The following is a 50480-nucleotide window of genomic DNA, read 5'->3' as shown; positions in this document are numbered from 1 at the left end:
CGCACGGAGAGCACATTAAGTGCTCTCCGGCTCGTGCGGAACTCGCGATCGACTTCGCATGCCGCCGGGCAGCCGGGGCCGACACGGGGCTCCAAGCTTGTCAAAAAAGCGGTCGGCGCGCAGATGCGCCGACCGCCGATATATGGGGTCTGATATTTTCTACCAGCTAGGGCCTCTTACTCGTCTAGGAGATCTTCTGGCATGTCGTTGCCGTCGCCTAGATCGACAGGGGTTTCTTCGGGGGCAGAGCCGTCTTCTGTGTCTTCGCCTTCGGGCTTCTCCTTGACGGCCGTCATGCGGGCGACGGCGCATACGCGGTCGTTGTCGTCGACGGTCATCATCTTGACGCCCTGGGTAGCGCGGCCAGTCTGGCTAATCTCATCGGTCTTGACGCGAATGACCGTCGCGCCCTCCGTCACGATGAACAACTCGTGCTGCGGGCCCACCGTCTTCATGGCCGCGAGGTTGCCCTTACGCTCGGTCATTTGGATGGTGTAGACGCCCTGGCCGCCGCGATTCTGCTCCGGGTAGTCCGCGACCGGCGTGCGCTTGCCGTAGCCGCGCTCGGTGATGACGAATAGATCGCCGTTGCCGTTAGTGACTTCCATGCCCAGAACGCTCACGCCGTCCTTCATACCGATACCGCGAACGCCGCTAGTATCGCGGCCGGTGGCGCGCACCTGCTCCTCGGAGAACATGATCGCCTTGCCCGCGGTGGTGGCCAGGATAATCTTGTCGCCCTCGCGCACGCGGCGCACGTTCAGCAGCGCGTCGTCGTCACGCAGGTTGATAGCGATCAGGCCGTCGCGGCGGCTGCGGTCATATGCGCTCATTACGGTCTTCTTGACCATGCCGCTCTTGGTGGCAAACATCAGGTACTCGTCGGCAGGGAACTCGCGGCAGCTGATGACGCTCGCGATCTTCTCGCCCTCCTCGAAGGGCAGCAGGTTGACGATTGCGGTACCGCGCGCCTGGCGCGTACCCACCGGCAGCTCGTGCACCTTCAGGCGATAGACCTTACCCTTGCTCGAGAAGAACAGCACGTACTCGTGCGTGGACGCGATGAACATCTCGTCGATGACGTCGTCCTCTTTGAGGTTGACGCCCGACACGCCCTTGCCGCCGCGCTTCTGGGCGCGGTAGGCGGCCACCGGGATGCGCTTGACATAGCCGGTGTGGGTGATGGTCACGACCATGTCCTCATCGGCAATGAGGTCCTCGACGTCCAGGTCCTTCTCGACATGGCTGATCTCGGTGCGGCGCTTATCGCCGAACTTCTTGGAGATCTCGCGCATCTCTTCCTTAATGACGCCCAGGATCTTCTCCTCGTGCGCCAGCAGGTCCTCGTAGTAGGCGATGGCGCGGCGCAGGCCGTCCAGCTCTTCCTGGATCTTGTCGCGCTCCAGGCCGGTCAGGCGGCGCAGCTTCATCTCGAGGATGGCCGTGGTCTGCTCGGGCGTAAAGCCAAAGCGCTCGATCAGGCGGCTGCTGGCCTCGGAGTCGGTCTGCGAGGAGCGGATGATGCTGATGACCTCGTCGATATGGTCAAGGGCCATCAGGTAGCCCTCAAGGATATGCGCGCGGGCCTGGGCCTTCTTAAGGTCGAAGCGGGTGCGGCGGGTGACGACGTCGACCTGGTGGTCGATGTAGTGCTGCAGCATCTCGCGCAGACTCAGGCATTTGGGAACGCCGTTGACAAGCGCCAGGTTGTTGGCGCCAAAGGTCGTCTGCAGCGAGGTGTACTTGTACAGGTTGTTGAGCACGACCTGCGGGATGACGCCCTTCTTGAGTTCGATGACCAGACGGATACCCTTCTGGTTGGACTCATCGCGCATATCCGAGATGCCCTCGATGCGCTTGTCGTTGACGAGCTGGGCGATCTTCTCCTGCAGGGTGCCCTTGTTGACCATGTAGGGGATCTCGGTAAAGACCAGGCGGCTGCGGCCGGTCTTGGTGGACTCCACGTGAGCCTTGGCGCGCACGGTAATGGAGCCGCGGCCGGTCTCGTAGCTCTGCTTAATGCCGGCGCTGCCCATGATGATGGCGCCGGTGGGGAAGTCCGGACCGGGCATGATCTGCATGAGCTCGTCGACGGTGGCTTCGGGGTTGTCGATCAGGTAGCAGGTGGCCTCGATCGCCTCGGTGAGGTTGTGCGGGGCGATGTTGGTGGCCATGCCGACGGCGATGCCCTGGCTGCCGTTGACCAGCAGGTTGGGGAAGCGCGCAGGCAGCGCCACGGGCTCGGCGAGTGATTCGTCGTAGTTGGGCTGCCAGTCGACGGTATCCTTCTGCAGGTCACGCAGCAGCTCCATGGCGGGCTTTGCCAGGCGGCTCTCGGTGTAACGCATGGCTGCCGCGCCGTCGCCGTCGATGTTGCCGAAGTTGCCGTGACCGTCGATGAGCGGCGTGCGCATGGAGAACCACTGCGCCAGGCGAACCATGGCCTCGTAGACCGCGGAGTCACCGTGCGGGTGGTACTTACCGATAACTTCGCCGACCGTCCAGGCCGACTTCTTGTGTGGGCGGTTGGGGTAGATGCCGCTCTCGTTCATTGCGTACAGGATGCGGCGGTGCACCGGCTTTAAGCCGTCGCGCACGTCCGGCAGGGCGCGGGCCGTAATGACCGACATCGAATACTCGATGAACGACTGCTTCATCTCGCGGCCAAACTCCGAAATCTGGAGCTGGCCGCCGTTGATATCCTCACCGGCCGAGGCACCACGGTCGACTTCGCCAAAGCTCTCCTCGAGCTCGGCGTCGTCTTCTTCCTCATCATCATCGGCATCGGGGTTATAGGCGTCCGGATCGCCGTCCTCGCCCTGCTCAGCACGGGCAAGCAGGCGCCTCAGATCGTCGGGCATGCCGGCGTCGCCGGCCTCGCCCATGCCCTCGTTATTGTTGATATCGTCTGCCACGTTACCTCCTCATGGTTTGCGTGGTCCATTAGTTCCCTGCCACGGAGACGGCTTTTCCAGGTGCCGCAGATTCGCTCGAAAGAGGAGGGAAGCGTACTTGGGTACGCGACCGACGATTGAGGGCGAAGGTGCGGTGGCTGGGAAAGCCGAACAGGTTAGGCGTCTAAGAAGCGCGCATCGTGCGCGTGTTTTTCAATGTACTCGCGGCGATAGCCGACCTCGGAACCCATCAGCTCGCGCACGGCGCGGTCCGCCACCACGGCGTCCTCGATCGACACGCGCTGCAGGATGCGGGTCTTGGGATCCATCGTCGTCGAGGCGAGCTGCTTGGGGTCCATCTCGCCCAGACCCTTGTAGCGCTGGACGGTATAGCCCTTGCGCTTCTTGGTGATCTTGCCATCCTTGGCCTTGCCGTCTTCGTCGTTATCGTCGGGGTTCAGGCCCAGACTCTGGATGGTGTCGCGCAGGATCTCGTCTTCGGGCTGGCGGCCATTGGGATACACGTAGTGGATCTTGTTGCGCACCTTAATGCCAAAGATGGGCGGGCAGGCGACATAGACGTAGCCGGCATCGATCAGCGGACGCATGTACTTGTAGAAGAACGTCAGCAGCAGAATGCGGATGTGCGCACCGTCGACGTCTGCATCGGTCATGATGATGATCTTGTGGTAGCGCGCCTTGGTGATATCGAAGTCGCCGCCGTCGCCGGCACTCGTCGTGACGCCGCAGCCAATCGCGGTAATCAGCGACTGGATGGTGTCACTCGAGAACGCGCGATGGTCACCAACGCGCTCGACGTTCAGAATCTTGCCGCGCAGGGGCAGAATCGCCTGGATGTCTCGGCGACGGCCGTCCTTGGCCGAACCGCCTGCCGAGTCGCCCTCTACGATGAAGAGCTCGGTCAGCTCGGCATCGCGCACCGAGCAGTCAGCGAGCTTACCGGGCAGGGATGCCGTCTCGAGCAGGCTCTTGCGGCGGGTCGCCTCGCGCGCCTTGCGGGCGGCGTTGCGCGCCTTGCAGGCCTGTTGCGCCTTCTTGACGATCTCACGAGCGGGCTTGGGATGCTCCTCGAGGTAATCGGTAAGGCCGTCGGTCACGATCTTGAGCGTGAGCGCGCGCATATAGGAGCTGCCGAGCTTGGCCTTGGTCTGGCCCTCAAACTGCGGATCGGGCAGCTTGACCGAGATAACGGCCGAAAGGCCCTCGCGCACATCGTCGCCGGTCAGGTTGGCGTCTTTTTCCTTGAGCAGGTTCTGCTTGCGCGCGTAATCGTTGATCACACGGGTGAGCGCGGTGCGGAAGCCCTCAAGGTGCATGCCGCCCTCGGGAGTGTAGATGTCGTTGGCAAACGACATGACGTTCTCGCCGTAGCCGCTATTCCACTGCAGGGAAACCTCGACCTCGCCCATCTTGGCCACAGGCGCGTCCGGGTCCGACTTGCCCTCGATGTAGATGGGCTCCTTAAAGGCCTCGGGGACGTCCTTGCCCTCGTTGAGGAACTTGACGAAGTCGATGATGCCACCCTCGTAGCAAAACTCCTCCACGTGGGGAGTCGCCTCGCGCTCGTCGGTCAGCACGATTTTGAGGTTCTTATTGAGGAACGCTGTCTCCTGCAGACGGTTGTGCAGCGTATCGAAATCGTAGATGCAGGTCTCGAAGATCTCGTCGTCGGGCCAGAAGGTGACGGTGGTGCCCGTCGAATCCGAGGTGCCTACGACCTCCATCTTCTTGACGGTCTTGCCGCGCGAGAACTCCATCTCGTAGGTGTTGCCATCGCGACGAACCTGAACGACCACGCGCTTGGACAGTGCGTTGACGACGGAGATGCCCACGCCGTGCAGGCCGCCCGAGACCTTATAGGCCGAGTTATCGAACTTACCGCCGGCGTGCAGGATCGTCATGACGACCTCGAGCGTCGGGATCTTTTTAACAGGGTGCTCGTCGACGGGGATGCCGCGCCCGTCGTCGACGACCGTGATGGAGTTGTCGGCGTGGACCGTCACCTGGATCTCGGTGCAGAAACCGGCCATGGCCTCGTCGACGGAGTTGTCAACGATCTCCCACACCAGGTGATGCAGACCGCTGGCGCTCGTCGAGCCGATATACATGCCCGGGCGCTTACGAACGGCCTCGAGACCTTCGAGAATCTTAATCTCGCCGCCATCGTAATCGTTTTCGTTTGCCACACGTCCTCCTTCAGTCAAGAAAATGTGTACAGCCTTACTAGTTTATCGTAAAAAAATACCCTCGGGAACGAGGGTATTTGGCTCTACAAGGCCGCCAGATGCGATTTAAGGCTCTTTTTTGCTTTGCACGCCCTTGGCCCACTCGGCACTGGCTCTCATGGCGTTCTCGAGGGCCTCGCGCAGTTTTTGGTCTTCGATGGGCGCCACTTGGCGCTCGATCTCGGTACGCTCGGCCTCACTTAGGTCGGCGTGCGGGGCCGGCGATCGCTCGGTCGTCGCCGGGCGCAGGCGCTCCTTGGCGGCGGGCGGCGTGTGACCGGGCGCGGTGGTTTTGAACACCAGGCCGTCCACATGCGCACCGGCGCGCTCCATGCGCGCGCGGATGATCTCGCGCAACAACGTCATTTCCTGCGTCCACGAGGGCGAGTCGAGATACACCAGCAGCTCATTGGACTCGGGCAGGTAGCGCAGTCCCGTCACATGCCGCCCCTCGCGCGTGCCCGAGCACACCGCGTTCCATGCGCGATAGACCGTGCGCGACTCCTCGGCGGCCTCCATCTGCGCACGGCGCTCAGGGGTCGCAGCCGCCAGGATGCGCTGGCGCTCTGCGTTCAAAAACCCGCTGAAGGCGACCGTTTCGCTCTCGCTCTCGTAATTAGCACGTCTCACCCATGCTCACCACCTTGGCTCGATCAAGCAGGTCATCGGTAAAGTACCCCAGGTTGGTCGTAGTTATGACCGTCTGGATATCATCGCCGATCAGCCGCAGGAAAGCGCCACGCCGGTCGCCGTCGAGCTCGCTCATCACGTCGTCCAAAAGCAGCAGCGGGGCGGTGCCCAGGACATCGCGAGCCACGGCCACCTCGGCCACCTTCCAGGACAGTACCAGCGTGCGCTGCTGTCCTTGGCTGGCAAATGAACGGGCGGAGCGACCCGCCACGGTGAACTCGATCTCGTCGCGATGCGGTCCCACCAACGTCACGCCGCGGCGAATTTCCTCGTCGGCATGCTCGTCAAGGGCGGCCAGCATGCGCTCGTACGCCCAACCCTTCAGCTCTTCGCGATCCTCGACCTGGGGCAAATCCCCCAGCGTGGACGCATAGGTCACGTTGGCAGCCTCGCCGGACGCCACTTGCCCGTAGGCAGTGTGCACATGGCCCGCCAGCCGGTCGAGTAGGGCCAACCGGTGCACGAGCAGGGCCGAGCCCGCGCGAGCAATCGAATCGTTCCACGCGCCGAGCATCTCGCGACAGCACCAGGTCTCCTTGAGCAGGGCGTTACGCTGGGTCACGCAGCGCCCATAGGTGCTCGCAAGATCGGCATAACGCGCGCTCAGCTGCATGCCAAAGTCATCGAGGGCGGCGCGGCGCACACTGGCGCCTCGCTTAACCATGTCCAGATGGTCGGGGCAAAACAGCACGCTCGGCAGAATCCCGCGCACACCGGCGGCAGAGCATCTCTTGCCGTTGCGACTAAACGAGCGCTTACCGTCCTCCGCGCTCAATCCCATATCAAGCACGCGGCCGTCGCCCTCGAGCCTCAGCTCGATCTTGCACGGGCCCACGCCGTCATGGACGAGCTCGGCTGCAGTCGGATGCCTAAACGAGGCGCCGCTCGTCAGCAGCTGCAGCGCCTCTATGAGATTGGTCTTTCCCGCCGCGTTGGGTCCCGCAAGTATCGTCACGCCCTCGTCCAGGGCAAGGCGATAGCTATCGAAGCTGCGGTAGTGCGCGACGGAAAGATCGCGGGCGAACATGGTCATGGCGCAGCGCTAGATGCGGACCGGCATGACCAGGTACAGGTAGTTGATCTTGTCGTAGGACTTGAAGATGCCCGCCTGCGAGTAGCTCTTGAGCTCCAGCGTGATCTCCTTCTCCTTGGACAGGGCATTGAGGCAGCCGAAGATGTAGTGGTAGTTGAAGGCGATGGTACCCGACTCGCCCTCAGCCTCGACATCGATCGTCTCCTGCGCAAGGTCCTGGTCATTGGAAATGGAGGACAGGCCCATCTGCCCGTTCTCGGCATCGATCTCGAACTTGACGGCGGGGTTGGCGCTCGCGATAACGGCCACGCGCTTGAGGGCGGCGTTAAAGGCGGCGACATCGATCTTGACGCTCGTCACGCACGAATCGGGGATGAGCTGCTTGTAGTTGGGGTACACGCCCTCGATGCGACGCGACACGTAGGTGGTGTTGCCGGCCTCGAAGACGACCTGGGTGTCGGTAGCCCCGATCATGATGGTCGCCTGGCTGGCCATGATGTTCAGCGCGTCGTTAAAGGCGTCAGCCGGAACGTTGAGCTCAAAGGAGCCCTCGAGGGTCGAGGTCTCGACCTGCGTATCGCACACGGCCAAGCGGAAGGAATCGGTCGCCACCAGGCGTACGGTGTTGTTCTCGACCTTCATGTGCACGCCGCCCAGGATGGGGCGAGCCTTGTCGGTCGAGGTGACGCGCCACACGCGGCCGACCATTTCGGACAAGACATCGGTCGGCAGCTCCACGGCACTCTCGATGGCATAGGCCGGAAACTCGGGGAAGTCATTGGCATCGAGCGTGTTCAGCCTAAAAGAGCTCTTCTCGCAACCAATCAGCACCTGGCGCTCGGACAGCTCAAAGGTGACCGGGGCATCGGGGAGGGTCTTGGTGATATTGGAGAGCATCTTACAGGGGATAACCATCTCGCCCTCTTCTTCGACATGCGCCGCGATGCGATGACGGATCGAGATAGTGTAGTTAGAGGTCTGGAATTCCAAGATGCCGTCTTGGGCCTTAACGAGCACGCCCGACAGGATGGGAAGGGTGGATGCCGAAGCGACACCCTTCATAACGACGCCGATGGCTTGTGTAAGCGAGCTCTGGCTGACGGTGAACTTCATCTTTTAATACCTTTCTATAGATATAAATATCTTAATAATAGTAATAGCACTGACGAAACTGTTGATTACTCCCAAAGACGCAGGTCAGACCAAGAAAGAGAATCGACAGCAACCTGTGTGCAACAGGGGTGGTTTTCCACGTTCAAAACCTGCGCAAAACTTTTCATCACCGCGGGTTGGGTTTTAGACACCTTATGCCCGTGGTTTCGACAAGTTTTCAACAGGTGTCTCTATTTCCCTACGAGCGCAGTGTAATTTTATCGCGCAGCGACTTGAGGTCTTCGGTGACGGTGCGGTCTTCCTGGATCATCTTCTGGACCTTTTTGTAACTCGTGCTGACGGTCGAGTGGTTGCGGTTGCCAAATTCGGCGCCCACCGCCGTGGTCGTCATCTCGCACATCTCGATGGCCAGGTAGATAGCGATATGGCGTGCTTTGGCGATATTGGCGTTGCGACGCGGGCCGATGAGCTCCTCGTGCGTCACGCCGTACTGCTCTTCGATGACGGACTGAACCGTCTGGACGTTGATCTTTTTGGCCGATGTGTCAAAGTACTGGCTGGCGATGGCGTCGATATCGTCAAAGGTGAGCTCCCCGCCCTCGCGCTCGCGGTCGCCCGCCTCGCCGGCGCAGCGCTCGCAAAAGCTCTCGAGTTCGCGGATGTTGGTGCCCGAGACCTCGGCCATATGTTTAAAGTGCTCGTCGGTTAGGTGCCCGCCGTCGCCCCCATAGGCCGCCAGCAGCGAGTCGTCGCCTGCCTCGGGAGCGGCGACGATGGTGTTCTCGTAATAGCGCTGCAAGATCTTGTATTTCATTTCGTAGCTGGGCTCTGCGACCAGGCAGAGCATGCCGGCGTTGAAGCGGCTGGTTAGACGCTCGTCCATGCTCAGGTCCTTGGGGGCGCGGTCTGCCGCGATGACGACCTTCTTGTTGTTGCGGATGAACTCGTCCATGAGCTGGAAAAAGTAGTCCACGCTCGCGCGCTTGCCGATGATGTTTTGGATGTCGTCGATGATGAGCACGTCCACGCCGTGGTACGCCTGCATGATGGGGGCGTTGCTCTTCTTTTGGCGGTCGAACTCGGTCATCAGGTCGTCCAGATATGCCTGGGAGTTGGCATACTTGACCTTGATCTCGGGCGACTTTTCGGCGAGCTCGTTTTTGATGGCAAGCAGCAGGTGCGTCTTGCCCAGGCCCGATTTGCCGTAGATGAACAGTGATGTGCACGTGCCCCGCTCGTCCGCGAGGGCGGCAAACTTGAGTGCCGAGCGATAGGCATGGCTGTTCTCGGGGCCGTAGACAAAGTTCTCAAAGGTAAATTTTGAGTTCGCGGCGAGCGGGGCTCCATCCGTATTCTGTTCGGCCGGCGCGGTCGGTGCTGGCATGGGTGAAGCGGGGGTCGCAGCTTGCGTGGATTTAGTTGGCGCTCCGCCCTTCATCTGGTTCATCATGCGACGAAAATCATCGGCCGAGAGCGTGTTCTTGATTGCAATGCCCGAATCCGCGCCCGTCGTTGCGTCATGAGCGATGGGCATGTGCGTGACGGGTGCGTTCGTTGACGTCGCCGCCGCGGTCGGCAACGGTGCCATGGTTTCACGGGAAACATCGCTGTGCTGGTGCTCGATTGCCGGCACGTCGCCTGCGGAGGCCGGCGCCGCCGGGGAAGCAGCGGGAGCCGTGGCGGATTCCGCTGCGGCGCCTTGCGGTGCCACGATGTCGAGCGCAATCGGTGCAAAGGCGATTTCTTCCAGATAGGCCTCAATGGTCGGCTGATGCTTTTTGAGCTGCGCGATGGCAAAGCGCGAGGGGGCCTCGATCGTGAGCGTATCTTCGGTCAGGCTTATGGCGCGCGATTGCCCCAGCATGCTGATGAGGCGTGCATCTTGGCCGTCGCGCTGGCAAAAGGCGATGGCATCCCCCAGGATGATGCTTGCTTCCTCGTCCACTGTCTCTCCCGTTCTTTAGCTCTGAGCTCGCACGCGAGCGGCGCCGAGTTCGGTCAGATGGTATTTCTGGCCATGCTTGATGACCAAGCCGGCCTGCGCCAAGTCATTGAGCGTGCGTGACCAAGTGGGGGCCGAGTTTCCAAACGCCCTCGCCAGATCGGTAGCACCGCATGCTTGATTTTGCGCCAGATAGCCCAGCGCGGCGTTGCCGCGATCGCTTACGAACACGTCCGGTTGTGGCTGCGCATACTGATTTGCTGCATTAGGATACATCATTTGAGCTGCTGGTTGTTGAGAACTCTGCATCGGCGGCATTTGCTGTTGAAAACTTTGAGGCCACTGTTGGTAAGGCTGCGGAGGCATCTGCTGGGCCCAGGGGTTGTACTGCTGCTGCGGCATCTGCTGGTACGGCTGCTGATATCCCTGCTGGTACTGCTGCGGGAACTGCTGGCCATACCCCAGTGGCGGCATCTGCTGATATGGATATCCCTGTTGGTACGGCTGATAGCCCATTTGCTGGCCACCCGGCGCCCCCGTCGCCTGCTGCATTGCTGCTGTATCCTGATCCGCCAGCGGCATGGCCTGTGGCACGTTTGGCGGCATCGACATCGACGCCGCCTGGGGCTCTTGTGTAGGAAGCATTCCGGGCTGCTGCATCTGTCCCACGCGGGGCTGCATCTGTTGCGTTGCCATGGGCTGCTGCGCAAAAGCTCCCGGCAGGGGATATGTGGGCTGCTCCGTCTCGGGCCGCACGGCAGCACCGCGCCCGCCGGCGCGTTCGATTTCCTGCACGCGTTTAGGGTCCAGGCTTACCGTAACCACGGTGCCGTTGCCCATGTTGTCCTCGATGGACACGGCCCCGCCGGCGTTTTCCAAATACTCCTGCACCATGGGAAACCCTGCTCCGGTTCCACGGATATAGCGCTTCATCTTGCTGTTTGCGCTGGTAACGCCAAAGTCGAAAGCACGCTCCTTGTCGTCGATGCCGGGTCCTTGGTCAGCAAAGCGGATGGTGTCTCCGCCGTCCAGAATCGAGATGATGGGCTCGGCAAAGTGCGCGTGGATAAAGTTTTCGACAATCTCGCGGATGACCATGAGCGAGATATGGCCACCTTGTTCTTTCATGCACTGGTAGACGGTGTTGGTCGTCTCTTCCAAATACGTGCGGACATCTTGCGGATCAATGACGATCACACGCGGTGTCGACAGCATGTCGTCATAGACGGCGATGCGCGCGGCGTACATGGCTTTTGGCGCCTGCGTGGTCGTCTGCTCGCCTTCCTCACGCTCTTCGCGCACGCCGGTGATGTGCTCGTTGTCGGGTGCCGGGTCTCCGGAATCGACCATGGTGTAAAAGTCGTCAGACATGCCGCTCGCAATCTTTCAAAAGGTTTCGAACAAATAGTAGCTCACCGTGCAATGTTTCTCATCTTTCGACAACTTTCCAAAACCTGTTGAAAACTTTGGAAAACGGACGAAAAGTTCTCAACATTGCCAACATGACCTGTTGAAAACTCGATGAAATATCGTGAAAAGTTGCCATGCACCGCTAAATCGAGCTCGGCTTATGGGGGAACCGTGTGAACTGCGCAACCTTTTACCTTTGATTTCTTGACATTTGAACATTGATTTCCCTACAATCTTCAAGCTCACGTGTCTATATCTGCGTCCGCGCCCCCGCGGACACTCGAAATGCAGCAGGAGGAACTTAAGATGAAGCGTACGTATCAGCCTAATAAGCGTAAGCGTGCCAAGACCCATGGCTTCCGTGCCCGTATGGCCACTAAGGGTGGTCGTGCCGTGCTCGCCCGTCGTCGCGCCAAGGGCCGCAAGCGTCTCACTGTCTAGCAGCGATACACACATCTCGCATGAAGACTATTAAGTCTCGGCAAGATTTCGAGCATGTGTTCAGTCAGGGGCGTCGTTTCAATCACCCTCTGATTCGAATGACCATATGTGAATCGGTTGGCGAAGGCGACTCCGGAAGGGTCGCCTTCGTTGGTGCTAAACGGGTCGGTTGTGCTGTCGTGCGCAACCGTTCTAAGCGTGTGATGCGCGAGGCCGCCCGCAGCTGTGGATTTCCCGTTGCGGGTTATGACATCATCTTGTTCGCAACTCCCAAGACGAGGGTTTCCTCGCCGCAGGAGATGGACAATGCATTGCGTTCGCTTATGAAACGCGCCGGCGTTGCCGGGGAGGAGCGATGAGCAATCACGTTTTGCGACGTGTTGCCATCGCTCCTATTCGCATATATCAACAGGTTATTTCGCCCTTATTGCCTGACGCCTGCATTTATTACCCAACGTGCTCGCAATACGCCGTCCAGGCGATTGAGAAGTACGGTGTTTTGAGAGGCTGCTGGCTTGCCGTGAGGCGCATCGCTCGCTGCAATCCCCTGCACGTCGGCGGTTATGACCCTGTGCCCTAGCGGGCACTCGCTATCGGAGGAAAACTTACATGTGGGATTGGATCGTTAACATCCTTTTCGAGCTGCTCAAGCTCATCCAGACCTTTGCGGTCGACTGGGGCCTGTCCATTATCATCCTGGTGGTCATCATCCGTCTGCTGCTGACGCCGCTTATGCTCAAGTCGACTAAGTCGACGGCACGCATGCAGGTGCTGCAGCCCAAGATGCTCGAGATCCAGGAGCGCTATGCCGACGATCCCCAGCGTCAGGCCGAGGAAATGCAGAAGTTCTACAGCGAGAACAAGTTCAACCCGATGGCTGGTTGTCTGCCGCTGTTGATTCAGATGCCTGTCCTGTTCGCCCTATTTACGCTGCTGCGTAACCTGCCGGACTACTTTAACGACGGCACGTTCTCGTTCTTTAATATTCTGCCCGACCTGACCACCACGCCGAGTGCCTCCTTTGCCGATGGCTTTATGGTCGCGCTGCCTGCGCTGGTCTGCCTGATCCTGTTCGCTGTCCTGACCCTGATTCCGCAGCTCTATATGTCGCGCAACCAGACCGGCCAGCAGGCTCAGAGCATGCGTATGATGGCCGTTGTCATGACGGTCATGATGCTTTGGATGGGCTGGAGCCTTCCCGTTGGTGTTCTGCTGTACTACGACGTCTCGTCTGCTTGGCAGGTTATCCAGCAGATTTTTGTGACGCAGAAGGTCATCGACAAGGCGAAGGCCGATGAGGAGGAGCGCCTTAAGAACGCGCCGCTGCAGGTTGAGGTTACTCGTCGCGAGAAGAAGCCGCGCCCGCACAAGAAGAAGTAGTGGGATATCAATCTTATTTAGGTACCTAACTTTTGGAGTACGTTATGTCTGAAGAGATCATCGAGGATATGCTTGAGGAGGTTGCCCCGCAGGTCGCGGGCGATTATCCCGAGATTGCACAGCGCTACAAGGCCGGTGAAGAGCTGACCGACGAGGAGCTCGACACCATTGCCGATGTCGCGATTTCCATCCTGCGTTCCATCCTTTCGCACTTCGATGCCGCCAACTCTCCTATCGATGAGTATGAGGGCGACGAGGGTGAGCTGATTCTGGATGTAACGGCTCCCGACCTTGCTGTTCTCATTGGCCGTCATGGTCGCACCCTTGATGCCCTTCAGGTTATGTTCTCATTGCTGGTGAGCCGCAAGCTCGGCTTTAGGTATCCGGTTGTAGTGGACGTCGAGGGATACAAGAGCCGCCGTCAGGACAAGGTTGCCTCCATGGCTCAGTCTGCTGCCGAGCGTGCCATCCGCACTCATAAGAGTGTTTCGCTTCCGCCCATGAATGCCTACGAGCGCCGACTGGTTCACATTGCACTTCGTGGCAATGACGCCGTCGATACTCATTCTGAGGGTTCTGACCCCGATCGCCATGTGGTGATTGTTGCTCGATAATCTACTCGAGCTTATGCTAAGGGGACGTGGTTTCCACGTCCCCTTTTTTTGTCAAAAGTTCTCGATACACTGATTTTTGTCAGAAAGGAGCTTTCGTTGTTAGTACTTACTGATCAGCAGGCTGACGAGATGCTGAGTCGCCTAACTTCCTATTGCAAAGAGTATTCCTTGAGCGTAACTGATACTGAGCTGAGGAAATGTATTCAACATTTGGATTTGGTTCTGGAAACAAATAAGACAACCAATCTCACCCGTATTCTTAACATAGAAGATGCTGCGGTACTTCATATCCTCGACTCACTTGTTTTGCTCCCCTATATCAATAAGGCTCCTGAGGGAGCTTTGCTCGATATGGGAACAGGTGCGGGCTTCCCTGGTATTCCGTTAACCATAACCATGCATCGTAAAGCTACTTATATTGACTCTGTTGGTAAGAAGGTTGATGCTGTCAATTCTTTTGTTGATGTTCTTGGATTGAAACATGCTCATGCGGTTCATGATCGCCTTGAAGAATATGCTCGAAGCCATAAGAAGCAGTTTTCTGTCGTAACCGCCCGCGCACTTGCCCCTCTACCGATTCTTGTTGAGTATGCTGCTCCGTTCCTCAAAGACGGAGGGCTATTTGTTATCACCAAGGGTCATCCTTCGGATGAGGAGCTTGCTTCCGGCATGTCAGCAGCTAAGATTTGCGGCTTCACTTTGCTTCTGAATGACGCAATCGATTTGCCTGAGGGCTTGGGCCACAGGGAGTTCATTGTTCTTAAAAAGAGTCATCCGGCATCCGTTTCATTGCCTCGTGCAAATGGCATGGCAAGGAAGAATCCGCTTGCCTAGATGTTTCACGTGAAACATAATGGATACTAACAACTTGCAGTGTTTCACGTGAAACATGGCGGTTGATATCGAATCGGAATGTTTCACGTGAAACATCCTCCGTTTGACAGCTTTAATACACACCAGGAGGGACCGTGGGATTTCGCGACGTTAAGCGTTCTAAGAGCGCAAAAGACACGCGTATCATTGCAATCATCAATCAAAAAGGCGGCGTCGGTAAGTCAACGACGGCTGTGAACCTTGCAGCAGCACTGGGTGAGCAGGGTCGTAAGACACTGATTGTCGATTTTGATCCGCAGGGAAACAGCACCAGTGGATTTGGAATTGAAAAAGAAGACCTTGATCGCTGCATCTATGATGCATTGTTGAATGATGTGCCGGCAGAATCGCTTGTTCTTGATACAAATTGCAAAAAGGTATTCGTAATTCCAGCTACGATTCAGCTTGCAGGTGCCGAAATTGAGCTCGTAAGCGCAATTGCTCGTGAAACCCGCCTCAAAGATTTGCTTGAGCCGATTCAGGACGAGTTCGATTTTATTTTCATTGACTGTCCTCCTTCGCTCGGCCTGCTTACAATCAATGCCTTGACAGCAGCAGACAGCGTTTTGATTCCGATCCAGTGCGAGTACTATGCACTCGAGGGCGTTACGAAGCTGCTAGAGTCAATGAAGATGGTCAAATCACGTCTGAACAAGGGCTTAGACACCTATGGTGTGCTTATGACCATGTATGACTCGCGTACTTCTCTATCGAATCAGGTTGTTGAGGAGGTTCAATCATACTTTGGTGATAAGGCATTTAAGACGCTAATCCCCCGTACGGTTAAAATCTCCGAAGCTCCGTCTTTTGGAGAACCGGTAATTACCTATGCACCTCAAAATAAGGGTGCAAAAGCGTATATGAACCTTGCAAAAGAGGTGATCAAGCGTGCCTAGTGTAAAGAAACGTGGCGGATTGGGACGTGGACTCAATGCTTTGGTCTCAGAGGCCGAGTATGAGACCGGTGGTTCTGCTGTATCTGCTTCAAATGCCGCATCTGTAACAAAACTACCTATTGAGGATATCGTTCCCAACCCTAATCAACCGCGAATTCATTTTAATGAAACTGAACTTCGCGAGTTGAGCGAGTCAATCCAAGAGCATGGCGTTTTGCAGCCGCTCTTGGTTCGCAAGCATGGAAACGGCTATGAGATTATCGCTGGTGAGCGTCGTTACCAGGCGTCAAAGCTTGCTGGTCTTGAGGAGCTGCCTGTCATCATTAAAGATGTTAATGATGAAGAGATGCTGGCTCTTGCTCTTATCGAAAACCTTCAGCGTTCTGATCTGAATCCCGTCGAAGAGGCTAAGGGCTATCGCCAGCTCATTGATGCCAGCGGTATGACCCAGGAGGCATTGTCGAAGGCAGTAAGCAAATCACGCTCTGCAATTACAAATTCGTTGCGCCTTCTTGATCTCCCTGAAGTAGTTCAGCAGATGATTTTTGAGGGTAAACTTACTGCTGGTCATGCACGTGCGATTCTTGCAGTTCCCTATGAGGATGCTCGAATTCGACTTGCAGAAAAGGTTGTTGCAGAGGGCCTTTCCGTAAGAGCGACAGAAAATCTTGCTCCATTGTTTTCTGCCGGAGAGACGCCTAAGACGCCGAGGCCTGCAACGCCTCAGTCTTTTAAAAAGGCTGCCCGTGTGCTTCGCCAGGTATTTAATACCAACGTGCGTGTGAAGAGCTCGCGTGGAAAGAATAAGATTGAAATTGAGTTTAAAGACGAAGAAGAGCTTTCTCGTATTCTTGGTGAAATGATTCAGTTTGATCAAAGGGGCCAAGATGAGGAATAAGATTATTACTGCGATTGCATTGGCGACGACTGTCGCTGCTGGTGCCTTTGCTGGCTATAAGATCGCGACAGACGATGAACTTCGGGGTCGTTTGCTTCGTAGCACGCAAGATATCGTCGATACTTCAAAGAAGAAAATGGATGTTATGACAGAAGATGTTGCCATGCGTACTGCTCAGGTAACGAAGAATCCCAAGATTAATCAAGGTTGGGTTAGCAACCAATGGGAAAATGTAGGCTATTAGGTACCTAACAATTACCCTGCATATTTTAAGGGGTCCTTGTCTGATTCATGAGACAAGGGCCCTTTATTTTGTCCGTAAAAAATGGGAAAGGTAGCAGTTGGTCCAAAATTGAGGTCGATAAATGAAACGGTCCCGGTTGCATATCCTGCAACCGGGACCGTTCGATGTTTCACATGAAACGTATTGGGGTGCGACTCCCCTATGCGTTCTTCTGAACTTTGAAGCGCTGCTTCAGCTGTCCACAAGCGGCGTCAATATCGTTACCACGGGAGTTACGAATCGTGGTCTCGATGCCACGAGACTCAAGACGACGCTGAAGATCCTCAACCTTATGAATCGGCGACGGCTTGAGCGGGCTGCCCTCGATGTCGTTAAGCTGAATCAGGTTAACGTGGCACAGCGTTCCCTCGCAGAAGTCGCAGAGCGCCTGCATCTCGGGATTCGTATCGTTGACGCCTTCGATCATGGCATACTCATAGGTCGGGCGGCGGCCAGTCTTCTCGGTGTAGAGCTGAAGCGCTTCGTGAAGGCGAAGCAGCGTGTATTTCTTAACACCGGGCATGAGCTTATTGCGCGTCGACTGGATGGCGGAATGCAGGGAAACGGCAAGCGTGAACTGCTCGGGGATATCGGCAAATTTGCGAATACCGGGAATAACGCCGCTGGTAGAGACGGTGAGGTGACGAGCGCCGATACCGATGCCATCGGGGTCGTTGAGGATACGCAGTGCCTTGAGAACCTCGTCGTAGTTGGCAAACGGCTCGCCCTGGCCCATGAAGACAACGCTTGTGGCACGCTCGCCAAAGTCGTTGGATACATGAAGCACCTGGTCGACGATCTCTTGAGCGGTCAGAGAGCGCTTGAGGCCGTTGAGACCGGTAGCGCAAAAGGCACAGCCCATGCCGCAGCCTGCCTGGGTGGAAACGCAGACGGAAAGTTTGTTACGGCGGGGCATGCCGACAGTCTCGACGGAAATGCCATCGTGGTACTCGAGCAGATACTTGCGCGAGCCATCTTTGGAAACCTGCTTGGTGATTTCAGTCGGCGTATCAAAGGCAAAAGCCTCTTTAAGCTGCACACGGAAAGCCTTGGGGAGGTTGGTCATATCGTCAAACGAACAAACGTTCTTCTCAAAGACCCATTCGATGAGCTGCTTCGCGCGGAAGGCGGGCTGGCCAAGTTCGGCCACGAGCTCGCGAATATCGTTTTGGCTCAAGTCGCGAATGTCCTGAGATTTAGTCCTGGGATTCATGGAAGCCTTTCGATTTTGGGGAAACGTAGAGGGTATCGCTACAATATGGTATCAGCTGCAGAAATTATAGAGGAGGAGTCTGCCCATGCCGGGTAAAAGCCTAGAGAACATGCACGTAGCGGTCTTGGCGGGCGGTCATTCCGCCGAGCGCGAGATCTCGCTCGATTCGGGAAAGAACGTTGTGGTGGCACTGAAGGAAGCCGGCTACACCTCGGTGGAGCTGCTTGACACGGCCGCTGATGACTTTATGGTAACCATGGCGAACGGCGGATTCGATGTGGCATTTATCGCCATGCACGGCGCCGGCGGTGAGGATGGCGCCATGCAGGGTGCCATGGAGACCCTGGGTATCCCCTACACGGCCTCGGGCGTACTTGCCAGCGCCTGCGGTGCCGACAAGGAGGTCTCTAAGCTCCTATACGCCAAGGCGGGCATTCCCATTGCCCCCGGCCTTGCGCTCGAGGTGGGCGATGAAGTCGATATCGATCATATCGTCGAGGTTTGTGGCGAGCGCTGCTTTGTGAAGCCGGCCGTCAACGGTTCCAGCTATGGCATTTCTCTGGTCCATGAGCCCTCCGAGCTGCCCGCGGCAATCGCCAAGGCGTTTGAGTACGGCGACAAAGTGCTGGTCGAGAAGTGCATCGAGGGTACCGAGATCACCGTCGGCGTATACGGCGAAGATGACGTGCGCGCCCTGCCGATTGTCGAGATTCGTAAGCCCGAGGACTGCGAGTTCTACGATCTGGACGTGAAGTATGTCGACCCTACGGATATCCATCGCATTCCGGCGCAGATTTCACCCGAGAATTACGCTCGCGCTCAGGAGCTTGCCTGCGCCGCTCACAAGGCCCTCGGTTGCCTGGGTATCTCGCGCAGCGACTTTATTGTGAGCGAGGACGGCCCCGTTATCCTCGAGACCAATACCATTCCCGGCATGACCGATACGTCGCTGTATCCGGATGAGATCCGCCACACCGACGACATGACGTTCCCGCAGGTCTGTGACAGCCTGATCCGTATGGGCCTTCGTCGAGCGGGCATTGCATGCTAATCGAGGACGCGGTTTCGTCAGGAACGCCGCAGTTTGTCATCGACTCCTATGCCACGCTTGCCGACCGCGCCAAAACGCAGTCCTTCGGCCTTATCGAGGAAGATGTGATTGTCCTCGATACCGAGACCACGGGTCTTTCGGTGCAGGACAACGAGCTGATCGAGATCTCGGCGGCCCGTCTTTCGGGCCGCGAGGTCATCGACCGCTTCGATACCTTCGTGCATCCCAAACAGCTGATTCCCGCCGAGATTACCGAGCTCACGAGCATTACAAATGCCGATGTGGCAGATGCCCCGTCGGCGGTTGAGGCCGTCGCCGCTCTCGCCGATTTTGTCGGTGGCTGCCCGGTGATCGCACACAACGCCACGTTCGACCGCTCGTTTATCGAGTCGGTCAAAGGCGGCGTCAACGTGAGCGATATTTGGATCGATTCGCTGGCGCTGTCGCGCATCGCGCTTCCGCGCCTGGCCTCGCACAAGCTGTCTTTTATGGCCGATCTGTTTGGCTGTGACTCGGTGTCACACCGTGCCAATGCCGACGTCGACGCCCTGTGTGGCGTATGGCGCGTGTTGCTCGTGGCGCTCACCGACTTGCCCCAGGGCCTCATGGCGCGCCTAGCCGACATGCATCCGGACGTGCCTTGGTCCTATCGCCCTATCTTCTCGTTCTTGGCAGGGCAGAACCCTGGTTCTATCTTCTCCCTCAGCGCCGCTCGTGCTGACGTTCTCAAGGCCGATCGCGCCGACGATCGGGTGGACGCCGACGAACTGCCGGTCCTCAAGATGCCGAGTCGTGAGGAGATTGAGGCGGACTATGCGCCAGGTGGCCTGGTCAATCGCATGTATCCCACCTACGAGCCGCGTGATGAGCAGATCGCGATGGCGCTCGAGGTCCGCGATGCGCTGGTCACGGGCACTCATCGTGTAATTGAGGCGGGCACAGGCGTCGGCAAATCGATGGCCTATCTGGTGCCTTTTGCCGAGGCAGCACGCCGTAACAACATCACGGTTGGTATTGCGACCAAATCGAACAATCTTGCCGACCAGCTCATGTACCATGAGCTGCCAAAACTTGCCGAGCAACTGAACGGTGGTCTGTCATTTTGCGCTCTCAAGGGGTATGACCACTATCCGTGCCTGCGCAAGCTCGAGCGCATGAGCCGCGGCCAGGTCGAGATCACCACCAAGCGCGATCCGGCGGACACGCTCACGGCGGTCGCGGTCATTATGGCGTACGTCTGCCAATCAGCCGATGGCGACCTCGACTCGCTCGGCATTCGGTGGCGCAGCGTCAACCGTCCCGACTTTACGACGGCCTCGCGCGAGTGTGCTCGTCGCCTCTGCCCGTTTTTCCCTGATAAATGTTTGGTCCACGGTGCTCGCCGTCGTGCGGCGCATGCCGATGTGGTGGTCACCAACCATTCCCTGCTGTTCCGTAACGTCGCGGCCGAGGGCAGGATTTTGCCTCCGATTCGTCATTGGGTAATCGACGAGGCCCATTCCATCGAGCGCGAGGCGCGCCGTCAGTGGGCGCGCGTGGTGTCGGCGGACGAATCACGCGTCCTGTTCGAGCGCCTGGGTGGCTCGAGCACCGGCGCACTAAGCCAGGTTTCCCGTGATTTGGCAACCTCCGAGGGCTCTACGCTCTATCTGGGCCTTACTGCCAAGGCGACGTCGACGGTTGCCCGCGCGAGCATGGCAATCGCCGACGTGTTCGATGGCGTTCGCGAGCTCGGCCGCCGTGCGCGTGGGGGTTATGACAATGCCAATCTATGGATTGGCCCCGAGCTGCGCGAATCAGACGACTGGCATGATTTCTTACAGTCGGCCTACACTGGCATCGACGCATTGGAACAAGCTGACAAGAGCGTCGACGCGCTGGTGCAAGCCGTCGCCGCCGACAAGCCCGAGGTTGTTGTCGACCTGGGTGATATCTCGCGCCGCCTGCACGAGCTGGCCGAGAACCTCAAACTCATCATTGATGGCACCGATGAGCACTACGTGTATTCGCTGCAGGTCAATCGCAGACTTCGTGCCGGCGGAGAGTCGATGACCGCAGAGCGCATCGACATTGGCGAGGCTTTGGCAACCGAGTGGCTACCCGAGGTTCACACGGCTATCTTTGCCTCGGCGACCATGACGGTGTCCAAAAGCTTTGAGCACTTTAACCATGCGGTCGGCCTTGATCGCATCGGTGCTTCAACGTCGTCATCGCTGCACTTGGATTCGAGCTACGACTTCGATTCGAACATGGCTGTAGTCGTTGCGGGCGATATCCCCGATCCGCGCGATCGTGAGAGCTATCTTACGGCGCTCGAGCGCGTACTGGTCGACGCCCATCTTGCCATGGGCGGATCGGTGCTCACGTTGTTCACCAATCGGCGCGACATGGAGGACCTATACGCCCGCGTTGAGCCCAAGATGGCCCGTGCGGGTCTGGAGCTCAACTGCCAGCAGCGCAACTCATCTCCTCGTCGCCTGCGCGACCGGTTTATCAACGAACCGACCTCGTCGCTTTTTGCGCTCAAGGCCTTCTGGGAGGGGTTTGATGCCAGCGGCGAGACGCTGCGCTGCGTCATCATTCCCAAGTTGCCGTTCTCAAGCCCCACGGACCCGCTCTCGTGCGAGCGCAACCTGCGCGAAGACCGCGCATGGGCGCGCTATTCGCTGCCCGAGGCGGTGCTCGAGGTTAAGCAGGCCGCGGGGCGTTTGATTCGCTCGTCGACCGATAGCGGTGTGCTGATCTTGGCGGATCCTCGCCTGGTGACGAAGGGCTATGGCAAGAAGTTCTTAACGTCGCTGCCCACGAGCTCCTACCAGCGCATCGAATCGGCGCAGATTGGGCACTATCTACAGCTGTGGCGTGCACGCCACGAGCGGCGGCGCTAAAGCGGACAGACGAGGGTTTTTGCCATATCGCACAGACGCTTTGACAGGGCGGGGTCATCCAAGATGCGGATGGCTCCGCCCGCTGCGATTATCTGGCTCAGCAGCCAACGCTCGGAGCCGTAATGTACGGTTACCGTTGCCATGTCTGTCCCGCTGCGCTTGATTAGGGTGATGCCGGCCCAGTCCAGATGCTCCGCCATATCGAATGGCATCAAGAGCTTTGCGCTGCGCTGCGTCCGGGCAAGGGAATCGTGGAGGGATGCGACGTCCGGTGCGTGAGGCACGACGGAGTCTTCCGTTAAGGCGAGTCCCTCGATTTTATCCATGCGATAGGTGCGCTGCTCATCGACTGCGATGTCCCAGGCAATCAGGTATGTTTGGTCGCCGTTTGCCGTAATGCGCAAGGGGTCGACCAGACGCTCGCGTGGCCGTGCATCGTCCATCGAGCGATACGAGATGCGGCAGCGAACGCCGTCCTGAATGGCGCAGCTCAGCTGCTGCCAGTGCGACCCGTGGTTGACGGTGTCAAAGACGCGCTGGTTATAGCCGAGCTCTTCGGGTAGAAGAGCATGTCGAATTCGAGCCGCCGCCTGGGGCTCGATCCCCAACGATTCAAGTTCGTGGTTGAGCACAGCGCCCTCGGCGGCACTCAGGCGCAGCGGTAGTACACGCCCGGCGTCACCGGTGAGGACCACGCGCTCGCCGTGGCATTCGCAGATGATGCGCGCACCCGATTCTCGGTCCGCGAGCGTCGAGACGATCTCGAGAATCTCGTCGAGCGACGCCCCCGTGATGTCAAAGCGACTGCAAATCTCGGTTCGAGTCATGCCGTTCTCGCCGGCGGCGTAGAGGGCCTCCATGATGTCGATGGCGCGCGAGAGCCTCTGCTCGCTGGTGAGTTTACGCACGGGCATGCTCGTGCACCGTCCTTTCAATGAGGCGGTTCCACGCCTGCTTGAGCGATTTGGGGGCCATGGGCCTCATGCCGTCCATGGCGTGGGCCATGCAAAATGAGGCGGCGGCTTCAAGATCGCGCACGTCAACGGTCCAAGTCCATCCCGAATCGGTGTGTGCGAGCTCACCTCGCCCGCGCGTGAGGCCGTTGATCATATCGATCTGCGTCTGCGGGGCGAACGAGAACGTAGCCGCAACGGGCGGGCGGTCGGCAAAATCGAATTCAAAGAACAGGTAGTCGCTGAGGTTGAAGTCCGCAGGGATAGCGTAGGCCTTTGAGGGGCGCCAAGCGCGAACGATACGGTCGCAGCGGAATGTCCTGATGTCGTCGGTGGCATTGTCGAGGCCGCAGAAGTACGCAACGCCCTCGCGCTCGAACATGCCGTAGACGCAGACGGTACGCTCTTTCTGCTCACCGCGTCCGTTCTGATATAAAAATCGCAGCGCGCATCGCTCGGCAAAGGCGCTCCATACCGCATCGACGGTGGGAGAGCGGCGGATCAGTGCTTCGTCTACCGCCGACACGCCGGTGAGGTAGGCAATCTTGGAACGAATATCGGCAAGCGGCGCGGCAAAAGTGGATGAGCCGGCCGCTATTGTCTGGTCGATAGCGTTGAGCAGAATATCGGCGTCGTCTGCGGTGATGAGGCCGCCTGCCGCAAACGTGTGCTCGCGGTCGATTGTCCATGAGCTTTCCTCGGTCTCCTGCGCGCCGGCGGGGCGAACCTCCTTGATTAAGATGCCGCGTTCGAGCAGTTTGTCACGATCGCGCCGAAACTTGCGCTTATCCGAGTCGATATTGCCCGAGCCATATCCCAGGTCAGAATCCAAGACGATCTGCTCGGTCGTCAGCGGTTCGGGGGAGCTGTTGAGCACAAAGAAAAGATTGAGGATGCGCTGAGCCGTTTTATCGAAACTGGGCTCCGAATTCCCCTTTTTAATTGTCGCGGTCGCGTCGCTTGCCGTCATAGAGTCCTCGCATGAGAAGGTGGTTTGCTGCCATGATTTTAGTCCGATATGGAGATTAGGCTATATCCTTGTCCGCTCGGGGCGTTAAGATGGCCCGAATTCGGTCGTTTGCGCTCGCTCGGGGTATACTTTCGACTATATACGGTTCTAATGTGCATGCATTGGGCCTATTTGTCGGATTATGGATGTGGAGCGCACATGGCGAACACCCAGAACTATATTAACCACCTGCTGCAGAACACCGGCATCACGCCGGCATGCAGCGAAGAAGAGCGCTTGGCTGCCGAGGATATCGCTCAGATCTTCCGCAACCACGGCTTTGATCCCGAGGTTCAGGAGTTCAATGCCCCGGCGCCCAGCAGGTTGGCATTTGCCGTTACCGGTATTCTTGCGTTTGCCGGCGCCCTGCTGATGGGCATCGGCGGCGGCATCGGCTTGGTCGGCACCTTGCTGGCCATTGTCGGTGCCGTTCTTTACGTGCTCGAGCGCACGGGCCACCCCGTGGTTTCGCGCCTGGGCAAGACGGGCGTGAGCCAAAATGTCATCGCCTACCACAAGGCCTCGGGCCCGCTCGCGTCTCCGCGCAACCGCCCGGTGGTCGTTGTCGCACACTACGACTCTCCCCGTGCTGAGCTGCTCGCCCGCGAGCCCTATGCTTCGTATCGTGCGCTCATCGCCAAGCTGTTGCCCGTTGCCACGGTTGCCCCTGCTGCCGTTGCCATCTTGCGTATCCTGCCGCTCCCCGGCGCGCTCAAGGTTCTGCTGTGGATTGTCGCGATCCTCGCTTCCCTCGTTGCGCTCGCCAACGCGGCAAACATCATTTCTAACCGTTTTGTGCTTCCCTATACGTCCGGCGCAGTGTGCAACAAGTCTTCTGTCGCCGCTATGCTCGGCGTTATGGACAACGTTGCTCCCTTCCAGGGCGAAAACGAGTTTCCCGACGATGTTCCGTTCGATACCTATTTTGGGGAGCAGAAGCGTCGTGCCGAGGAGATAGCGCGCGCAGCAGCGGAGTATGCCGCGGCCCAACAGCAAAACGACTACGGCAACACCATCGAGTATGAAGAGCCTACCTACGCCGAGGACGAGTTCGGTCAGCCGATTGCTCCCGACGCTCAGACCGAGCCCGAACAGGGCGAGGCTTTCGACGAGCAGATCGAGGGCTTTGAAGGTGCGTCTGCCGACGAGACGCTGATTGGCGCCATCGTGCCCGAGGATCAGAATCAGGCTGTCCAGGCCGAAGAGTTCAATGACGAGGTTCCCACTGCCGAGCCGGCGGAGGAGCCTGTCGCGGCCGAGCCCGAGCCCAGGCTCTATCGCAATGCCGCCGGCAACATCCGCTTTGGTTCGGATGCCATCCGTGCGCTCGGAATGCTTCCCGAGTCCTGCACGCTCGATTACGAGGAAGGCGAGGAGCCGACGTTTGAGCCCGAGCCTGCCCCCGTCGTGACTGCATCTGCGCCCGTTGTCGCCGTGGATGATGAGTCTGCCGCGGTTGCCGCTGCCGTTGCCGAGCCCGAGGCGGTGTCCGCGATCGATCCCGCGGCAGGACTGGACATTTTGGCTCCCGCCGCGCCGGCGCAAGACGTTACGGACGAGCCTGACGACGATTACGCTGAACAGCCGAGGCGCGTGTCTTACGAGAGCGATACTGATTTCTCGGCCGAGATTCCCGCGGCAACGCCCCATGCCGATATTGCATCCGCGTTCTCTTCGATTGGCGCCAGCGCTTCCAACTTCTTTAAGGGTGCGCTTGCAAAGGGCAGGAAATTTGTCGACGATTTCGAGGGGAAGCGCGCTGCCGCACGCGAGGCTGCCGAGCAGGAGGCTATCGCTCAGCAGCAGGCAGCCGAGGCGGCACGTGAGCGCGCGGCGCAAGAGTTCGAGCAGAACGAGGCTATGCAGTCCGTGCCTGTCGACGCCGCCGAAGCTACAACGTCCTTTGAGGCTCAGCAACCGGCGTCCGCGGATGTTGCTGAGGCGACGACGTCTTTCGAGGCTCAGCAACATGTCGATAGCACCATGTCGTTTGATGCCGCGCAGTTCGATTCCACGATAACGTTTGAAAAGCAAGGCACCGCGATTGCCGGGCCCCTTCCTGTTTCCGATGAGCAGGGCGACGCGGCAGACGATGACGAGCCTATTGATGCTGCCGAAATCCAAGATGTCGCCGAGGACGAGCCCGTCGAGGCCAACTCTGACGAAGAGCAATACGCGGCAGCCGATCAAGGTGATTCGACCGAGGTCGAGCAGGAGGAAGTGCCTGCGGTTTCCGAGACTCCCGAGACGGATGAGTCGAGGCCTTACTCCACGCAGATTTTCACCATGCCGACCTCGAGTGGTTCCGGTGCCACGGTTGCCAATGTCGCTCCCACCCAGGACGAAACGGTCGATTCCCTTATGGCCCAGATTTCCTCCCAAGCATCGCCGCGTCCGCAGATGAATGTTCCCGATCCGGCGTCGGCACCGTCGCCTGCACCCTCCTCGTCTCCGCTGGCTTCGGTCCCCGATCCGTCGCTGCCGTCGATGAAGCAGACAAACGTTGCGTCTCGCACGTCGCTGTTCGACCTTCCCGATCCCTCCGCACAGGTCAACGACCCCTTTGCTACCGCTCAGGGTCCCGAACCCACATCGGCACCCGTTGCGCCTCCTATGCCCGTTGCGTCGGGCGCACAGCCGATCGAGACCATTTCGGCTCCCGCCCCTGCGGCACCCAAGTCTCGCAAGCGCGGCCTGGGCGGCCTGTTCGGTCGTAAAAAGAAAAACGAACAGGACAGCATGAGTGACTGGCTGGGCGTCGAAGACGATTACGATGCCAAGAAGTCCGGTCGCGGTATCGGTTCGTGGGATAATTTCGAGGACGACAACGATGGCTGGAAGGGCGGCGCTACGTCTTCCGACGGCGCTTCTTCCGAAGATATGCTCTCGGCTGTCGCCTCTATGGGTGACGATGAGCTGCTCGGTCACGATATCTGGTTTGTGGCAACGGGCGCCTCGGATTGTGATGGCGCCGGCATGAAGGCCTTCTTGGCTTCGCATCGCGATAAGCTCCGCGGCGTATTCTTCATCAATCTTGAATCCGTCGGCGCCGGTAGGCTTTCGGTGGTGACGGTTGAGGGCGAACAGCAGCTGCTCAAGGGCGATCGCCGCATCATGAACCTGGTCAGCAAGGTGTGCAAGTCGTTCCATGTCGATTGTGGCGCGCTCGAGATGCCCTATGCCAAGACCGATGCCTACGCCGCGCTCGAGGCGAGCCGCCGAGCCCTCACCATCGCCGGCGTGGACGGCACGCGCCTGGCTTGTGCTCGTACCGAGGACGACCTGCCCCACAATGTCAACCCGACGAACATTGCCACGGTATCCGAGGTCGTGACCGAGGTTATCCGCCGTTCGTAGACGGAGCTCTAAGGAGTCAACGTGTTTTCGTATATTAAGCGCCATTGGCCTGTCTACGTGATTTTGACCTTGATTGCCATTGCGTTGGGGTTTGGAGCCGCCTATATCGTGGGCGCGAAGGGCTCGACCCCCGCCTCCGCAATCAGCGAAGAGGTGGAGCAAGAACAGAGCACGGGTGCCGATGGGATTCCTGAGTCCGAGCAAGCAATCGTTGATGGTGGATCTTCGTCTGCAGAGTAGATACGGCGATTTAAATGATTGAAAGCGGGCGAGCCGGGGGACTGGCTCGCCCGCTTTTTCATCGCGCTAGCGCTTCTTTGGGATTGACCTAAGGCGAGCGAACCATAAGGCTGCGGCACCCGAGGTCAGAAGCGCGGTGATGCAGGCGGCGATGGGAACTGATCCTGTTGCCGGTAGGTCCTGCGGTAGGGTACAGCGTTGAATGACACGGTCCTCGTCATGTGACTCAAGTTTATCGCCGCCGCCGTTGCGGCAAAGATCGACGCGCGCGCTGTTGGTGAGTGCGGTTTGGGGCGTATAAGCCGACGTTGCCTGCATGTGCACGGCTGCGCCCCGAGCGTCTGTGCCAAGGATTGCTTTGGCATCGTCAAGGTCGTCGTGCTCATCTTTGAGATCATCACGGGTCCAAGAATCCACATCGCTTCGAGTCGTAAAGTCGGAGGCTACTGCACCGTATTCAATGCGAATGCCCGTTACGACGGTATTGGATGCAAGGTCAAGTTCTTTCGCCTCGAGTGTGGTGGATTCCGTGGTCGAGACATCCGCCTTCCAGAGGTGCCAGCCGTCGTAATCGACGAGGCGGCAATCCTCACCCAGACTCTCTTTTACTTCGTCGGACTCAAGCCAAGGATTTTCGTGCCCATCGTCAAGCGTCGCGTTTGCCGGCCCATCGACGTCTGTCGAGTCCAACGGCGTCGTGCGATACCACACGTTGCACAGACCGTTGAGGTCGCCGATGGCGACGGGGGTTTCGATTGAGACGAATCTCGCCGTGCCGTCTTTGGCACACTCAAGATCATCGGTAATCGTAAACTCATCAACCCAGGTAGCTGAATCGTTTCGAGCGTCGATGGTATAGGAGAAAAGTCCGTCCGTATTGGTTTGCGTCGCGGCGCGATTTTTACCATCGCCGTTGGCCAGCAGACCCTTCCCGATAGGTTGGACAAGTTCCTGGCGCTTGTCGACCTGTCCTTTGATCTCGATGGGCGCATCCTTCATCGCGACGGATTGGACTTCTCCCGTATCCTTTATTTCAAACGTTATCTCCTCGGCAAGGTCATAGGTCCGCGGAGACATCGTTTCGCGCAACGAGTAGGTGCCGGGTGCAAGATGTTCGACGCGGTGTGGCTTGTCGGATGAGGTCCAGGAGTCTATTTCGGTTTTATCGGGACCATATAAGGTGAGCTGTGCACCTTTCACTTCCTGCTTTCCGCTTGCATCGACCTTGGAGATATCAACCTTGGTGTAATCGTTGGATACGTTAAGCCGTGCTTCTACAACGGGCGTTTTTTGGTCGGCATAAGCGAGGTTTACGATATGGGGCGTCCGGTCGAGTAAGAAGCCTGCCGGCGCTTGAGTCTCGACAACCTCGTAGCGTGCGGTGCCAGATCCCAGCGGGAGGTCGTCCGCGCGTGCCTCTCCAGTTTCATCCGTCGCGACGGTCGCGACGGTCTCACCGTCGAGCGCGGCAATGCTACCATCGGGGCGCACGATATCACCCGAGGCACGGATCTCAAAGATGGCGCCCGCGAGGCTGCTGCCGTCTACGGCATCGGTTTTAACGATCCTGATGTTTCCGGTCGCGGCGTGGTCATAATACGAGGCGATTGCAATGGGCGTTAGGTTCATGTCGGCGGGTATGTTTACCTCGATCTCTTCACCGACAAGATAGGGCTCTTTGGCCGAGGTTTCGCGTACATAATAGGTGCCCGGCACGAGCGATTCGGGCAGTGTGACGGTGCCGGTCGCGTCAGTCGTAAAGGTGTCCATTACATTATGTGCTGGATACCAGCATGTTTGTGAGACAGGTTTGTGATTGCTGTCGAGGAGTTGGAAGGTGAATCCGGCTAGCGGAACAGAAGCGCCTGTTTGGGCATCGCGTTTTACAATCTGGAGATGCGTCGACAGAGCGTGGTTGTCCACGATATATTGAAGCTCGGCGCCGTCGGAAATCTGATTGGCCCCGACGGTCCATTCCCCTGCACGTTTAAAACCCTCGGGGACGGTTTCCGGAACCTCGCGAACGGTGTAGCCGGCGCGGTCGCATGGGATGGCTCCGTGGACACCGGCGGGTCGCTTGCCTGCGCCGAACCATGCTTCTGACTGATCTTTGGTGGAGGCAAAGCCATAGATGTTTGTGGCCAGTGTGCCAACAACCTGCTGAGAGCTGTTGCTGACAACCTCAAAGACAACACCTCCTGCCGGCTGCTCCAGGCCGGATTGATCGCTATTGCCGTAGTCCTTGAATTTGGAAATCTCAAGGTCAAACGCAATGGGGATATCGGAAACGCGCGATTCGATCTCGACCACGCCTGAATCACCGAGCTGGTCGGCTCCAACGGTATAGGACCAGCTGTCGTTGGCTGGCAGGTAGCCCTCGGGGGCTTTTGACTCATAGATGGTAAAGGTTCCTAGGGGGACATCGGTGAGGGTAGCTCGACCGCTTTCATCGGTTGTGAGGGTTTGCGCCCATCCGGGGGTGGATTGCGACACGCACGTGAACTCTGCTCCCGCAAGTGAAGCTCCAGCCTGGGGTCCGGCATTCGTCGCGGCATCGAGTTTTACGATACACAGGTTGATGGTGCCGGGCTGTTCTTCAATGGCGACCTGTCCACCGTCATTCCCCGTGGTAAAGGCGATGCGATCACGACGGGGGACATAGCCGGCCGGCGCCTTCGTTTCAACTAGGTAGTATGCCGTATTGGGCAGAAGTGCTGCCTGCGCTCGACCGTTGCTGTCCATCTGGATGGTGCCGACACGCGCGCCGCTGGCGCTCTCAAAAACATCGAATGTTGCCCCGTCAAACTGATAAGTATTGTTTCCGCTGGTAATGGCAGCGTTTGCAGACTGCTTTTGGAAGGAAACAGAGACCGCCGGCAGCACATAGAGCATGTCTTGACGTTTGCTGCCGCCCGATACGGCTCCTAGATAGCGCCGCGCGCGGTGCGGAGCGGCTTTGATGCTTCCTGATTTTGCGCTGTCGTGGAGCCATCGCGCAGCCGCCACGACTTCATTGTCGGCGGTAAAGTGTCCACTCTTGGTTTTGCCCTGAGCGGTCGTGTAGGAGTAGGTGCCGTCGACATGGGTAGTGCCGTTGAGCATCCATACGGCAAGCTGGGTGGCGGCGCGGGCGCGATCTGGTGAAAGATGGTAACCGCCAAACGACGTGGCGGTAGGATATCCGTGACAAACGATTGCCGCGAACTCGTCGTCGAGCCACACCCAGCCTTGATCAAAGTTGAGCCATGGGCCGCCCGGCTTGGTGGGGCCGGGGCGCTCCTGGTTCATGCAGTAGGCAATCGAGGCGTCTTGAGCTTCATACTTGCCGATGAAGAAGGGCCCACAATCATCGCTAATAGTGCGGAAGCCGAGCTGGTCGTAGCCATCGACGGCAAATGCGGCTCCCGGTGCCAGGCAGCCGAAAAGCAGGAAGAGGAGCAGGAGCAGCGGACCTGTTGTGATTGCGCTGTGGACAGAGTGCGTGGGTGCGTTGGACATGGCTGCTCCTTATCCCTCGTGCGCCGCACGGGGAGGCTGCGACGCGTAGGATGAGGCTACCCCCGAGGTTCATGCGGGTAAGTACCGGAGCCTGACCAAAAGCTTGCCCAATTCCTGACAAATTGAGCTCAAATACAACAATCAAGCAAAAGCGCAGGTAGAAGATAGGGAGAACAGGAGGTCAAAGGTCCTCATCTCCACAATTGACGCGATTTTCAAGCGAATCTCCACAGTTAAAACAAGCATTACCACCCTTGTATCGAACAAGACAACCGCGTTATACTAGCCAACACACAAGCGGGCATCGCCAAGTGGTAAGGCATCAGCTTCCCAAGCTGACACTCGCGGGTTCGAGTCCCGTTGCCCGCTCCAGTTAAGAGCACAAGCACGGCACCATCACGGTGCCGTGCTTTTTTCAATAAAGTGCTGGGACTCGAACCCAACAGGGTGCGAGCGTTAATCAAATGTCCAAGTGTGAATTCTCACACTATGCCGTTAACCAACTTACTACGATACGCGTTGCATTTTGTTTGTGTTGAGGCTATAGGCTTAACGGCGGTTAAAAGGTCGCCTCACTAGGTGTTGGAGACAACCTTCTCGATGGCGATATCGACCTGCTCCTGTGCCAGCTTGGTAGCCTCGTTCTCAAGTTGGTCAGCCTTGGCCGAGGTGCTCACGCTCCTGTCCATAAGGTCGGCGATGGCAGATTCGACGTCCGCGCCAAGACGGGGAACGCGAATTTTTTTGATATCGATAGGGCTAAGTTGAGGCACCGATGTTCCGTATGCGCAACGAACGACCGACGGCCTGCCAACGGTGGGACTGTTCAGAAAAGCAAGCAGGTAGCCAGTTCGAATCTTTGTAACGTCGGGATAGATTCTCAGCAGATGGTTGCTGCCAAACATTCCCTCATGATTCTCCGTGAGCAAAAGAGCTCGTCCTAGGATGCCGTACTTTTGACCAGAACATGCCATGACGAGAGTTCCCGGCTTTAGGATGTAACGCTCCCAGTTTTTAATGAGCTTGGCGTAAACAAATTTTGTCGGTTGAGTGTTAACGTCAAAGACCTCGGACACACCCACAAAGGGAACGTTGGAATCGCCATAAAACCGCTTGAAGCGAGGAAGCTCTTCGACGTCCTCTACAAGTTCAGCAAGTGGCGCATACTCCATTACGTCAACCAATGAGTCTACGGCGCTTATAGAGCCGGCATAACTGTCAGCATCAAGGCGCGATCTGTTGTCAATAACTTTGGATAAACTCACCACGCATGTTCCTGCAGGACTTTCTGCCTCACAAGCAATACCGACCTCCTTCTCCAACAGCTTAAACGCCCTGTCCCGCAGCTTCCAGGCCTCGCCGCGCAGGCGCACAGCCTCGGCAGCTTTGTCGCCGATGGCTTTGCGCGTGGCCGCATCGGGCATGATGACCGGAAACTCGTTGGCGTGGGCCACCTCGATGTGCTTGATCATGTGACCGTACTGAGACGCTCGTGCGATCTGCTTGAAGAAGTCCGTCTTCATATACGCGTAGAGCCAGCCGTACTCGTCTTGGTCCTTCGGCTCGATGCGCAACAGGTCGTCCGTGATGACCTTGTTCAGGTGATGCGGGTACACGGCGGTAACGTTGCCCACCACGCCCGAGCGCGAAAGCAGCAGCCAATCCTGATTGACGAATCTAGAATCAGCCTGGGGCACGAAAGGCGCGGCGAGCCACTTCCTCACTCGGGGAAAGTCCTCGAACACCTGGCCGGCGGTAAAGAAGGGTAGCCCTTTGCCTTCCGGCACGGTATACCCCGTCAGTCTGCTCGGCTGCCAAATGTCGGTAAGGTCACCGAGCCTCTTGTGGTTGTCGCACTGGTTGGCAAGGCGTACGAAGCCGTACCCGTCGCGCAGGTAGGTTGACGCCTCGAGCCTCACGTCGCCGCCCAGCACGGTGGAAAGTCGGACGCTCTTCACCAAAGGCGCGATCGTCATTGGTCTCGCCTCCATTCAAAGAAGGCGCCGGCGATCGCCATCGTCTCGTCGTCCACCACGCGCTCCTTCGAGGTGTGGCTGCTCTCCTCTTCGGAGCCCACGTTGCCCGTCACCGCGGTGGTCTGCTCCTGCACAATGGGGTAGCCGTCATCGTCGCGTACATAGGTGGTCTGACCACGCTTGTCGTGCCCTACGTGGTCACAGATGGCCATAAATATCTTGTAATCCTGGAAGGTACCGTCCTTGCAGTATGCCTCTTCCTCACTGTCCCAGCGTCTCAGCACAAGGACGGATGTCTGCACGCCCACGTTGGGTTGGAACGCATCCGGGTGCATGTCTACCGAACCCAGGATCTGCGCATGGCGCAAAATCCACTGGCGCACGTAGCCCAGACCCGGGTTGCCCAGGATGCCGTTGGGAATGACGAGCGCCGCCACACCCACGCCGGGCTCAAGCAGGCGGATACACCGCTCGATGAAGAGGATCTCGGGCGGCTGAGATGAGAAGAGCTTGGGTTCCATGCTCCACTCGGCATCTTCCTCGGACCACGACCAGGTGTGTCCAAGGTCGAAGGATTCCAGAATCGCCGGGTCTTCGATAGGAATCTTGGAGCCAAAAGGTGGGTTGGTCATAATCGCCGTAACGCCGTGCCCCGGCTGCAGCGCCTTATTTGCCGCAACGTCGGCGGCGTCCAGGCGCAGCGCCTTTTGCAGTTTGGGTTCAAAGCCCGAGAACGGCTCGAGCGAGTTGGCGTGGAACAGCTGTCCGGTGCCGTCGTTGTTCATAACCATATTCATCTTGGAGGCACGCACTAGGATGGGATCAAAGTCGATGCCCACGATATGCTTGGACAGGAACTCGCGCTTGCGCGCGATCAGAGCCTCTTGCTTGGCTGCTTTGCTGCGCCCGCTCACCTCGACGGAGTCTCTGATCTTCTCAAGCACGTAATTCATGGCCGTGACCAAAAAGCCGCAGGTGCCCATGGCGGGGTCGAGGATGACGTCGTTTTCGGACGGGTCGACCATCCGCACCATCATGTGGCACATGTTGCGCGGCGTGAAGAACTGGCCCTTGTCACCACGCAGGTTGGAGCCCACGATTGTCTCGTACGCGTGGCCCTTAACGTCCACGTCGCTCTCGAGCAGGGAATACATTTGCAGCTGCGCCACGATGTAGGCGAGCACATCGTCGGTTAATGCGATGCGCTCGTCGGCCTTGAAGATGGTCTCGTACGACTGCTTGACGTTTCCAAAGAGTGCCTCGATGCGCTTGCGGCACTTCTTCTTACCCGCGGCGCCCTGGCGCTCGGTTGGCGTGATGTAGAACGTTGGCGTCTCGGAGTCGCGCTCATCCTGGATTTTGCAGAAGATGATCTTGAGCAGTTCAAGGAATGCCTCGGCCTTTTGGATGCCTTGGTTTCCGGCGATGTAGTTGTGACAGCGGCGGAACGAGTACAGCAGCGAGTCACTGGCGGCGGGGCGCAACTGGTCGAAGCGCGGCGCGTCGTCGGGTACCTCGCCACCAGCATGTGGCAGATCGGGCACGGCCTCGGGGCCGCGCTTGCCGGCATCGTCCACCACGTAACGGAAGGTAAGCAACTCGTCGCCGTTGGTCCACATGCCATAGGTCGAGTTCATGCAGGCAGACGCATAGGAGTGCATTTGATCTACGCCGTCTTTTTTGCCTTTGGCCTTGGTCTTGGGGTCTTTGCACTCGACGATGATGTGGATGTTTTCCTGGGTGTGCGCTTTTCCCGGCTCCCAGATGGCGACGTCGACCGCTTTTCGGTTGCTGCCGAACTTGATCGACTCCTCGACCCCGATCTGCTCCTTCTTGTAACCGTACTCACGCACGAGGGACTTTAGGATTTCCTGGCGCACTCGCTCCTCGGGGGTGTCCCTGCGCTGCGTCACGCCGTCGATGAAGTCCAGTATAGTCTCCGGCTGGATGACCGAAGTCTTGCTCACTTGCGACATTACGATTCCGTCCTTCCAACCTTGGTGTTGGTATCAACGCGTGCGGGGCCGCCCGATGCGACGCCCATCTCGCGGCTAATCAAATCTTTAAGAAATCCCTGCTTGTTTTCCTGTGCGGAGAGGAATGACCAAATCTCCTCTTCGGCGGGATAGAACCGCAGACAGAACTGCTGGGTCTTGTCGTGCTTGTACTTACGATCGGCTCGCTTCTGAGCTTCTGACGGCATGGCACCTCCCAAGGACATAGCTTAGCCATAATAGGAATTAGTATAGGTCTACACCTATATGTAGACAAGCAAAATATCACGAATCAGCAGGTAAAGGATGATTTTTAATTAAAGAAATAGAAGCCAACAAATGTAAAAACGGCCTCTAAGACATTGGACGTTTTTACGGTTGAGGAAGGTGGAGCTTGAGAAATGATCCGCCATGAGCGCTCCCTGCCGCTCGTGCATGGAGTGGCAGGGAACTATTTTTGTTGTATGAGACTGCCGTCTCGCAAGGTTGCAATGCCCGATTGGATGTCGACTTCAGTTGGATCAACCATATGCGCTGTTGCCTGACGCTGCGCGATGCCAGGCGACGGAGGATGCGTCCTATCACGACTGGTAGTCAGGCACATTCTGGGCTAGTTGCGAACTTGGCTTGGAATGTGCCTGTTTGGCAGAATCGAAATCGCGAGCCATATCACTCGACTATGTGCCACTCAGCTGCCGAAGTGCTTCCAGCGTTGGTGATGCGGCCAGCTTTCCGTAGGCTTTGGAGCAGATAGCTTACATGGTCGCCTTTTTGCTTTGCCGTAAGGTCTGCCGGCAAGGCATGATCCAGCCCTGCGATAATCTCCGCTCTTGAACATGGGCGCACGCGCAGGAGCTCCAAGATCAACTCCTTGAAGACGCTATTGTCTACGCCCTTGTTTCGCACATACTCGCTGTGGGCACCGGTGGCTGCTGCCACCTCGGCTGAGACCGTCAGTTTGGGGTAACGGCCCCTAACGAGGCCTTGTTCGTGAAGCAGACGTGACTGTTCCTTTGTGACGGGTAGTCCCTTCTGAACGAGGTCCAACAGCAGCACTGTCACCAAATCAAGATTTCGATTGCTTGCGAGAAGTCGAGAATAGTCCTCGTTGAGAACCGTACCGTACAGCGTTACGGCAACGCGCCCAATCTCAGATAGATCGTAGGTGGGCATTGGTAATAGGCGGTTGCGCTGAATGTCGAAGACGTTGCGAATGCCTATGGCGTTGCGGTCCATCATGCCTGTTTTGTTCATAGCGCTTGAAAGCAGGGGGTTACGGTAGTAGGGCGGCTTGTAGCCGCTCGCGAGCGCGTTCTCTATCGTCTCGGGGATAAAGGCACCCTCGTTCTTGAATATAAGCTTGTCCTCATACTCAAGGACATTGATCTTTCCTGACATCCTGAAATCTTGATGCGCAATAGCGTTGTGGAGAAGTTCTCGAATGACTTCGGGACTGTAGCGATGCGCTTCGGTGGGAAATAGCGTCTCTTCGCGGTCGAAGAAGCGATACTTTTCGTTTCTTATCTTTCCCAGGATACGATCGACCTGCAGAATGAAGGGCGGCTCAAAGTGTTCATAGGCCATAGTGGAGCCGTCGCTCGCGTAGAGCGTCCAAGTGATGCGCGGCTCAATGCCACCCAGAAAGACACTCGATTCCGGTTTGCCCAGAAGAACGAGCGCCGCATTGCTCACGTGGCCGTGGATCACAAGCGCCATCTTGCTAAGGATAGATTCTTCGTCGAGGCTACGAACGGCAGGCTGGCTTTCTCCGAACTTTTCGACGAATTTGGAGCATGCAAAGCTAACTGCATCTGGATCAAGGTCACCGAAGTTTGCCTCGTAGGCAATCTGGCGCGACCAGTCGGGCCGGCTCTGCCCGTAAATGGCGTCGAGTTTGAACTTGGGCATCTCTACGAGGGACTCATTCTCTCGTGACCAAGGGATTCCGTGCCAAGTCGTTGGCGTTGCGAAGCTGCCAGCCGGTATCTGGAAAGCAATGACTCTTTTGTCATCAACCTCAAACTCGTAAATCTCTTCGAAAGTCATGCCGTTGTTGGTGTATTGGGCGATTTCGTGCTTTAGACGTCGCAGGCCGACACTTGGCGATTGGGGTTCTTTACGGTAGGCGGTTCCCTTTATCTTGCGGTCGTTTGAAATGCCAAAGAAAAGCCATCCGCACTCTGCCTTGCGTAAATTGGCCTCGTTGCTGAGGGCGGAGAAATACCTGCCAATGTCCTCGAAGTCATAGTTCTGCTTTGCTGCCTTGTATTCGACGACCTCGGTCTCGACGTCTGCAATGATGCGCAGAAGTAGGGAGGGCATTTCGCTCGTTTTCCGTATCATGACACTCCATATAATGTAATTTTATCCGCAACTAATGTAATTATATCTCCTGTTACATTAGCCGCCCGTGCATAAGGCTGTAGGCCGACTGTAAGGTCATATATTTCAGTGCATATAATGTCTGTACTTTTAATTTACCTCGCAGATTAGCTGCCAGGGGAAACGGAAAATAATGTGTCTTCTTCTAATGTAATTTCGCATGTAGCTTCGCGGATAACGCGTGAAATTACATTAGTACACGGAACTATTGCCGCCTGCTGCGGTGACGCTGCTGTCCATCTTCGTTGCCCGCTCCAATTCCAAAATGTTAGGTTAATGCCTGCTGCCCATACTCGCACCCGCGCACGGTACAATGGTTGAGTTACGACCAACGTGCCAATAACCAAAAAGGAGCCGCTATGATCGATCGCTATACCCGCCCGGAGATGGGACATATCTTCTCCCTCGAGAACAAGTATGCCATTTGGCAGGAGATCGAGGTTCTGGCCTGCGAGGCCCAGGCGGAGCTCGGCAAGATCGGCATTTCTAAAGACGAAGCCCAGTGGATCCGCGACCATGCCAACTTTGAGAAGGCGAAGGTCGATGAGATCGAGGAGGTCACGCGCCACGATGTCATCGCCTTCCTGACCAACATGAAGGAATATATCGACGCCGATGTTCCCGAGGGCGAGCCCAAGCCTAGTCGCTGGGTTCACTACGGTATGACCAGCTCCGACCTGGGTGATACTGCTCTGTGCTATCAGCTTACTCAGGCGTGTGACCTGATTATCGAGGACGTCAAGAAGCTCGGCGTGATCTGCAAGCGCCGCGCCTTCGAGGAGCGCAATACGCTCTGCGCCGGACGCACCCATGGCATCCATGCTGAGCCGATGACCTTCGGCATGAAGTTTGGCTCTTGGGCATGGGAACTCAAGCGCGACCTTGATCGTCTTGAGGATGCTCGCAAGAACGTTGCCTTCGGTGCCATCTCCGGTGCCGTCGGCACCTACAGCTCCATCGAGCCGTTCGTCGAGGAGTACGTCTGTGAGCACCTGGGTCTGGTTCACGACCCGCTGTCCACGCAGGTCATCAGCCGCGATCACCACGCCTATCTTGCCGGCGTGCTTGCCACTACAGCGGCCACCTGCGAGCGCATCGCGACCGAGGTCCGCAACCTGCAGAAGACCGATACACTCGAGGCCGAGGAGCCCTTCCGCAAGGGCCAAAAGGGCAGCTCCGCCATGCCGCACAAGCGCAACCCGATCACCATGGAGAAGGTCTGCGGCCTGTCACGCATCGTGAAGTCCAACGCCCAGGTCGCCTTCGACAATGTCGCCCTGTGGCACGAGCGCGACATTTCGCACTCCTCTGCCGAGCGCGTCGCCCAGGCCGATAGCTTCATCGCGCTCGACCACATGTTCCAGTGCCTCATTCGCGTTATCGACGGCCTGCAGCTGTATCCGGCCCGCATGATGGCCAATCTCAACAAGACCCGCGGCCTCATCTTCTCCTCCAAGGTCCTGCTTGCCCTCGTCGATACGGGTATCACCCGCGAGGATGCGTACGCCATTGTGCAGGAGAACGCCATGGCCACCTGGCACGAGGTGCAGGATTGTGTCTCTGGCCCCACCTTTAAGGAGCGTCTCGAGGCCGATCCGCGCTGCACCGTCAGCCAGGAGAAGCTCGACGAGATTTTTGATCCGTGGGACTTCCTCACCCGCATCGATACGGTCTTCGATCGCCTGGAGCAGCTGAGCTTCGAGTAGGGTTAACCTAATTCGATCGCTTGCGGATGCATTTCAGCCTTTGGCGCCTTGCCCGTCTTGGGCGAGGCGCTTTTTTTACTGTCGCATATGCGCCCGGGTAATAAAATGAACTCCGACTGCTGTTTCGATGAAAGGGGGCACGTGCCCAGACGCATCAAGCGGGCCACCATCGTCTCGTTTACGCTCATACTCCTTGTTGCCGTCTGTGCGGGCGCCCTGACGTATACCGTTCGAAGCAGTTCTTCCTCCTCGAATGAAGCCGATAGAGATCTCCCGGTGCTCAAAATCGGCGTTACGGATAACGACCCCTATGTGTATGTCGATACCACGGGCGATTACGCCGGTATCGATATCGACATCGCCCGCGAGGCCTGCAAGCGTGCGGGGCTCAAGCCACAGTTTGTCGATATTGACTGGAACGATCGCGACCGGCTGCTCAAAAACGGTGATATCGATTGCCTGTGGTGTGACTATTCTCCCTGTTATCGCGAGGATAAGTATTACTGGACCGAGCCGTATCTAACCGTGACGGTCTCGGTTGCCGCCAAGAAAACGAGTGGCATCAAGTCCTTGGCACATCTCGATGGAAGTAAGACCATTGCGGTGATTGCGGGTTCGGTGAGTGAATGCCGATTGCTTGCGGGGGATCTGGGGGTCTCGTCGGACGTTCAAATCAAATCATATGGCTCTGCCGAACTCTGCAAAGCCGCTCTAGTCAAAGGGTACGTTGACTGCTGGATGGCGGATGTCCAGTCGCTTGACCGACTCGTTGCTCAGTATCCCGGCGTTTACCGTGTGTTTGCCGACAATGTTATGACGGTTGACCTGGGCGTCGCGTTTGATGACAGCTATGAAGGATCGGTCGTAAAGGATCTCAATACCGCGCTGTTCGACATGGATCGAGATGGCACGATTGACCGTATTGTGGGCAATTACAAGACAGGAGCGACGACGGGCGGGCAAGGAGGAAATTCATGACAACTGATGAGCACCGCTTGAGTCGAAAGACTCTGAACGTCATAGCTGCCAGCGTTATTGTCAGCGCCGTCTTGTTAGGCCTGTTGTATACGGTTGGAACCCATCGCTGCCTCGAAAAAACGCTTGGGTTTGGCCAAGAAACCATGGAGTTTTTGGAGAACGCTTGCGAAAAATATGACCGCTACGAACAGGGGAGAAAAACCGAGGCGACGCACGATTTGCTCGCCGCGGTCGAATCGTTTGTGACGTTCCTGTCCTCTGATCGCGTTGAGGTTAACGACGATCTTATCGAGCAATTTGTCCATGCCGAGAACCTTTCGGGGCTGATGGTCATGGACTCCGATGGCCATATGGCTGCCCACTACGACATCGATGGTCGCGATCCGCTCATGTTGTGGCGAGATGAGTTGGCCTGTTCGCCGGTCGCATCGATGTATCAAGGTTCCAAAGTGACCTACTCAACTGTCGATGAGCGCCGTGGTGTCGTTTTTGCCGTCTGTGCTGTTCCGTATGGCGACGGCGTTGCCCTGGCATACCGCTCACTTGTTTCCGATACGGCGGACGACTATTCATATGCCATAGCCGACGTGCTTTCGAATAGTACCTTCCACCAGGGTCCCACGGTGCTTGTTATGGAGGATGCGGAGATTGTCTCATCCAACAGTGCCGATGCAGACGTGTCGCTCGCCCGACTCCTCACCAGCGTAGGAGTTGAGTGGAAAGACGACGGCCTGACGCGCATCGAATATCGAGGAGACGAATGGTATGCCGTGCGTGCGGCATATAAGGACTACCGCCTGTTTGCGCTATATCCCAAATCTGAGGTCATGTCTGACAGGATTTCATTTGTCGCCGTCGGCGTCTTGGTGTGTCTTGCGTTTTGGGTCGTGGTGCTGTTGGCTCGAAATATCGTTGACCACCGCAATTTGGTCGAAAAGGATAAACAGCTCGGCATTATCAATGCCATAAGCGCCATCTACGATTCGACCTTCCTTTTGCATCTCGACACCCTCGAGATCGAGGGGATCAATATGTCGCCGGCGATAGCGAAGATATTTGCCGAGCACAGCGAGGCATATGACTTTATGGACACGGTCTGCCGGGATATCGTGAGCCCCGAAAGCCGCGAAGCGGTTATGGGACTCGTAGATATAAGTTCGCTTCGTGAACGTATGGAGGGCGTACCGTACTTGGCTGCCGAGGTGCGAGATTGTCGAGGCGCTTGGTACTCGCTACAGGTTGTCCCCCAGCATCGCGATGAGCAAGGCCGGCTGGAGTCGGTCGTCGTGGCGACGCACAACATATCGATGGTCAAGCATGCCGAGGAGCTGTCATATCAAGACAAACTGACGGGGCTTCGCAACCGCAACTATCTTGAATCGCGCGGAGATAGCCTGGTAAACGAGGACTTGCCCGTGAGCGTGATTATGTTGGACTGCAATTATCTCAAGCGGACCAACGACATCTATGGTCACGAGATGGGGGATGAACTGCTGCGACGGACGGCGTCCGTGCTGCGGCGGGTGGCTGGTGCGGATTATCTGCCGATGCGCCTTGGCGGCGACGAGTTTTTGCTGGTTTGCCCCCATACTGACAACGAGTCTGCGCTCGGGCTGGAACAGGATCTTCGTCTCGGTCTTGCCGCGGTAAGCGATGAGGCCCTGACGGTCAGCGCATCGATTGGCGTGGCGACCGTCGAGACGGCTGGAAATACGCTGGCCGATGTATATCGTGTCGCCGACCACAATATGTATCGGGAGAAGCGCACGGTCCACGCACAGGGTGCGGACTGCTAATCTTGCCCCCGCGAGTCCATGCATCGTAGGATGTTGAATCGGTGCTTGCGATAATAAGTCGGCCCAGGCGGGGATAATAGACGTCTGAAATTTCTTTCTGAGAGGGGATCTCAATGATTAGTTTTGACTACAAGCCGCAGGGTGTATGCTCTCGCAATATTCACCTCAATCTCTCTGACGATGGCAGCAAGGTGCTGGGCGTTGAGTTTACCGGCGGCTGTGACGGCAATCTCAAGGCAATCTCCAAGTTAGTCGAGGGTGCTCCTGCCGATCGCGTAATCGAGGTTCTCGCCGGTAATACCTGCGGTATGAAAAAGACCTCTTGCGCCGATCAGCTTACGCGCGCTATCGAGGCCGCTCGCGCCGAGATCGCCTAATGGGTATCGCCGACCACATCAAGAATGGAATATCGCGCCGTGGCTTTGTGCTCGGCGGTGCTGCCGCGGGCGCTGCCACGGTGCTTGCCGGTTGCTCGAAAAAAACGGGCACCAGCGACGATGCCGCCGGCGAGCCGCAGGTTATCAAGGACGATTCGAAGATTGTCTCGATCACTGATGAGTACGAGGCAGTCGACATCGATCTTGAGCCGGCGGCTTCATGGACATTGCCCTTGGGTACGCTGCTGTACTACTGCGATGGTGACTACGCTGCCGCGATGATGGCGCCTGCTTCTGCCCTGCATGCCAATACGCTTGGTGTGCTCAACCTGGGCGATGGCTCGCTTACCACATTAATCGAGGATCCTATCGAGGGCAAGGGATATGCATTTTACGATGTCCGTGCCGGCGATGGCGTGTTTGCGTGGGTTGAGATGAACTTTGCCAATTCATCGTGGAAGCTCTACGCTCAAAATCTGTCGGGCGCTTCGCTCTCTGGCGACGTGGTTGAGCTCGATCGGGGTGGCAAGGACTATGATCCGCCACTGTTTACGGCGTACGGGTCATCAGTCATCTGGTATAAAATGCCTTCGGCAGGCGGCAATAAAACGAGTAGTGATTCGTTTTGCTATCGTCGCTCGCTTGATGAATCCAAGGCCGAGACAATTTGGAAATCGACGGGCCGCTTTGCATCGGCCCCGCGTGCGAGTGACGGCATTTTGACCATCTCGCCGCGTGTCCGCAACGACGAGGGCGTCTACTATGGCATAACGGCAATCGATCTGACCGACGGCAACAACACCAAACGTGCCCAGCTAGTCCTTCCCTCGTCAGTCTCGCCTCTCGAGGCCGTATATATGGGCGATACCTTCGTGTTTTCTATCGAGGCGACCTATAGTGGCGTGGGCAGCTTGGGCAACATGGGCACGTATATCGGTAATGAGGGAGGGCCGTACCTCTTCCTGTCACGCGAGCCGCTCGCATGTGCGGCTGGCAAGAAGAATAAATACCTTGTTAAGGTGCAGGCGTCGCATTTCCTGATCGACACCTCTGCCAAGACCTATGGCTCGCTGCTGTCGCCCGATCGCGCTTTGGAGTATGGCGATTATCCAGCTACGGCGGGAAAATCGGACTCATTCCTTACGTACGCCACGGTGCGCAACAGCCAGGGTATACCAGAGACGGTCACTGCACGCCTATTCTCTCTTTAAGCTTAGAGGGGTTAAAAAGGCGCCAACAGGGGAATAAACGCGTTGTAATTGTGAGTACCGCCCGCCGAGCTGCCGCGTCATAGCGGCATCCGGCGGGCTCAGGTGCGTTAAAATGGGCTTGTTCTTAGCTAATTGAGACAGGGGGGCCGTGTTATGGCTTCAGATGCAAAAAAGATTCTGCTGGTCGAGGACGAAAAGGCAATCCGTGACGCCGTCGCTGCCTATCTCGAGCGCGAGGGCTACTGGGTTGTTGGCGTCGGCGACGGCCAGTCCGCGATCGAGGAGTTCGAGAAGCACCAGTTCGACCTGGTTGTGCTCGACCTTATGCTCCCCAAGATTCCCGGCGAGCGCGTTTGCCGCACTATCCGCGATACCTCGGATGTGCCCATTATCATGCTTACCGCCAAGGGCGAGATCGAGGACCGCATTATCGGCCTCGAACTTGGTGCCGACGACTACCTGATCAAGCCGTTCTCGCCGCGCGAGCTCGTCGCCCGCGTTCGCGCGCTGTTCCGTCGTGCCCACCAGGCCGACGAGCCTGCCGTTGAGGTGCTCGACTTTGGCGATCTGGTCATCGATATCTCGGGCCACAAGATCTTGGTCGAGGGTAAGGAAGTCGATCTGACGGCTTCCGAGTTCAAGCTGCTCACCACGCTTGCTCGTCATCCCGGTCGTGTCTACAACCGTATGGAGCTGGTTGAGAAGGTGCTCGGCTACGACTTTGAGGGCTATGAGCGCACCATCGACAGCCACGTGAAGAACCTTCGCGCCAAGCTGGGCGATGATCCCAAGAAGCCCAAGTGGCTCTACACCGTCCACGGCGTCGGCTATCGTTTTGAGGCCCCGGCCAAGACCGATAAGTCGGACGAGAAATAGGGAAATCACATATGACACCTGCGCGCTTTGAAATCGGACAAAAGCACAAGCAGGAGAACGAGGCGGGTTCCAAAGCAAGTTGGAACACGCCTCGTTCCGATTCACGGCCAACGATGAGCTATCCCTCGCGTATGGCCTTGGCTTTTGCCCTGACGTCGCTCATGACGGTATTGGTGCTGGTGGGCGTTGTCTCCGTTGTGTGGGGCACCGTCTTTTCGGATTACACGCGTTCCAATATCGTTGAGATCGCCAATTCTGCCGCCGAAAAGCTTGCGACGTCGTATGAGGAAAACGGCAATTGGACGGCTGGCGAGCTGCGCACGGTCGCGACATCGAGTTTGGTGTCCGACGATTTGGGCATGCAGGTCGTCAACAAAAAGGGCGTTGTCGTCTATGACGACTCATGGCCTTCGGCAAGTGCGACCGCCGATGTGCGCGAGAGCGAATCGACGTCGAGCAGCGCAAGCGGTAAAAAGGCCTCGCATAGCCCGGTCTCGTCGGCTCCCACCGACTCCGATAGCGTTGCCAACGTCGAAATCATAACGTCTTCCGGCGAGCATGTCGGACAGGTAAAGCTATGGGCGATCGGGTCCGACGCACTGCTCACCAAGGCAGATTCTGCGTTTAGAGAGAAGACCTTTAACGCCATGGCCCTTGCTGCGGTTGTTGCCGTCTGCATCTCGGTCGTTATCGGATCGCTCATGTCGCGCATGCTCACCAAGCCGATTCATCGTATTACCAGCACGGCCAAGCAAATTCGCGATGGTGATCTATCAGCTCGCACGGGCTTGCGCGGCGATGACGAAATCGATCAGCTGGGTGAGACCTTCGATGAGATGGCCACTTCGCTCGAGAAGGATATGAAACACGAGAAACGTTTGACCTCGGACGTGGCTCACGAACTTCGTACTCCGCTTATGGCCATGCTCGCAACGGTCGAGGCCATGCAGGATGGCGTATATCCTACCGACGATGAGCACTTGGAGACTGTTGCTTCCGAGACGCGTCGCCTGGCTCGTCTGGTGCAGCAGATGCTCGACCTGTCGCGCATGGAAAACAGCACGGCTCCGCTCAACCTTGAGCCGGTGGACATGGTTCCTTTCGTGCGTTCCATCGTCAATGCCCAGGAGCGCCTGTTTGTCGACCGCGATCTGCGCTTGCGCTTTGCTGACGAGACCCAAGGTCACGACGATGTCGTCGAAGCCGATCCCGACATGATCACACAATGCGTCATCAATCTCATGAGCAACGCCATGCGCTATACCCCCGAGGGCGGTTGGGTCGTGGTGTCGGTGCTCAGTGACCGCAAACACGTCAGCGTCGCCGTTTCTGATACCGGCATCGGTATTGCCAAGGATGACTTGTCGCGCATCTTCGGCCGTTTTTGGCGCGCCGATGCCAGCCGTGCCCGTGAGGCGGGCGGTCTGGGCGTGGGCCTCGCCGTGACTAAACAGATCGTCGAGCGACATCATGGCTACATTTCCGTGGAGTCGGAGCTTGGAAAGGGTACGACTTTTACGATTCATCTGCCTCGCGAGCACACGGCGGACGCGGCATCTACTACAATGGAGCACTAGCTTTTCGCTATTCGGTGAAGGAGGGGCCGCGTCCCTGCCGCTCCGAGTTTGCGAAAACGTGCGGGAAAGAACCCGCATTACTGTCGTATTTTGGTAAGGAGTGACTCACGTGACAACGATGGAGCGTCGTCCGGATTCCCGTGGCAAGGTTCGTGATATCTACGATGCCGGTGAAAACCTGCTGATGGTCGCCACCGACCGCATTTCTGCGTTCGACTTCATTCTTCCCGACGAGATTCCGTTTAAGGGAGAGGTGCTCAATCGCATCTCGGCATTCTGGTTTGATAAGTTTGCCGACATCGTCCCCAACCATCTCGTTTCCATCGACCCGGCGGATTTCCCCGAGGAGTTTGCTGAGTATCGTGACTACCTCGCTGGCCGCGCCATGCTGGTTAAAAAGGCCCAAACGATTCCTATCGAGTGCATCGTCCGCGGCTATCTGACCGGTTCGGGCAAGAAGACCTACGACGAGAACGGCACCGTCTGCGGCATCCAGCTGCCTGAGGGCCTGACCGAGGCTTCCAAGCTTCCCGAGCCGCTGTTCACGCCGTCCACGAAGGCCGAGATTGGTGACCACGACGAGAACATCTCGTTCGAGCGTTGCTGCGAGATCGTGGGCGAGGATATCGCCACGCAGATTCGTGACCTTTCCCTCAAGATCTACAAGGCTGCCGCCGAGTATGCAGCGACCCGTGGCATCATCATTGCCGACACCAAGTTCGAGTTTGGTGTCATCGATGGCAAGGTCACGCTGATCGACGAGTGCCTCACGCCCGACTCCAGCCGTTTCTGGCCTGCTGCCAGCTACGAGGAGGGCAAGATCCAGCCCAGCTACGACAAACAATTCGTCCGCAATTGGCTCAAGGCCAACTGGGATATGACGGGGGAGACCCCGCACCTGCCCGCCGAGGTCATCGATGGCACGTCCGAGCGCTATCGCGAGGCCTTCCAGATCATCACGGGCTCCCAGTTCACAAGCATGAAGGAGAACGCATAAGTGAGTACCCGTAGCGCCACGAACAAGCGCACGCAATCCCACGAGGTTACCGGGGTTGCGCGCAAGTCCGCCGCATCTGCTAAGCCTGCCCGTCAGGCAGCGAGCTCTGTCCGCGTCGTGCCGGCTTCGTCTAAGGCACGCCGCAAAGAGCTCGAGAAGGGCGAGAACCTCGAGGGCCTCTCTAAAGAGGAGAAGCGCGCCCGCAAGGCTAAGCAGCGCGCCAAGGAGGACCGCATCTACACGGTGTCGAATATCCTTCTCAAGCAGGATGAGGACTACACCAAGCGCCGTCGTATCTGGTGGGCCGTGCTTACTATCGGCATGGTACTCGTCGTGGCAATTTGGGCTTCGCTCTTCTTCGCTCCCGCTGGCATGGTGTCCAGCCCTGTCCAGATGGTCGGCATCGTTTTGTCCTACGTCGTCATTTTGGGTGACTTTATCTACGACTTCGTTCGTATTCGTCCCCTGCGCAACATGTACCGCACGCAGGCCGAGGGCATGTCCGAGAACAAGCTCAACGCTCTTATTGAGCGCGCGGCTGCCGAGGAGGACAAAAAGGACTCCAAGAAGAAATAGCGTTTGCATGCATACTTATCGCTAAGATATAAGGCGCGTCGTTTTTGCGGCGCGCCTTATTATTGTCCTATAGATAGATGGAGTGGCACATGATTCGAGCTGCCCTGACGGTCGAAGAAGCTCTGGAGGGCATGAAGGCCCTGGAGCCCAAGATTAAAAACTATGCGCGCCTGGTTGTCCGCAAGGGCGTAAACGTCAAGCCCGGCCAGGAGGTTGTCGTTCAGTCTCCGGTCGAGTGCGCATCCTTTGCCCGCGTGGTGGTCGCGGAGGCTTATGCCGCCGGGGCTGGCCACGTGACGGTCATTTGGGCCGATGATGCCGTGACGAGGCTCACGTACGAGCATGTCGAGAAAAGCTATTTTGAGCAGACACCCGAGTGGAAGCGCGTGCAGCTGGATTCCCTGGCCCAGGATGGTGCCTGCTTTGTCTTTATCGAGGGGGCGGATCCTGCGGCCCTCAAGGGCATCGATCCAGCCAAGCCGGCCGCGGCATCCAAGGCGAGGAATACGCAATGCAAAGTTTTCCGCCGTGGACTGGATTACAACATCAATCCGTGGTGCATCGCCGGCGCTCCGGTCGTGGCTTGGGCGCACGAGGTGTTCCCGGGAGACGCCGATGAGGTTGCAATCTATAAGCTGTGGAATGCGATTCTGCACACCGCGCGCGCCGATGGCCAGGACCCAGAGAGCGACTGGGAACTCCATGACGCCGCATTCGAAAAGAACCTGCGTTTCCTGAACGACAATCGTTTCGACTACCTGCATTACACCTCGGCAAATGGAACCGATCTGACGATTGGCATGCCGAAAGGTCACGAGTGGGCCGGCGGCAAGGGCAAGACGCCCGATGGGCACCCCTTCTTCCCCAACATTCCCACCGAGGAAGTCTTCACCTCGCCTGATCGTATGCGTGCCGACGGTATCGTGTATTCGGCTATGCCGCTCATTCACCACGGTAACAAGGTTGATGATTTTTGGATTAAGTTCGAGGCGGGCCGCGTAGTGGACTACGATGCCCGCGTGGGTAAGGCGACGCTTGCGAGCATCATCGATACTGACGAGGGCGCTGCTCACCTGGGAGAGGTCGCGCTCATCTCCAAGAACACGCCGATCCGCGAAAGTGGCGTACTGTTCTACGATACGCTCTATGACGAGAACGCTAGCTGCCATCTCGCGCTAGGTGTCGGTTTCCCCGAATGTATCGAGGGTGGGTATGACATGTCCAAGGAAGAGCTCCTGGAGCATGGCGTTAACGTCTCGAGCACGCACGTCGATTTTATGATTGGCACGGACGACATCGATATTACGGGCATTACGCCTGATGGACGTGAAGTTGTGATTTTCCAGAACGGCCAATGGAGTTGGGAATAGTCCCAAACCGTGGTACAATGCCACCCGCGGGCCGTTAGCTCAGCTGGCAGAGCAGGGGACTTTTAATCCCAAGGTCCAGGGTTCGAACCCCTGACGGCCCACCATAGAATGGAAAAGCGACTGGCGGATGCCGGCCGCTTTTTTGTTGCCGCGACGCGGGTTCGAACCCGAAAGGGCGCGGAGCTGAGTAAACGCGTGAGCGTTTGCCAGCGCAGCGCGCAAGGCGCGAAGCGCCGCAGCGGCCGCCTGCGGAGCAGGCTGAACCCCTGACGGCCCACCCAAAGTAAGGAATACGAAATGAAAACAAATAGATACGGAATTAGCGGCAGCACATTAAAGATAATAGCAGCCATTTCGATGGTTCTCGATCATGTAAGCAGGATCGTCCTGACCAATGGAATCATGACTCACGCATCGTACAGTCAGATATCAGACGAACAGTGGGCGATTCTAAGCGAGGCTTCGGATGTGCTTCATGTTCTTGGCAGAATTGCATTTCCCTTATTTTGCTTTTTGATAGTTGAGGGATTTTTGCATACTCATGACTTAAAGAAGTACCTGCGAAATATGCTTGTCTTCGCAATCATTGCGGAGCCCATATACGATTTCGTCCAAACCGGGCAACTATTTGACCTTCGGCAACAAAATGTTATGTGTGAGCTCCTGCTTTCCTTGGTCTTTTTGATTGTTCTGGAAAAGATACAAAGTCTTTCAAAACGGAAAAGATACATCGCAGAAACTGCTCTGATTGTTTTGACAGCACTGGCAGCTGAATACACTAAACTAGATGGCGGTGTGTATGGCATTATGCTTGTGGCTGCATTCTATTTATTCCACGACAGCAAGGCCAAGATGTTCTTTGCTGCAGTATGTGCAGTGCTCCTTTCGTCATGCCATATAGTTGGCGGCGGATTTGAGTTTGCTACAGCTAATGTATTTAATCCTGATGTTGCTGCCGCGGTCGTTTCGTTGCTGCTTATCAATCTTTATAATGGTAAGCGAGGGCTGAAGCTCAAATATTTCTTCTACATTTTCTATCCGGCACATCTTGCTCTGCTTTATGGTGTCTCACTTATTGTTTTGAACTGTCTTTAAAAACTCTCAAACAAGTCTCTGAAAACGGAAACAAATTGACCCTAAGACTGCTTGTGAATTTCCGGAAGACCTGAGAGATGCGAGGATAGGCAACGAGGGCTGCAGAGAGATGCTTCTCAGTTCTCTGGCGGATCGCACGTATCTGTATGAGGATCACTTCCACACACTCATTAATAACAGTGATAAACACGGCAGATCCTCAAAACATGAGGCTGTGGAGGTCGAACGATGCTTCGAAAGCATGAATGGCAGCGAGAAAATGAGTTCGGAAGCGCCCTCTGGATGATCCAGCATAGAATAGAAAGCGATCGGCTCCGGCTGGTCGCTTTTTTGTCGCCGCGCCACGGGTTCGAACCCGAACTTCTCTATATATAAGAACGCTTGGCGAACAAAACCTGCCTTTTACCGACGGGAAACAAATAGCTGATGCTTTTGGAGTAAAGTGGCGCTCCAGAGATGACCGATGCCTTAACACCTATAAACCAGCTGGTCATCGCCAATATCAGAAGCCAATGCTTCAGTTTTAACCTCAGTGATGCGACTGAGGGACCTATTTATTTGTGAACAAAATATGGAGTACGGGATTCCCGCCCCCGGCGCCCCTCCGGTCTGGCAATATATCTCCTTGCCGCGCGGCCCGGTCGGAC

General features: G+C 57.3%; 39 protein-coding genes and 2 tRNA genes. 26 read left to right on the top strand and 15 right to left on the bottom strand.

Going from position 1 to position 50480, the window contains the following annotated elements; genetic code table 11:
- Positions 1 to 176: 176 nt before the first annotated feature.
- From gyrA to DW112_RS09020, 7 genes are all read right to left on the bottom strand, one after another.
- A complete protein-coding gene (gene gyrA / locus DW112_RS09050) occupies positions 177 to 2885 on the bottom strand; it encodes a DNA gyrase subunit A (protein ID WP_199585364.1) in 2709 nt (902 codons plus the stop codon).
- Between the two features lie 185 nt (positions 2886 to 3070).
- Positions 3071 to 5101: a DNA topoisomerase (ATP-hydrolyzing) subunit B gene (gyrB, locus tag DW112_RS09045; RefSeq protein ID WP_118270861.1), complete on the bottom strand. Its 2031-nt coding sequence runs from the start codon at positions 5099 to 5101 to the stop codon at positions 3071 to 3073.
- A 105-nt stretch (positions 5102 to 5206) separates the two neighbouring features.
- On the bottom strand, positions 5207 to 5770 hold the full coding sequence (locus DW112_RS09040; protein ID WP_118328815.1) for a DciA family protein: 564 nt from the start codon (positions 5768 to 5770) through the stop codon (positions 5207 to 5209).
- Positions 5757 to 6863: a DNA replication/repair protein RecF gene (locus DW112_RS09035; protein ID WP_118328814.1), complete on the bottom strand. Its 1107-nt coding sequence runs from the start codon at positions 6861 to 6863 to the stop codon at positions 5757 to 5759. The genes DW112_RS09040 and DW112_RS09035 overlap by 14 nt, the downstream gene beginning before the upstream one ends.
- A 9-nt stretch (positions 6864 to 6872) precedes the next feature.
- A complete protein-coding gene (gene dnaN / locus DW112_RS09030) occupies positions 6873 to 7976 on the bottom strand; it encodes a DNA polymerase III subunit beta (protein WP_118328813.1) in 1104 nt (367 codons plus the stop codon).
- 238 nt (positions 7977 to 8214) lie between these two features.
- Complete coding sequence (locus DW112_RS09025; RefSeq protein WP_118328812.1) at positions 8215 to 9921, bottom strand: DnaA ATPase domain-containing protein; 1707 nt, start codon at positions 9919 to 9921, stop codon at positions 8215 to 8217.
- A 15-nt stretch (positions 9922 to 9936) separates the two neighbouring features.
- The gene (locus DW112_RS09020; protein ID WP_118328811.1) at positions 9937 to 11289 is read right to left on the bottom strand and encodes an ATP-binding protein; all 1353 of its coding nucleotides are present in this window, start codon (positions 11287 to 11289) and stop codon (positions 9937 to 9939) included.
- A gap of 345 nt (positions 11290 to 11634) precedes the next feature.
- On the opposite strand from DW112_RS09020, the gene rpmH reads away from it, so the two are divergent.
- The 9 genes from rpmH (at position 11635) to DW112_RS08975 (ending at position 16674) form a co-directional block, all read left to right on the top strand.
- A complete protein-coding gene (rpmH, locus tag DW112_RS09015) occupies positions 11635 to 11769 on the top strand; it encodes a 50S ribosomal protein L34 (protein WP_019127408.1) in 135 nt (44 codons plus the stop codon).
- A gap of 20 nt (positions 11770 to 11789) precedes the next feature.
- Positions 11790 to 12128: a ribonuclease P protein component gene (gene rnpA / locus DW112_RS09010; protein WP_118328810.1), complete on the top strand. Its 339-nt coding sequence runs from the start codon at positions 11790 to 11792 to the stop codon at positions 12126 to 12128.
- A complete protein-coding gene (gene yidD, locus DW112_RS09005) occupies positions 12125 to 12349 on the top strand; it encodes a membrane protein insertion efficiency factor YidD (RefSeq protein WP_022093804.1) in 225 nt (74 codons plus the stop codon). Before rnpA ends, yidD begins: the two co-directional genes overlap by 4 nt.
- A 29-nt stretch (positions 12350 to 12378) precedes the next feature.
- The gene (locus DW112_RS09000; RefSeq protein WP_055251326.1) at positions 12379 to 13149 is read left to right on the top strand and encodes a YidC/Oxa1 family membrane protein insertase; all 771 of its coding nucleotides are present in this window, start codon (positions 12379 to 12381) and stop codon (positions 13147 to 13149) included.
- Between the two features lie 44 nt (positions 13150 to 13193).
- Positions 13194 to 13763: a R3H domain-containing nucleic acid-binding protein gene (locus tag DW112_RS08995; protein WP_022093802.1), complete on the top strand. Its 570-nt coding sequence runs from the start codon at positions 13194 to 13196 to the stop codon at positions 13761 to 13763.
- Positions 13764 to 13931: 168 nt separating this feature from the next.
- Positions 13932 to 14597, top strand: a complete 666-nt coding sequence (gene rsmG, locus DW112_RS08990) for a 16S rRNA (guanine(527)-N(7))-methyltransferase RsmG (RefSeq protein ID WP_233545901.1) — start codon at positions 13932 to 13934, stop codon at positions 14595 to 14597.
- A 134-nt stretch (positions 14598 to 14731) separates the two neighbouring features.
- A complete protein-coding gene (locus DW112_RS08985) occupies positions 14732 to 15532 on the top strand; it encodes a ParA family protein (RefSeq protein WP_117584022.1) in 801 nt (266 codons plus the stop codon).
- The gene (locus DW112_RS08980; RefSeq protein WP_199585360.1) at positions 15525 to 16430 is read left to right on the top strand and encodes a ParB/RepB/Spo0J family partition protein; all 906 of its coding nucleotides are present in this window, start codon (positions 15525 to 15527) and stop codon (positions 16428 to 16430) included. The genes DW112_RS08985 and DW112_RS08980 overlap by 8 nt, the downstream gene beginning before the upstream one ends.
- On the top strand, positions 16420 to 16674 hold the full coding sequence (locus DW112_RS08975; RefSeq protein ID WP_118328808.1) for a hypothetical protein: 255 nt from the start codon (positions 16420 to 16422) through the stop codon (positions 16672 to 16674). The genes DW112_RS08980 and DW112_RS08975 overlap by 11 nt, the downstream gene beginning before the upstream one ends.
- A 199-nt stretch (positions 16675 to 16873) precedes the next feature.
- On the opposite strand, the gene rlmN is transcribed toward DW112_RS08975, so the two are convergent.
- On the bottom strand, positions 16874 to 17926 hold the full coding sequence (rlmN, locus tag DW112_RS08970) for a 23S rRNA (adenine(2503)-C(2))-methyltransferase RlmN (protein WP_118328807.1): 1053 nt from the start codon (positions 17924 to 17926) through the stop codon (positions 16874 to 16876).
- An 85-nt stretch (positions 17927 to 18011) separates the two neighbouring features.
- Between rlmN and DW112_RS08965 the strand changes: the two genes are divergently transcribed.
- Both DW112_RS08965 and DW112_RS08960 read left to right on the top strand, forming a co-directional pair.
- Positions 18012 to 18977, top strand: a complete 966-nt coding sequence (locus DW112_RS08965; RefSeq protein WP_117647819.1) for a D-alanine--D-alanine ligase — start codon at positions 18012 to 18014, stop codon at positions 18975 to 18977.
- Positions 18971 to 21865 (top strand): helicase C-terminal domain-containing protein, encoded by a 2895-nt coding sequence (locus DW112_RS08960; protein ID WP_118328806.1) that lies wholly within the window; start codon positions 18971 to 18973, stop codon positions 21863 to 21865. Before DW112_RS08965 ends, DW112_RS08960 begins: the two co-directional genes overlap by 7 nt.
- Here the strand turns inward: DW112_RS08960 and DW112_RS08955 are convergent.
- Both DW112_RS08955 and DW112_RS08950 read right to left on the bottom strand, forming a co-directional pair.
- Complete coding sequence (locus DW112_RS08955) at positions 21862 to 22779, bottom strand: YafY family protein (protein WP_118328805.1); 918 nt, start codon at positions 22777 to 22779, stop codon at positions 21862 to 21864. The genes DW112_RS08960 and DW112_RS08955 overlap by 4 nt on opposite strands.
- The gene (locus DW112_RS08950; RefSeq protein WP_117655798.1) at positions 22766 to 23788 is read right to left on the bottom strand and encodes a YafY family protein; all 1023 of its coding nucleotides are present in this window, start codon (positions 23786 to 23788) and stop codon (positions 22766 to 22768) included. Before DW112_RS08950 ends, DW112_RS08955 begins: the two co-directional genes overlap by 14 nt.
- Positions 23789 to 23986: 198 nt before the next feature.
- Between DW112_RS08950 and DW112_RS08945 the strand changes: the two genes are divergently transcribed.
- Together DW112_RS08945 and DW112_RS08940 are read left to right on the top strand one after the other, a co-directional pair.
- Entirely contained in the window at positions 23987 to 27184 is a 3198-nt protein-coding gene (locus tag DW112_RS08945) for a hypothetical protein (protein ID WP_118328804.1), read from the top strand.
- 21 nt (positions 27185 to 27205) lie between these two features.
- Entirely contained in the window at positions 27206 to 27424 is a 219-nt protein-coding gene (locus DW112_RS08940; protein ID WP_022094153.1) for a hypothetical protein, read from the top strand.
- A 66-nt stretch (positions 27425 to 27490) separates the two neighbouring features.
- On the opposite strand, the gene DW112_RS08935 is transcribed toward DW112_RS08940, so the two are convergent.
- Entirely contained in the window at positions 27491 to 30922 is a 3432-nt protein-coding gene (locus DW112_RS08935; RefSeq protein ID WP_118328803.1) for a SpaA isopeptide-forming pilin-related protein, read from the bottom strand.
- Between the two features lie 297 nt (positions 30923 to 31219).
- Between DW112_RS08935 and DW112_RS08930 the strand changes: the two genes are divergently transcribed.
- A tRNA-Gly gene (locus DW112_RS08930) sits at positions 31220 to 31294 on the top strand.
- A 203-nt stretch (positions 31295 to 31497) separates the two neighbouring features.
- Here DW112_RS08930 and DW112_RS08925 read toward each other — a convergent pair.
- The 4 genes from DW112_RS08925 to DW112_RS08910 all read right to left on the bottom strand — a co-directional run bounded on the left by DW112_RS08925 (position 31498) and on the right by DW112_RS08910 (position 37214).
- Entirely contained in the window at positions 31498 to 32898 is a 1401-nt protein-coding gene (locus DW112_RS08925) for a hypothetical protein (RefSeq protein WP_118328802.1), read from the bottom strand.
- Entirely contained in the window at positions 32895 to 34874 is a 1980-nt protein-coding gene (locus tag DW112_RS08920) for an N-6 DNA methylase (RefSeq protein ID WP_118328801.1), read from the bottom strand. Before DW112_RS08920 ends, DW112_RS08925 begins: the two co-directional genes overlap by 4 nt.
- Positions 34874 to 35101 carry a hypothetical protein gene (locus tag DW112_RS08915; RefSeq protein ID WP_117634743.1) on the bottom strand — a complete coding sequence of 76 codons (228 nt, stop codon included), beginning with the start codon at positions 35099 to 35101 and terminating at the stop codon, positions 34874 to 34876. The genes DW112_RS08920 and DW112_RS08915 overlap by 1 nt, the downstream gene beginning before the upstream one ends.
- 460 nt (positions 35102 to 35561) lie before the next feature.
- On the bottom strand, positions 35562 to 37214 hold the full coding sequence (locus DW112_RS08910; protein ID WP_233540539.1) for an RNA-binding domain-containing protein: 1653 nt from the start codon (positions 37212 to 37214) through the stop codon (positions 35562 to 35564).
- 419 nt (positions 37215 to 37633) lie between these two features.
- Here DW112_RS08910 and purB point away from each other — a divergent pair, with 419 nt between their 5' ends.
- The 12 genes from purB to DW112_RS08850 all read left to right on the top strand — a co-directional run bounded on the left by purB (position 37634) and on the right by DW112_RS08850 (position 49833).
- Positions 37634 to 38980 (top strand): adenylosuccinate lyase, encoded by a 1347-nt coding sequence (gene purB / locus DW112_RS08905; protein WP_118328800.1) that lies wholly within the window; start codon positions 37634 to 37636, stop codon positions 38978 to 38980.
- A 141-nt stretch (positions 38981 to 39121) separates the two neighbouring features.
- Positions 39122 to 39958, top strand: coding sequence for an ABC transporter substrate-binding protein (locus tag DW112_RS08900; protein WP_158571749.1), 837 nt, complete (start codon positions 39122 to 39124; stop codon positions 39956 to 39958).
- On the top strand, positions 39955 to 41754 hold the full coding sequence (locus DW112_RS08895; protein ID WP_117776727.1) for a GGDEF domain-containing protein: 1800 nt from the start codon (positions 39955 to 39957) through the stop codon (positions 41752 to 41754). The genes DW112_RS08900 and DW112_RS08895 overlap by 4 nt, the downstream gene beginning before the upstream one ends.
- A gap of 113 nt (positions 41755 to 41867) precedes the next feature.
- Positions 41868 to 42131, top strand: coding sequence for a TIGR03905 family TSCPD domain-containing protein (locus DW112_RS08890; RefSeq protein WP_089572560.1), 264 nt, complete (start codon positions 41868 to 41870; stop codon positions 42129 to 42131).
- Positions 42131 to 43342: a twin-arginine translocation signal domain-containing protein gene (locus DW112_RS08885; protein WP_118328798.1), complete on the top strand. Its 1212-nt coding sequence runs from the start codon at positions 42131 to 42133 to the stop codon at positions 43340 to 43342. The genes DW112_RS08890 and DW112_RS08885 overlap by 1 nt, the downstream gene beginning before the upstream one ends.
- A gap of 153 nt (positions 43343 to 43495) precedes the next feature.
- Complete coding sequence (locus tag DW112_RS08880) at positions 43496 to 44218, top strand: response regulator transcription factor (protein WP_006236208.1); 723 nt, start codon at positions 43496 to 43498, stop codon at positions 44216 to 44218.
- A gap of 11 nt (positions 44219 to 44229) precedes the next feature.
- Positions 44230 to 45795: a cell wall metabolism sensor histidine kinase WalK gene (locus tag DW112_RS08875; RefSeq protein ID WP_118328797.1), complete on the top strand. Its 1566-nt coding sequence runs from the start codon at positions 44230 to 44232 to the stop codon at positions 45793 to 45795.
- Between the two features lie 118 nt (positions 45796 to 45913).
- Positions 45914 to 46792 carry a phosphoribosylaminoimidazolesuccinocarboxamide synthase gene (locus DW112_RS08870; RefSeq protein ID WP_035136481.1) on the top strand — a complete coding sequence of 293 codons (879 nt, stop codon included), beginning with the start codon at positions 45914 to 45916 and terminating at the stop codon, positions 46790 to 46792.
- Positions 46793 to 47368, top strand: coding sequence for a hypothetical protein (locus tag DW112_RS08865; protein WP_118328796.1), 576 nt, complete (start codon positions 46793 to 46795; stop codon positions 47366 to 47368). It begins immediately after the preceding gene.
- A gap of 89 nt (positions 47369 to 47457) precedes the next feature.
- On the top strand, positions 47458 to 48738 hold the full coding sequence (locus tag DW112_RS08860; protein ID WP_118328795.1) for an aminopeptidase: 1281 nt from the start codon (positions 47458 to 47460) through the stop codon (positions 48736 to 48738).
- Positions 48739 to 48766: 28 nt separating this feature from the next.
- Positions 48767 to 48842: transfer RNA gene (locus tag DW112_RS08855), tRNA-Lys, on the top strand.
- A 193-nt stretch (positions 48843 to 49035) separates the two neighbouring features.
- Entirely contained in the window at positions 49036 to 49833 is a 798-nt protein-coding gene (locus tag DW112_RS08850; RefSeq protein ID WP_117655807.1) for a TraX family protein, read from the top strand.
- The last annotated feature ends 647 nt before the right edge of the window (positions 49834 to 50480 follow it).

Origin of the sequence: Collinsella sp. AM09-41, assembly GCF_003473245.1 — a bacterium.
Lineage (GTDB): Bacteria > Actinomycetota > Coriobacteriia > Coriobacteriales > Coriobacteriaceae > Collinsella.
The sequence above is the reverse complement of the archived record's forward strand: the minus strand, read 5'-3'. Positions and strand labels throughout refer to the sequence as shown.

What these genes read in the sequence shown, in the direction of transcription:
- gyrA (WP_199585364.1), bottom strand. Translation starts at nt 2,885, where the DNA reads ATGGGCGAGGCCGGCGACGCCGGCATGCCCGACGATCTGAGGCGCCTG.
- DW112_RS09035 (WP_118328814.1), bottom strand. Translation starts at nt 6,863, where the DNA reads ATGACCATGTTCGCCCGCGATCTTTCCGTCGCGCACTACCGCAGCTTC.
- dnaN (WP_118328813.1), bottom strand. Translation starts at nt 7,976, where the DNA reads ATGAAGTTCACCGTCAGCCAGAGCTCGCTTACACAAGCCATCGGCGTC.
- DW112_RS09020 (WP_118328811.1), bottom strand. Translation starts at nt 11,289, where the DNA reads ATGTCTGACGACTTTTACACCATGGTCGATTCCGGAGACCCGGCACCC.
- rpmH (WP_019127408.1), top strand. Translation starts at nt 11,635, where the DNA reads ATGAAGCGTACGTATCAGCCTAATAAGCGTAAGCGTGCCAAGACCCAT.
- rnpA (WP_118328810.1), top strand. Translation starts at nt 11,790, where the DNA reads ATGAAGACTATTAAGTCTCGGCAAGATTTCGAGCATGTGTTCAGTCAG.
- yidD (WP_022093804.1), top strand. Translation starts at nt 12,125, where the DNA reads ATGAGCAATCACGTTTTGCGACGTGTTGCCATCGCTCCTATTCGCATA.
- DW112_RS09000 (WP_055251326.1), top strand. Translation starts at nt 12,379, where the DNA reads ATGTGGGATTGGATCGTTAACATCCTTTTCGAGCTGCTCAAGCTCATC.
- DW112_RS08995 (WP_022093802.1), top strand. Translation starts at nt 13,194, where the DNA reads ATGTCTGAAGAGATCATCGAGGATATGCTTGAGGAGGTTGCCCCGCAG.
- DW112_RS08975 (WP_118328808.1), top strand. Translation starts at nt 16,420, where the DNA reads ATGAGGAATAAGATTATTACTGCGATTGCATTGGCGACGACTGTCGCT.
- rlmN (WP_118328807.1), bottom strand. Translation starts at nt 17,926, where the DNA reads ATGAATCCCAGGACTAAATCTCAGGACATTCGCGACTTGAGCCAAAAC.
- DW112_RS08965 (WP_117647819.1), top strand. Translation starts at nt 18,012, where the DNA reads ATGCCGGGTAAAAGCCTAGAGAACATGCACGTAGCGGTCTTGGCGGGC.
- DW112_RS08960 (WP_118328806.1), top strand. Translation starts at nt 18,971, where the DNA reads ATGCTAATCGAGGACGCGGTTTCGTCAGGAACGCCGCAGTTTGTCATC.
- DW112_RS08955 (WP_118328805.1), bottom strand. Translation starts at nt 22,779, where the DNA reads ATGCCCGTGCGTAAACTCACCAGCGAGCAGAGGCTCTCGCGCGCCATC.
- DW112_RS08950 (WP_117655798.1), bottom strand. Translation starts at nt 23,788, where the DNA reads ATGACGGCAAGCGACGCGACCGCGACAATTAAAAAGGGGAATTCGGAG.
- DW112_RS08945 (WP_118328804.1), top strand. Translation starts at nt 23,987, where the DNA reads ATGGCGAACACCCAGAACTATATTAACCACCTGCTGCAGAACACCGGC.
- DW112_RS08935 (WP_118328803.1), bottom strand. Translation starts at nt 30,922, where the DNA reads ATGTCCAACGCACCCACGCACTCTGTCCACAGCGCAATCACAACAGGT.
- DW112_RS08925 (WP_118328802.1), bottom strand. Translation starts at nt 32,898, where the DNA reads ATGACGATCGCGCCTTTGGTGAAGAGCGTCCGACTTTCCACCGTGCTG.
- DW112_RS08920 (WP_118328801.1), bottom strand. Translation starts at nt 34,874, where the DNA reads ATGTCGCAAGTGAGCAAGACTTCGGTCATCCAGCCGGAGACTATACTG.
- DW112_RS08915 (WP_117634743.1), bottom strand. Translation starts at nt 35,101, where the DNA reads ATGCCGTCAGAAGCTCAGAAGCGAGCCGATCGTAAGTACAAGCACGAC.
- DW112_RS08910 (WP_233540539.1), bottom strand. Translation starts at nt 37,214, where the DNA reads ATGCCCTCCCTACTTCTGCGCATCATTGCAGACGTCGAGACCGAGGTC.
- purB (WP_118328800.1), top strand. Translation starts at nt 37,634, where the DNA reads ATGATCGATCGCTATACCCGCCCGGAGATGGGACATATCTTCTCCCTC.
- DW112_RS08895 (WP_117776727.1), top strand. Translation starts at nt 39,955, where the DNA reads ATGACAACTGATGAGCACCGCTTGAGTCGAAAGACTCTGAACGTCATA.
- DW112_RS08890 (WP_089572560.1), top strand. Translation starts at nt 41,868, where the DNA reads ATGATTAGTTTTGACTACAAGCCGCAGGGTGTATGCTCTCGCAATATT.
- DW112_RS08885 (WP_118328798.1), top strand. Translation starts at nt 42,131, where the DNA reads ATGGGTATCGCCGACCACATCAAGAATGGAATATCGCGCCGTGGCTTT.
- DW112_RS08880 (WP_006236208.1), top strand. Translation starts at nt 43,496, where the DNA reads ATGGCTTCAGATGCAAAAAAGATTCTGCTGGTCGAGGACGAAAAGGCA.
- DW112_RS08875 (WP_118328797.1), top strand. Translation starts at nt 44,230, where the DNA reads ATGACACCTGCGCGCTTTGAAATCGGACAAAAGCACAAGCAGGAGAAC.
- DW112_RS08870 (WP_035136481.1), top strand. Translation starts at nt 45,914, where the DNA reads ATGGAGCGTCGTCCGGATTCCCGTGGCAAGGTTCGTGATATCTACGAT.
- DW112_RS08860 (WP_118328795.1), top strand. Translation starts at nt 47,458, where the DNA reads ATGATTCGAGCTGCCCTGACGGTCGAAGAAGCTCTGGAGGGCATGAAG.
- DW112_RS08850 (WP_117655807.1), top strand. Translation starts at nt 49,036, where the DNA reads ATGAAAACAAATAGATACGGAATTAGCGGCAGCACATTAAAGATAATA.